A 57,671-nucleotide genomic window follows, 5' to 3' on the forward strand; every position below is an offset into this window, starting at 1 on the left:
GATACAACTCCAGCATTACAGTTATAGAAAGGAAAGTTTAAGCAGATGAAGGTTACTTTTTTAGGTACTGGTACATCACAAGGCGTTCCTGTAATTGCTTGTAATTGCGAAGTTTGTTTATCTGCTGATAAAAGAGATAACCGCTTACGGACATCAATATTAATTGAAACAGCCGATAAAACCATTGTGGTAGATAGTGGGCCTGATTTCCGTTACCAGCTTTTACGCGAAAAGGTAAAAGACCTGGATGCGGTATTGTTTACGCACGAACACAAAGACCATATTGCTGGTTTAGATGATATCAGGCCGTTTAATTACCTGCTGCATAAGGTAATTGACGTTTATGCAACAGACAGGGTTCAAACGGCATTGAAAAGAGAATTTTATTACATCTTTGCTGAAACCAAATACCATGGTTTGCCACAGATTAATCTGCACACCGTAACCAATGGCGAAGATTTTAAAATTGGCGAAAGTACCATTATTCCTTTTGAAGTGATGCACCATTTATTGCCTATCACAGGGTACAGAATTGGCGATTTTACTTATATTACCGATGCCAAAACGATATCAGAACAAAGTTTCGAAAAAATAATGGGAACAAAAATACTGGTAATTAATGCTTTGCAGAAAGAACCACATATTTCTCATTTTACTTTAAGCGAGGCCATTGCCTTTGCGCAAAAGGTTGGCGCAGAAACCACTTATCTTACACACATCAGCCATAATCTGGGTAAACATGCCGATGTAGAAAGAGATTTACCATCGAACATCAGGTTGGCTTACGATAGGCTTAGTTTAGAATGTTAGCGTTATTTAACGTCAAAGTTTCATTTGTTTGTGATCAAAAAACAAAACTGCCGCAATATGTACTCGCAGATATTCCCATTCTGTCGTCTGCAATGAAAGCTATCCAGGTGTGAAATGTTCTTCCTTTATAAAAAGAAGGAATTTCCAGGCTTTCCCTTTCTTTAAACCGCCTGGCACCACCTGTTTCATAGATAGCCGTTTTGTTGTCCACATCATAAACCATTAACATTACCTGGTCATGTTTCCTGTTGTAATCGTCGTTAGCATTATCCGTCCAGCTGAAATGTACACCCGCATCGTCGTGTTCCAACTTGACACCCTCCGCACCGGTGAGGTTTCCAAAGCTTAAACGCACAGCCGCATAGTCGATTTCACCGTCGGCATTTTGGGCATTCAGCATGTTATAGGATTTTGCAACATTATGGGCGGTCATCATGCGTTTTTTCGACTCCAGGTTAAAACCAATCCGGATAAAACCAACAATAGGGCTTAAGAAGGTCTGCATCATGGTAAAACGAGATCTGCAGGTCTTCTGATCAGCACTACCGATTTTGTTTTTTATCGATTTTCTGCGTTTGCTCCTGATGACCCATTTCCCGTTCAGGTAATAACCGGTCACGGCACCCACCGTCCCGGTGAAACCGCCGTTAATTCCATTTTCTATTTTTCCCATGATTGCATTAACTTATATTATACAATATAGCAAATTGCTGATTAATAAACAAATAAGTTGTATTTACTTCTGATTTACGTCGGCTTTTATACGGATATAATTGTCATAAGTCCGACGAAACCCCGTCTTAAATGCGGCAAAAGTCCGTCTAAATAATTACGCAGTTATGTTGGTATCCAATATTGGAATAAGTTTACCATGTTAAGATTTGCTTTCCGGAATATTAGTTCAAAAAAATATTTTATGAATGTTGCAGCGCACTAGGGTTAATTTATATATTTGCAAACTTCAAACCCAGGTGGCGGAATTGGTAGACGCACCAGCTTGAGGGGCTGGCGCCCGTATGGGTGTGGGAGTTCGAATCTCCTCTTGGGTACAAAGAGTTTGGTTTTTACCAAACTCTTTTGTTTTTTATAACTATGGCAACCATGTGGGATTCGTCCCAATAGCCTTCTCTTTGAATAACCCAAAGTTGAACTATTTCAATATTGAGTTATTACTCTTGCTGATTTCAATACTAAATAGTTAATCATATTTTATTTGCGTGACGTGAGTAGCTAAAATATAACAACTTCACTAAAACAAGGGAAAAACAACCATTGCCAGAATCCCGAAACCAGCGCATGCAAGTTATTCTTTATTTATGCAGTCAGTCATTTCATTAATTTCTTTGCGTATCTCAGGATAATCTCTATTTTTATGCACATTTCAAACGCCACTCAAATGAAATTTTCGCTCCTTCTACTGCTAGGCATGTTATTGTTTTGCCACGGCTATTCCCAAACAGGGTCTTTTGATACTGCTTTTGGTGATGCTGGTACAGTTAAACTAAAACTTGGGTACCCCAATTTTTCCGTAGGGGCAGTCGCAGTTCAGTCTGATGGAAAAGTACTTGTTGCCGGTGGGGCTTTTAACGCTACTGACGATTTCTATGTGACGAGGTTCTTGGCAAATGGTACGGTGGATAAAAATTTTGGTGAAAGTGGAGTAGTCTATGCGGATATGCCTGGATCAGATAAGGCAGTAAAAATCATTGTACTTGCGGATGACCGTTTTTTAGTAGCTGGCCAATCCTACCAAACCGGCATCAGCCGTTCTTATGTAATAAGATACACAAACGAAGGAAAGCGGGATAACACTTATGGCCAAAATGGCACTGTTTACATCGATGCAGAGTTTAAAGATATGGTGCTTTTGCCCGACGGAAAGCTAATCGTCGCCCATGGAGGCAGCCAAAATCTGATGTGTTTTTCGGCTGATGGGATCAGGGACAATAAATATACTACTGCTATTAATCCATCGGATGCTTCCTTCCGCACTAGCGCACTATCGCTAAGCAGCAAAGGCAATATTCTGGCCACAGGTTATTATGGATGGTCTTTAGATCAGCAATTTTTGGCTTGCTTAAACCCTGATGGAACGCTGGATAAAAGCTTCGGGGAAAAGGGCGTAACACTATTTTCAGGGCTTGGTACCTCAAAATTTATGAAAGTAAACCTGGTCCAAAGCAAGGATGGTAACATAGGGATACTCTTCGACGATGGAAGCAATCAACAGCGCAGTTATTTTAAGTTCAGTGCCAGTGGAAAAATTTATAATATAGGGATCAATGGCTTGCTAAAAGTACCTATAGACAAGACCAGGTTTTACGGCTTTAGATGTGTTTTTGATCAAGATGGAGCAATTTATATTGCCGGAACGGCAAGAAATGAACAGCAGGTTAATCAGTTCGCTGTCCTCAAATTTGATAGCGACGGTAAACCTGTTCCAACATTCGGGGATGCCGGACAAAGTACTACTTTGTTCAGTGCTTCGCGGCACGAAGCAGAAATACCTTTTGTGCGGCCAGACGGAAGTATAGTGGTGGCAGGGTTTGACTATGCCGAAGGAAGGTATCAAGCCGCAGTCGGCCTGTTTTCGACCGATGGACAGCAGGTAGCAAATTTTGCTGCAGGTACCAATTCCTCTATTGCCGTTGGTACGGGTAAATCCAGAAATGGTTTGGGAAAAGGAATTATCGTTGCTCCCGACGGATCGATGCATGTTGCGGGCCTGGTGAGAAACGGGGAGGGGATCAGTCTTGTAGTCGCCAAATTAAAAGCGGATGGCAAGCTTGACGAGAGTTTTGGTGAGGGAGGTCGTGTACATGGTTCCCTAGAGCAAAACCATGAAACGCTATACGATTTTTACTTATCTATCGACGGTACCCAGCTTCAAATGGCCAAAGACGGATCAGGTAATATCTACGTGATTACCACGGAACTGGATTATTTCCGGGGTAAGATTGGCCCAACACTTTTTAAGTTTACATCCGATGGTAAAGTTGACATGGCTTTTGGCGGTCGTGGAAAACTGCATATTCCTTTGAGTGACAATTCCCGGAGGGCTTTCCCCTTGGTTTAGCTTTTCAAAAGAGTGGCCAGCTGATTATTGGACTTTCAGAACGCGTAGGTGATATCGGTAACCATTTGCTTCAGTTAAGAAGGGTTAACACCAATGGCACATTTGACAAGAGTTTTGGCTCCGATGGTGTTTTGATCGACCCCCAGTTCCATGGGCGGGAAGGTGAGCGTAGTAAGGCCTGCAGGCTCGTGATCGATAAACAAGACAGGATTGTTATGGCAGGAAGTTATGGCCTCTATGGATTTAATAACTTTGCCATCGTACGGTATACTGCTGGTGGCGAGCTGGACAAAAGTTTTAATGGCGGGATGGTAACACCCCAATGGCCAGGTACTTCCGTTATCGGACATGCGATTGCTATCCAGGAGGATGGTAAGATCGTGGCAGCAGGCTCCAACTCCCCCAATTCACCGATCAAATTGGTCAGATATCTGCCCACTGGTGCATTAGATCTCGACTTTGGTGAGGATGGACTGGTCAATAATGTAACTGTTGCAGGGGATGTAAGCAGATTAGCGTTACAAAGTGATGGTAAAATCCTGTATCATACTGGCAGATATAGCGACGATATTGCACTGGATCACGGATATATGCAGGTTGGAAGGTTAAATCCAGATGGATCGATTGATCAAACCTTTGGCAACAAGGGGAGTGTTTCGGTTTCACGGGCTACAGTTATGCAGGATAAAAATGGCGATATGGGCATTGCGGCGGATGGACGAATATTTCTGGTTGGTTCAACTGAACTCCAGCCAGATTATGGTATACACCAGGATATGGTTGTTTACGGCCTGCAAAACAAGATGGAGGTGTTTAAACCAGAACTGCTTAGCTTCGATCCGCTCATTGCAGGAAACGGTGCCAGCATAACTGTTGATGGTGTCGGATTGAAAGGAGTGACCAAAGTATCAGTTGGCGGTACCCCTGTAAAATCATTTGTTGTCAAATCCAGCAGTCGGATGGTGCTTACACTAGGGGATGGTGCAACGGGTGATATCACAGCAGAAATAGGTACACAGAAAATCAGTATCCCGGGTTTTACCTATGTTCCTAGGCCTGTAATTACACCGGATGTTTCGCTCGGCCTGATCAAAGGTAACAGCGTTCTACTACAGACTCCGTCATATCCAGGTTTTACTTACACCTGGTATAGGTATATAGATGTTGTCCAATCAGGAAGTTCACCTACTTACAGAACCTCCCAGCCTGGCTCCTATACGGTAAGGATCACCAAAGATGGTTTCACGGATACCTCACTTCCCGCATTTGTAACTGTGGAGTTCGCGCTACCCGCAGATAATTTCACCATAAGCGCAACATCTGCCAGCTGCAGGGGAACCAATGATGGTTCCATCTCATTAACTGCAAAAAACAGCATGAATTATACCGCGATACTTACCCTGGCGGGCATAAAAACCGAAAAAGTCTTTACCGATAAGGTATCCTTTGACCAGCTGGCTGCAGGCACATATGAACTCTGCCTGCAGGTTTCTGGAGAGAAAGACTTTAAGCAATGCTTTACGCTGGTAGTCACTGAGCCGGAAAAGCTATCTGTATTTAGTATGTTAAGCGAAAACACGGGCAAACTACACCTTCAGCTTACCGGTGCAGACAGATATTATATCGAACTCAATGGAAAACTTTTTACCACAAACGCAAACGAGTTTGAACTTCAAATGGAAAGTGGGGCCAATAAGGTTATAGTCAGTTCTGATAAAAACTGTCAAGGTATCTGGGAGCGTGAAATTATTAACTCAAATACCCTTATGGCCTATCCAAACCCAGTTGAGGATATACTTTACTTAAACCTGGGAAATACGGGCACGGAGAAAAAAATCTTTATTTACAATACCATGGGACAATGCATCTATCAGGATAAAGTTACCCAAACCGTAACCAGCCAAATCAATATGAGGGATATCGTGCCTGGGATATATCTGCTTAGGATCAAAACCGAAAAGGACGAAAAAACATTTAAGATCGTAAAAAAATAAATGGGAAAAATAGCTAATTCAATCTTAACCAGTCTGTTGGTCTGCGGGCTATGGTGCGGTTGCAAAAAGAAGACTGAAGATCCGCCAAAGGAAACTTTTGGTAAGCCTGTTTTGGTATTCCCGAAGCAAGACGAGGTTTGCACAACGGGACAAGTTATTTCACTAACACAATCCACAGTAAGTTTCGGGTGGAACGTGGTACCAAAAGCGGAAATTTACACCCTTTACTGGAAAGATCTGCTCCAGGGAACTATACAGGAAAAAAACGTATCAGTAAACCAAACCACTATATCGCTGGGGCGTGGAATTCCTTACTCCTGGTGGGTTGTTGCCAAAACAAACGCCGGTGCAGAAACCACTCAAAGTGAAACCTGGAAATTTTATAATTCAGGCCCCGGTTTTAAATCCTATGCGCCGTTTCCGGCAGATGCAATTGCCCCGATTTATGGAAAGGTATTTGTCCAGGATACTAAATCAGTGAACCTTTCATGGAAGGGTGCTGACGTTGATGACACAGACTTAAAATACGACCTTTATTTTGGAACAACAACTTCACCTGCCATTCTTCGCTCAGGGATAAAAGAAACAGCGGTTGCAGACATACCAACTCCGGTTAATGGAACCTACTACTGGCGGGTAGTTACCAAAGATAATGCAGGTAACAGCTCTACATCAACCTTGTTCTATTTTAAAGTAGGTATATATTAAAGGCAATGCAGACAATCATTTCAAGTATCGTTAATTATATCGAATTTAGTTAGCAGCATAGTAAAACTAGAGAGACTGTGCTGTTAAACAATTCAAGCAAAATGAAAATTATGCTTAAAAGCTCAATCCTGTCTATTTGGTAATGTTGCATTAATATTTGGTAAGCATCCTATTCGCAGTCTGTTATAGAATGTTGTGTCTCAATTGAAGTAATCAATAGTTCGATGAAATTTGTTTCTGATTTTAAAAATCACTGGAGAAATCATAAATATGGGCTACTTTTTTCATGTCCTCTTTAAAAACCTTCGTTAACGATATATTTTGGAGTACGCTAAAAGCTTCGGTATTACCTAAGCTTTTTTTGTTTGTTTTATGGCATCAGTTTACATCCTTTTTTCTGAAAAATTAAATCGTTTTTACACCGGTAGTTGTCTGACAGCCTCGATTGATCGAATTACATATCAAAAAAATGAAATTGTAATTTAATCAAAAACTTAAAGCAATATCCTGAGGTGGTAGCTAAACTTATAGAGCGGTATCGAAGATTATTTGATTATGTCGATTCCGGTTAAATAATAAATAGCTGTCAAACTACTTTTCTTGAATATGACAGGTTAGTAATCTGATGTTATTTTACTCTAATTAAATTGAGATCGCCAAAATCAAAGCTAAAGTCAATGCCTGGTGAAATGCCTTTCATTGTAAAAGATTGTGCTTTCCCTTTTTCTTTAAAGGAAAATGCAGCAAATGCATCGCAATTCATGTCCTGGTATTCCCATTTAATAGCAAAGGTATTTGTGTTATAGAAATACATTGGGCCATTTAATTTTGGTGAACGTAAACTTTTAATCCAAAGCTGCTTGCCCTTCATAAAAACCTCCATCTTTCCAAACCATTTATCTTCGTACATACCCGTATAATCCTCGTTTTTAATTTTGGTAAGCTTCAGAGAATCTACTTTTTCCCAAACTTTCTTCGTTACTTCATCAATATTATTGGTATTAGACTTAAGATTTCTTGCCCTGTTATCAATCCATTTGGCATCATCTAAGCCAAAGTAGCTATCCGTTATTGCTCTCGTAACGGCAAAAGCAAGACTTCCACCACCACTTTCAGTATTCGTTAGCACTACAATGCCTAAATTCAAATCTGGTACCAGGGTTACCTGCGATAACATACCTGGCAAACCGCCGGTGTGCATAGCCACCAGATTTCCTTTTACATCATTTAAAAGCCAACCTAAACCATATCCATTAAAATGGGTATTGTATCTTTCGGATACATAGTTTGGTAAAACCGTTTGTATTGTCCACATTTTAGCACTGTTAGCTGTAGAGAACAAAGAAGACTTCTTGTCATTTCCGTATTTCCCCCTGTTTAACTGCATGATCATCCACTTAGACATATCATTCACATTGGAATATATGCCTCCGGCGGGGCTAATCATTCCGATATTGAAACGATTAATAGTTTTTAAAGCTCCTGTTGCTGTAGAATGTGGTGTTGAAAGATCTTTCATATCATTAATTAGCGTATCACCAATAAACGAGTTACTCATTTGTAAGGGTTGGAAGATGCGTTTTTGAATAAAATCTTCAAAACTCATTTTACTTACTCTTTTAATGACTTCACCAGCAATGATATAGAGTAGGTTATCGTAATTGTATGTTGTTCTAAATGCAGAAACTGGTTTAAAATTCTGGAAAATAGTGGTGATGTCTTTTACCGTGAAATCTGCTCCATCGGGAAAAAATGTTAAATCACCAGCCCCAAGCGCAAGGCCGCTCCTATGAGTTAACAAATCAACAATATTAAAATTATCAGTTACATACTCATTGTACATTTTAAATTCCGGAATGTAATCCTTCACCTTATCGTCCCATTTTATTTTCCCCTCATCAACCAATATGGATAACGCAGCTGTTGTAAATGCCTTACTGTTGGAAGCTATTTGAAAGTTCGTAAATTCTGTAGTTAATTGTTTTGTATCAATCGAATTAACTCCATAGCCTTTTAGATGGATTACCTTCCCATCTTTTACAACGGCTATTGCAGCCCCGGCTACTTTTAATTTGTGTATTGCTTCTTGCATCAGCGAATCAATCTTAGAAGAAGATAGCTGTGCAAAACTTTGCAGACAAGTAAAAAGAATAGCGGAGGTAATTACTATTTTAACAATTATTTTTTTCATGGCAATTGGCTTTAAATTTAAGATGTCGTTAGTTTATTGTCGGTATTTATCTTAAGCAATAGGTTGCTACAAAGTGACTGAGAAAAAAATCATCGAAATTGTAAAATTGTTACCAACTATGTAAAAAGCCAAACATTTTTATTTGCCGTGTTCACATTTTTAAAGAAAAGATTGGGATTGATTTCTGTAAGGGATTTGAAATCTTTGATAAGATGAGATTGATCAAAAAAAAGGTTCTCGCACGACAGTTCAGTTAGGCTTTTTAAACCTTGATATTTGTTAATTACGTTTCTGAACCGGAATATTTTCCTGTATTCAATTAGAGATTTGCCTAAGTTCTTCTGAACTAAATTGTTTAAATGTTTTCTAGAAATATGATGTTTTTTAGCAATGTCTTCGATCTTGATGTTAGACTCAGTGTCTAATAAGATAGTTTTCATAAATGCCAGGTCTTTCGTCATCAATTTTGACAACCAATAATCTTCAAGGGCATCTATTTGCAATGGTCTTTTGGCAATGTGAAAAATTTTACCCATCTCATCTTTAAAGTCTAAAAATTGTGGAATAAATTCTGTCATTTTTTTTTGAGAGAACATTGTTTCCAGATTATTTACAAAATAATTAATGCCGAGCGGTTTGAAGTAAATGGTAATCTCTTGGAAGGGTCCTGTATAATGCACTTCTATTGGATTTCTGTATCGATACGCGAAACTCGCATATATATTATTATCACAAGAGGGCTCAATAGAAATTTTATTAATGTCTAGTTTTACTTTAGAATTAAGATTTACGGTAACAATGCCGTAATTGTTTGGAAATGTCGTGTAGGCTTTAATCGCTCCAGGTCCATGATCGTTTAAAAAATAATAACCTTCAATATATTGTTTTAAGATGTCGTTTTCTGGCGTATAAAAATGTAATTCCAAGGTGTTTTTTTTTAAATCTATTTATAGTAAATAGACACGCAAAAAATCTTAAAGTGACAGAATGTATTGATTTAATTTTATTTAGGAAATGTTGAAGGAGAAATGCAAAACTACTTCTTTTTACATATGCCATTTTTTTGTTCTATTATAATCTGGTCAAGGCGATTTAATTGAAAATCACCTTGACTTTAACACCTGACGAACCAAAACAGATTTAATCTTCTATGATTTTTTAAAGCAATTAGAGAATCTATCAGATTAAAAAGATGGGAAAATTTGAGCGGGTAAATGGCTTTTAATCTCTTGAAGGAATAAATATGAACCTGTTGAAGAAAATAAACACGAGGGGGTATTATAAAAGAGGTATCCGAACTAGCAGGCTTGGAAACTTATACAATGTGCTCATAATAATTTTGATGGAAGCTCTTGGATATTAAGCTTAAGCATTTATTAGCTGATTGAGCCACCGCTGGATTTAGTGCGGCCCTTTTTACTATCCTATTTGATTTTGATTCTAGCTTAATTCTTATAAATTTGCTGTGGCCAAATGCACTAACTTAATACCATACCGGCGGAAATCCCTTTTTCTTACATCCCATTCCAATTTGCATTAACCAGTTTAACTATCCCATAATAAAATAAGCATGTCTAATAAAAACGGCGAAGATGTTGTTGATGTTTTACAACCAGAGCAGCTTTTCAAAAAGCTTTACCGGCGTTTATACGATTTTGCATATTACCTTTTAAAGGATAAAGAATTGGCTGAAGATGTGGCACAGGATGCTTTCGTGGTTTATCTGGAGCAACAGAAAAGTATCGCTACCAATTTCAACGTGGTAAAATCATTTTTATACACCACTGTAAAAAATGCCTGTTTAAATAAAATCAGGCACAATAATGTGGTTAATGTTTATCATAAAAACAATCCGCCGGATATTTATTCCGATCCGCAAATCTTGGAAGGCATTATCCATACCGAGATTGTTGCCGAGATTTATGATCAGATCAATGCGCTTCCACCGGGATGCGCTATGGTAATCAGGTATGGTTATTTAGAAGGACTAAGCAATAGCGAAATTGCCAAACTGATGAATATTAGCATCAATACGGTTAAAAGCCAGAAAAAGCGTGCATTATCTTTAATGAAAGTACATCTCGGAAAGGCTGCAATGGCACTTTTCGCTGCGATGTATCTCCATCATTAATTTTTTAAAATTATTTTCCACCCTTTTTTACCCTTCGGGTTTCTTAGTTGTATAGCCATACAACACGATGAAAGAAGAAGCCTTTGAATTGTCTGCATTAATTTCCGGATACCTGCTTTGTACCTTAACCACGGAAGAGGAGGAACGATTAAAGTTGCTTTTGGCAGCAGATGAAGAAAGGTATAAACTATTGGAAGCTTACCGTGCTGCTGGCCCTACTGCAGCGCGCCTGGCCAACATGGATAGTGTGAATATAGACGAGGCCTGGCGCAGGGTTAATAACCGTTTTCAGGGAGCTAAGATTGTTCCGCGTAAAAATCGGTATGCATGGCTTAAATATGCGGCTATTTTCGTCGCAATTATCGGCGTTTCCATTTTCTATTTCAATTTAAATAAAACTGATCCGGGAATTGTTCCCGATATTACCAAAACCTACCGCAATGATGTTTTGCCAGCCACCCAAATCGCTAAACTGATTCTTTCTGATGGAACCCAAATCGCATTAGATAAAGAAAAGAAGGTAATCGGCGGTGAAAAAGGAACAACTATTGTGAGTAATCAGGGTGAGATCAGTTATGGGCAATCGGCAACTAATTTACTTGCAGCTGCAAACTACAATACACTCATTGTACCTAAGGCAGGGACTTATAAGATAACCTTACCTGATGGCTCAAAAGTCATGTTGAACGCCATGTCGGAATTGAAATTCCCGGTTAGTTTTGCGGGTAATGAGCGATCGGTAAGTTTAAAGGGCGAAGCCTATTTCGAAGTAGCCAAGGATGCTGCCCGTCCCTTTAAAGTTAAACTTAACGAATCGGAAGTTGAAGTTTTAGGTACCCATTTTAACGTATCGGCCTATAACCAAACCGCAAAAACCACTCTTTTAGAAGGATCGGTTAAGGTGAGTAATGGAAAAAGCAGCCATATCCTTATTCCCGGTAAACAGGCATTATCCGATCAGCAAAATATCGCAGTTGCAAAGGGCGATGTAGACAAAGCTGTGGCCTGGTGTAAAGACGATTTCTATTTCAGCAATGATGCACTCGAGCCAGTTATGACTGAAATAAGCAGATGGTATGATTTAAAGCTCGTTTACAAAAAGAAAATACCGGAAATCCATATTACCGGACATGTAAGCAGAAAGGTTAAATTAAGTGAAGTACTGGATATGCTTAAAGATGTAAGTAACCTCTCTTTCGGTATAGAAGGCCGGAACCTGATTATCAATTAACCAAATATAAACTAAACCGAAAAAATATGATGTAAAAATAGACAGAACCACCTATGTCTGAAGAAATGAATACCGGAAGTGTACCACCACCTCCGGTAAATAATTCAGGCACGAAAAAATAGTATAAAACCGAACTTATTTCTCTAACCTAAATCAAACGAAAGTATGAATTTCTTTTGTCGTAGACAAAATATTGCCCATCGGGAAGCAATTTCCGGTATACCTATAGTGATCAGAATTATGAAACTTGTTAGCCTTTTAATCTTTATACTTCAAATTGGAGTATTCGCCAACGGAAGGGCACAGCAGGTTAATATTTCGGTAAAAAATGCGGAGCTAAAAACCGTTTTTGCCGAATTGAATAAACAAACCCGTTACCGGTTTCTTTATAACGAAGAAACCATCCAAAAAGCTTTGCCGGTTACCTTTAAAGTAAGCAATTCCGATATCAATACCGCTTTAAGTAAAGCCTTGCAAGGCTCAGGTTTAGGGTTCAGGATTCATGGCGAAACCATCACCATTTTAGAAACGGATAAAATGAAGCCGGTAGCACCAATGGCATTAACCATTACCGGAACAGTAAAAGACACCTCAGGGCTTGCACTGCCTGGTGTAACGGTACAGGTTAAAAATAAACCTACTATCGGTACCGCTACCGATGGGAACGGGGCCTTTGTGTTAAAAGGAGTGCCCGAAGAAGCGGTATTGGTTTTTAGCTTGCTAAGCTACAAGAGCCAGGAATTGCCCCTAAACGGCCGTAAGGTGCTAAATGTGGTGCTTAGAAACGATGAAGCCAACCTGAATGATGTAGTGGTAGTTGGATTTGGTAAGCAAAAAAAGAGTAGCCTGGTAAGTTCAGTTGCTTCGGTAAAAGGCGATGCGCTACGCATACCTACACGTAGCCTAACCAACGCCATTGCCGGCCAGGTACCGGGTATTATCGCTATTCAACGGTCTGGAGAGCCAGGTTATGATAACGCCGAATTCTGGATCAGGGGGTAAGTTCTTTTGCCGGCGGAACCAATCCGCTTGTACTGGTTGACGGGATACCCCGCTCCATGACCGATATCGAACCAGATGAAATTGAAACCTTTAACGTATTAAAAGATGCAGCAGCCACTGCAGTATATGGGGCAGAGGGAGCCAATGGTGTAATTTTAATTACTTCTAAGCGTGGTGCAGTACAAAAGACAAAAATTACCTACCGCGGCGAGTATACACAGAATAAACCAACCAGGCTTCCGGAGTTTATGGATTCGTACGATTACCTTTTTGCTTATAATGAAGCATTGCGCAATGAAGATAGTCCGGTATTTAAAACAGATGAGCAGCTGGCCTTGTATAAAAACGGATCAGATCCTGATCTATATCCGAATACCAAATTTCTGGATGTTATGCTTAGGGATAATACCTTTAATACCCGCCATACTTTAAATTTCAGGGGTGGCGGCGATATTGCTAAGTTTTTTGTTTCCGGGGCCTATTATCAGGAAAACGGGGTTTTTAAATCTAACCCTAACAATATTTATGATAATAATCTGGGACTTAAACGTTATAATCTGCGTAGTAATATTGATTTAAACGTTACCAAAACAACCGTGTTGGGGTAGATTTGAGTGGACAGTACCTTTTAACCAACTATCCTGGTACCGGAACTGCAACCATATTTTCGCGGATGATGGGTGTGCCGGGTTATCTTTTTCCGGCGGTTTATTCTGATGGTACGATAGCTGGTCACCCTGGTATTCCAAGCTCCAACAGGGTAAATCCATATAACTTATTAATGGAGTCTGGTTACGCAAAAGAATGGCGAACAAGTCTGCAATCCAAATTATCTTTAGATCAGAAGCTGGATTTTATAACTAAAGGACTGAGCTTTAAGGGGATTGTTAGCTTTGATGCCACCATGAATTATTACATGAACAGGCTAAAATCTCCCAAACAGTTCAATGCAACCTCAAGAGATGCTAATGGTAAATTGATCTTTACTCAGGTTGGAAATCCTGAGACAACTTTAGGCGAGCCGGTAGAATCAAGCAATGGCCAGAAAAACATCTATTTAGAGAGTTCATTAAATTATAACCGGATTTTCGCAAACGACCATACCGTTGGTGCAATGCTGTTAACCTACCAGAAAGAAGCCCAGCAACAAGGTGAAGCCCTGGCCTTTAAAAAGCAAGCCTATGTAGGCCGGGTAACTTACAATTATGCCAACCGTTATTCTATAGAAGGGAATTTTGGTATTACAGGTAGTGAAGCTTTTTCACCTGAAAACCGGTTTGGATTTTTCCCTGCGGTAGGTGGTGCCTGGTTTGCCAGCAATGAGCCTTTTTACCCTGAAGCTTTACGTAAAGTAGTATCATCGTTAAAATTCAGGGCATCTGTTGGTAAAACAGGTAACGATAATACTGGCGGGGCAAGGTTCCTTTACCGCGGTACCTATACCACTGGTACTACCGGCTACTCGATTGGAATTGGTGGCACTGGCTCCCTTAATGGTTTAAATGGTATTGTAGAGGGACGTTTTGAGGCACCCGATTTAACCTGGGAGATAGAAAACAAACGGAATTACGGGATAGATATCGAATTTTTTAAAGGCGCTGTCGATTTTTCTGTCGATTATTTCAATAACCTGCGTTCCAGTATTTTACTACAACGCCGTACTGTTTCAGGTGTTACCGGATTCAGACAGTCGCCATGGCAAAACTTTGGTTCAGTGTCTAACAAGGGGATGGACGGATCAGTTAACATTAAACAAAATATTGGCGAGCTGAAATTAACGGCAAGGGGCAACTTAACTATTGCCAAAAATAAAATACTTGAGATTGATGAGCTGCCACAGCCTTATCCCTGGATGAACCAAACCGGCACAAGTATAGGGGAGTGGAACCTGTATACAGCGGACGGTTTATATACCGATAACGATTTTACCATGACTACCGATGCCGTAGGGAAACGCATTTATACTTTAAAACCAGGATTGCCGGTAAGCACCCTTGGAGGAGTAGTTAGACCCGGCGATATTAAATACAAGGATTTAAACGGCGATGGGAAGATCGATAATTTTGACCGCAGTTATTATACAGGTAGCAACCCTGCAAACCCGGGCATAGTATATGGATTTGGCCTAAACGCCGAATATAAAGGCTTTTACGGAAGTATCTTTTTTCAGGGCGTAGCCAAAACTTCAACCGTATTTGGCCAAAATGCCGCAGGTAACTTTTTCCCATTTACGTTTGGTGTCGAAGAATCAAATTTAAGGGCTGAAGTGGCAGACAGGTGGACAGAAGCTAATCCCAGCCAAAATGTAATGTTCCCAAGGTTACATTCTATCAGTTTTTCAAACAACCAGGTAGCGAGCACCTGGTGGCTGCGCGATGCCAGTTTTATACGTTTAAAAAATATCGAACTGGGTTATCGTTTCCCTAAAAAAATGCTGCGGAAAATTGGTTTCGAAACCGGCAGGATATACTTAATGGGAATAATATCGCTGTTTGGGATAACATCAAAATGTGGGATCCTGAAATCGGCAACGCTAATGAGGGGCTAAATTACCCCATTCCGCGTTCGTACACCATCGGCATTGAGTTTAATTTATAATATCCAAAGAAGAAATGATGAAATCAAAAATATATAAAGCCCTATTGCTGTGCTGCATAATCATAAGCATGGGTTCGTGCAGTAAAAATTATTTAAATGTATCTGATGAACTTGCCGGTCAGCTTACACTCGACCAGATTTTTTCTACCCCAGCTAATGCACGTGCTTTCCACCGCAATATTTTTGCAGGTATTGGCACTTCATCGGCAATGGTATTTAATACAAGCACCGGAGCCGTTAGGGGAGTAGACAACCCATGGCCAGCTTTTACCGATGAGAACAGAAACCAGCAAGGTGCTTTCAGGGTAGAGCCACCTGCGGGGTTCAATGCTTCAAATGCGCCTTTTAGTCGATGGGATTTATACCTGTATATCCGGCAGGCCAATGTTTTTATGGCCAACGCTAAGATTATACCCCGTGTTGGTGGTACCTCATCGGGTGGTACCGTTGCCGATGCTATTGAAGAGCCGGAATACAAAAAACTAATGGCACAAGCCAGGTTCTTAAGGGCTTATTATCACTATTTGTTGTTCGAACTGTATGGGCCAGTTCCGATTATGGACAAGACTGTTAACCCTAATGATGCCGATCTGGATTTTGAACGCAACAGTGTGGATGAAGTGGTTAATTTTGTGACTAAGGAGATGGATGCTGTAGCCCCAGAGCTGGATGAATATATTCCCCTAACCGATATCAATAACCTTGCATTGCCAACTAAAGGTGTTGCACTCGCTGTAAAGGCCAAAATACTGGTTATGGCTGCCAGCCCATTGTACAACGGTGGTTTTGCTGAAGCTATGGCCTTAACCAATAAGAGTGGTAAGAGGTTGTTTCCGGCAAAAGATGATAACAAATGGCTAAAGGCAGTTAGCGCGCTTCAGGATTTCATTAATTTCTCGGTTGGCAAATATGATTTGTACCGAGAATTTACTGCGGGTGTTTTAGATCCCGATAAATCTATTTATCAGCTGTTTCAGGCCATGAACAGTGAAGTAATCTGGGCAAGTGGCAATGAAGCTTACGGTAGTATTTCTTCGGGAGATGGTTTGGTACGCCGGGCAACCCCGCGTAGCCAGGGCGGTTACGGAAATGTGGGCCCTACACAGGAATTGGTAGATGCTTTTTTTATGAAAAACGGTAAATCTATTAACGATCCGGGATCGGGGTACAGCGAGGTAGGTTTTTCTACTGTAACCGAGGTGCCTGCAGGAAGATCGGAGGCCGGAACTTTTAACATGTACGTAAACCGCGAACCCCGTTTTTATGCTTCTATTGTTTATCATGGAAAAAGATGGCCCGTAACCAATGCGCTCATTAAGTTTACCAAGGGAAATGGTAATGATATTGCTTCTAACTATTCGATTACTGGATACAACATGTACAAACGTTTAAATAGAACCGTAAGCCAGTCGGTAACCACTGCACCAAAAAGTTTTTACCGCCCTTCTTTTATCTTTCGTTTAGCAGAATTCTACCTTTTATATGCCGAGGCATTAAATGAAGTTAATCCTGCAGATCCTAAAATTGCCCAGTATGTAGATTTGGTACGTGAACGCGCGGGTATTCCGAAATGGAGTGTAAGTAATCCTGCTATTATTGGCAACCAGGCTTTGCAACGCGAAGCAATAAGAAAGGAAAGCCGCGTAGAGCTTTGCTTTGAAGGGCAGCGGTATTTTGATGTGCGCAGGTGGATGATCGCCGAAAGTGCTTCAGGACAGGGTGCACAGGGAGGCCCTTTTTATGGTATGAATGTAGGGGCAGAAACTGATGCCGATTTTCTTAAACGCACGCAGTACGAAACCAGGGTATTTACCCGTGCCTATTATTTATGGCCTATTCCATTGGCCGAAATTCAGAAAAGTACCAAGCTGATTCAGAATCCTGGATGGTAAAACGGCCAGGTTTAGAATTCGGCTATTAAAACAGTTTTAAAAATATGCGTTATTTAAAGGCAGCAGCTTAATTGCTGTTGCTTTTATGCATAAATTTACGGCCTAAAATTGAGTTTATCTCCTACAACCAACCACACAAATGAAAAAGATTATTTTTTTAATTTCCCTGCTTTGCACACAGGCCTATGCACAGAAAAGCATCGTTAGCATTTCGCCTGGTGATAATGAAAGTACCATTATTAACAAGGCTGCGCATGTAACCCCCTCGCCACGGCAGTTGCGCTGGCAAATGCTTGAGTTAACGGCTTTTTTTCACTTTGGCATCAATACCTTTACAGATAGGGAATGGGGTGATGGTAAGGAAGATATCAGTATTTTTAATCCCGCGCAATTAGATGCAGAACAATGGGTAAAAGCCATAAAAAAGGCTGGTTTTAAACAAGCTATTATTACCGCAAAGCACCATGACGGTTTTTGCTTATGGCCAAGTAAATTTACAGCGCACAGCATCAAAAATACACCATATAAACAAGGTAAAGGCGATATTGTAAAAGAAGTAGCCGATGCCTGCAGAAAATATAACATTGGTTTTGGTGTCTATTTATCGCCCTGGGACCGCAATAATGCTTCGTACGGGACTGATGCTTACAATACTTATTTTGTAAACCAGTTAACCGAACTGCTCACCCAATACGGTAAGGTAGATGAAGTTTGGTTTGATGGTGCAAACGGCGAAGGACCCAATGGTAAAAAGCAGGTTTACGATTTTAACAGCTGGTATACCTTAATCAGAAAGCTACAACCCCAGGCGGTTATTGCCGTGCAGGGCCCGATGTACGCTGGGTAGGTACCGAAACCGGCGTTGGGCGCGAAACCGAATGGAGTGTATTGCCTATGGGAGAGCAGAGCCAGGAAAAAATAGCCGCTTTATCTCAAAAAGATGTTAACGTTATCCCAACCTTAACGGGTTCTTACAAAGATCAGGACCGTGGCAGCCGCAGTAAACTGGTTAATGCAACAGGTTTGGTGTGGTATCCGGCCGAAACAGATGTGAGTATCCGTCCGGGATGGTTTTACCACAGCCATGAGGATGCTAAAGTAAAAACACCGGAGAAATTGATGGATATCTATTTCACCTCGGTAGGCAGAAACGGTGTTTTACTCTTAAATATTCCGCCAGATAAAAAAGGCCTTATTGCAGAAAGTGATGTTAAAAACCTGGCTACTTTTGGCCAGAAAATGAAAAATACATTTAGCCATAATATTGCTCAGGAAGCAACTATCACCTCCACGTCAGACAAAGGTTTAAAAGCCATGTTTGATGGTAAATTAAATACGTATTTTACTACAAAAGGACAAGACAGTACAGCTACAATCGAATTAAACTGGGCAAAAAACAGAATCTTTAACGTGCTTTCCCTGCAGGAAAACATTGCCGTAGGGCAGCGTATTGAAAAGTTCGAAGCCGAATATTTTGATGGTAAGGAATGGAAGAATTTTGCATTGGGCACTACAGTTGGTTACAAACGATTATTAAAATTTAAGCCTGTTAGCACTAAACAGGTTAGATTTAAAATATTGGCTTCGCGGTTAAACCCAACCTTAGCCGAATTTGGCCTTTATTTTTTAAAGTAAAAAGATTAGGGTTAGATTAATATCAACACAGCCCAGGGAGGACAATTGTTTTGGCGGGCTAAACATACTCTTCTGACTATGCGGAAACAAAAGTGTGGGATGAAAAAAACATAACTTCATGGTTTGCCGGCAGCGTAAACTGTACATCAACTGCTGTACTACCAAAGCGATTTAAATGTTCAAAGTATTCCGGCTACCTACTTGGTAATTTGTGTATTTGAGTCCAGTCAGCACCTGCTCCTTTAACTTGCCAGTACTTGTTTGCAGATTTCCCGGCGGTCTAGGTTTTCTACCCCGTCTGTCTTAACTTTAGCGCGAGAAGAAATTGTAAAAAGAAATGGCCGCAGCCCCAAAAATTAATACTTATCATTTTCTCCCATATAAATATGGTTCGGAACTGTTATTGGATATTGGACGTATTGAAACATTGAATCATTATGTATTAGATCGTACGTTACACCAACTTAGTTTTTACGAAATTATTTTCATCGAAAAGGGAGCGGGCACTTTTACATTAGACGAAAATAAGACATCAATAACACCACGAACTGTTATTTTCACGAGTCCCGGACAGGTACGTTGTTGGGAAATTGAGCAAGATGTAAGTGGCTATGTATTGTTCTTTGAAAAAGACTTTCTCCATCTTTTTTTTTCGGACGAACTATTTCTATATCGGTTTCAATATTTCCATCAATATTCACGTCCAAACGACATGCATCTATCAGAGATGCCATTTGTAAAATGTTTGGAGCTTTTATATGGAATAGAAGGGGAGTTCGGACAGCTTCAGAATGATAGCAATCATTTGATCAGGTCACTTTTGTATCAATTGCTTGTACTGCTCAATCGATATTATGCGGGTGTTTACAACGTTCAGAGAGACACTTATGTTCATCCAGATTTTTATAGGTTTCGATCTTTGCTGGAAAAGAAAATTGCGGATGACCAGCGTGTTGAGGCCTATACAAAAATGCTTAATGTCAGCTCCGGATTCCTTAATAAAATTTGCAAGCAATTTAGCGGATTATCAGCTCAACAAATGATCCATTACAAGCTGATTTCAGAAATAAAGAAACAACTTTATCAAAACAAATCCGCAAAAGAGATTTCCTACGAATTTGGCTTTTCAGATCCGTCTAATTTTAACCGTTTCTTTAAAAAAATTACAGGTACTACACCTCAGCAATACCGAAAGAAGATTTAAATGACCATTTTAAGGATAAAATGACCATTTTAATAGGATAAGCATGTTCTAATTTTACAAAAAAAAGAACATGATAAAATATACATTTAATCTTCTCTTATTCATAATGAGCGTACTGGTCGCACAGGCAGAACAATTATATGTTAACCCTCAGACTGGTAATGACACAAACTCAGGAATAAAGACACACCCATTAAAGACAATTTTTGAGGCAGCTAAGCGCGTAAACTTAAACAAAGCGCAGGGGGCAACCACCATCTTCCTATCAGCAGGTGTACACTTGCTAACCGAAACCGTTGTATTCACCAATGACAAGTATACCTTTAAAAATCGCCTTGTCATTTGTGCGGATGTTATGCCTGACGATGCAGGCTGGACCCCTCAAAAAATGCCTGTTGTGGTAACAGCAGTACCGCTTGCACCAGGTATTGGCGGAGAAGAAGCGAAAGGTATACAACCGGAGGTGAGTCATGTAACCATTGAAGGCCTGAGATTTACCGGCAGTCCCGATTACACCTATATAGATGGAAATAATTTACGTCGCTCCTATCCAATATGGCGTGATGGAAAAAAATTGGACGATCTACTTGTAACACAATGCCTGTTTGCCGGAGACGTTGATGTATTGCCGTTACATGTGGGGGTTATAGCCAACGGTTATGGCCTGGTTATCGATCATTGTGTTTTCTTCAACTGTAAAATTCCAGTTGTTTTTTGGAAAAACGATGGCGGGGCCGGCAGTCGTAGTGCAATGCGTTATTCGCTAGTATATGGGGGCTATTTCTGTGGCGTTTGGACTACGCTGGGCACCAATGGAGACGATTTCGACTTTCACCATAACATCATAGCAAACACTGCTACCATATGGATCAGAGAAAAAGGAAGTAAAATCGGATATAAAGTTTCTGATTGCATTTTTACCAATTATACCAAACTGGCAGGATACGGAAGTGGCCCGTTAAGCGACAGTAATGCAACTCCGACGGATTTTCTGGAAATGAAAAACGTACAAACTACCGGAACTGTAAAAATTGAAAAAGATCAGAGTAAACGCAATTACCTGCAATTAGCGGAAGGTTCGATCGGTTCGGACATACAGGCAGGCCTTTTTAAAAAGAACCTATAGTTGAAATTAATCATGAATACACAGGGACAAACTAATTTGATTGACCCGGTTTCGCCAATTTTGAAATATCTCAAAATCGATTGATTATCAGAAGGTAATCGGCAAATTGTTTTTTAGCGAAGAGGGGCAATAGTTTGTAGCTTTTCCAGCAAAAACTGATTTTAATCTACTGTTTGTAACCAATGGTCAAGAACTTGAATATATTTCATATTTTTGAATTGACCAATAACATCTAGCCAGCGATACAAAATAACAGCATGTTATACTTCACCAGCATTGCAATTTCTTTATACCTGTTCGTACTATTAGCGGTTAAGCCCAACAAAATAACTGCAGATAAGCTGCTCATGATTTGGCAGCTGATAGCAACGCTTCACTTAGCCGGTTTATATTTGCAAGTTTCAGGAAATTATCGCCAATTTCCCAATTTAATAGGCTGGGGAGATTTATTGGCACTTGTGCATGGCCCTTTTTTGTATCTATATATCTTTCATCTAACCACACCAATAAAATTTAGCAAGAAAAAGCTACTTCATTTTTTACCTGTTGCTTTTGCCTATCTTTTATGGATCTCTTTTTTGCTACAAAACCCAGCGCAAAAGCTATTGCTTTATGACCAGGGCTTTTCCTCGCCTTACTATAAAACCATTGGAATCATCACCAATATTTGCATCATCATTTCGGGAATTATTTATGTATTAGCCGCAATTGTTTTACTGCATCGATATAAGAAAAAAATAAGCGAAGAATTTTCAACTACAGATAAAATCAGCTTGAATTGGCTACGTTACCTAATTGTAGGCATCGCTGGAATTTGGGTCTTTGTTATTTTTTATCCCAAAGAAGAGAGTATCTATTTCAGTGCCTCGTTGTACATCTGCTTCATCGGTTTTTTAGGTGTACGCCAACAGCAAATATTCAAAACCACCAATACCTCCTCCCGCTCTGTTACTCAGAATCCCAACTTTTCTACTCAAAAAGAAAACCTTTCAGAAGCGCCCGCTAACGTGGCATTAATGCCCAATAAAGTAAAATACGACTGGTCTTCACTTACGGATGCCGAAGCTGAACGTATTTTCCAGCAACTTAACAGGATAATGGCACAAGAAAAACTATATAAAAATGAGGAACTTACACTAAGTAAGTTAGCTGAATCCTTAAAGCTAAAAGATGCTGTGCTATCGCAAGTGATCAATTCTAAATTTAACAAGAGTTTTTACGACTATATCAATTCGCTTAGGGTAGATGAATGTGTAAAAATGATTGCTGATGAAAAAAACCAAAACTATACGCTGCTATCGATAGCTTTTGATTGTGGCTTCAATTCTAAATCTTCATTCAATCGCAATTTTCGCAAATTCACGGGTAAATCTCCCTCAGATTTTTTCAGAAAACCAACCGATCTAACCTACTACAAGGCGTTGTAGGTCCTCCATTTTCTTATTATTACTCCGTTATTTCTTCGCTAATAGGTTTGTTTGAAGGCGATTTATATTATTTATGGTTAAGTATTTTACCACTTTAAATAACGCATTATTCTAAATCAATAAGAGGTGCCACGAAGCCTCGTGGGGCGATTGGCATTTATCAGTGTTTCATTTTTGCATTCAAAACAATGGAGTTTTAACTGGTTTACCTTTTGTTAAAGGATGTAAAAAAGGCACTCATTTTTCTTTCACTGTTTTGGTTAACCTATTCTATCTCTTGATAACAATCTTGGTTGATGGGCCTTTTGGCGAATTTGATTCGCAATGGCTGGTCATAGCGTCTACTTTAGGCATTTTGGCTTTAGTATTATTACAGTTTTACAGAGGCTTTAGAGAATAGGTTAACATACTGCTATTACAAATGAAAAACAATTAAATAATAACAAATCTTAAAAAACAATTATGAAATCAATCTCGAAAAAAACTTTATCAACAGTTATGGTCATATCACTAGGTATTTTGTTTTTAGCATCGTGCAAGAAACCTAACGATAACCCAGATAACGGGAATAAAATTTCAATGAAAATAACGGTTACAGTAACTGGAGCTGATCAGAACGATCAGGTAGATTTTCAGGTAAGTGCCGCAAATCATGATGCCAGCCAGTACGGAGCGCCTGTTTGGAAAATGAATGGCATATCTCAAGGTAATCAAAACAGTATATTAATAGACGAAAAAAGTTTTATAGGCACCACAAAAACTTATGTGTTCGAAACCGTAAAACCATTTGATTTTGGGGAACTAAGCATTACTGTTGTTAATTTAGAGGGTGGCCCGATAACGGCCAGCTATAAAACTGAGGTTAATGGTAAGGTGGAGACGAATGAAAATGTGGTGGTTGCTACAGATCAATCTCACAATAAAATGTTCACATATGGATCAAATAAATAAGTCTAACGGATGAATCCAGCTCATCGATTAAAAGGGCTTGTCGCATAAATCATAATCAGGCGCTTTTTGCCTTTGTTTCTGCTTGATTTTTAACCTTATAAGTTTGTGTGTATTTCAGTAAAGTGAAGGAGAACTACTTTTTAATGGAATTGAGGCGTACTATACAGCAGAATATCGCCTGGAATTGAAAAACAATTCTTATCATAATCGTTTCAAACAAGAATTTTTAAAATCAAATTTCTCATGAAGATACTCATGTTCGTTACCGCATTTCTTTTCTCTTGTATCTGCGTTTCTGCCATTGAAACAAAAATAGTAATAAGAGCCAAAGCAAGAGATGCAAAGTTCATCGGTAGCTCCCTCGGCGGTGCTTACGTAATCATCAGGAACAAGGTCAATCAGCAGATTTTAGCTGAAGGTAAAACCACTGGCAGTACGGGTAATACAGATCTGATCATGAAAGGTCCCAAAATGAGAGGAAGTTCCATTGTGGATGCCCAAACTGCGGGTTTCCTGGCAAATATTGATATTGACGAACCCACATTCATTAGCATTGAAGTGGTCTCCCCAATTAATCATAAACAAGCTCAGGCGAAAGTAAGCACAGAGTTATGGTTAATTCCGGGACGGGATATTTTAGGGGAAGGAATTATTTTAGAAATACCGGGGTTCATCATCGACATATTGAAACCGCGAACCCACCAATATATAGCCCTGAATGACATTAAAGACAAGCTGTTCCAGATTCAGGCTAATATTGTAATGATGTGTGGATGTGTTATTGATAAAGGTGGAGTTTGGAACGCTGATGAAATCGAAGTGAAAGGCATCCTTAAAAAAGATGGAAAACATATTAAGGAAATTAAAATGTCATTAATCTCGACAAATCTATTTGAGGGCAATTATCTAATTAACGCTGCTGGAAACTACGAACTGATCTTATATGCTTATCATGAAAAGACAGGTAATACAGGTGTTGATAAGGTAAACTATGTGATTTATGAGTAACTAAAGGTTATTCAGCCCGGTTAAAAATCTAATTGGTCTTGTTGGGGCGTTTGTTTAATGGGGTAAAAAGCGGGTTCAGAACACTAAATATCCGCCCATCAGGTGAGGTAAGGGTTAACCTGAATGATAAGTTTGAACTCAATCAATCATATACTTTTACCCATTACCAAAGCAATTATGAAAGCACTGAATTTAATAGCCAGACACTAAATTATCATGATGCGCGGAGCGAGGTGATATATCGCCTTGGGCAGCATTGGGTTTGGGAAAAACAGTTAGATTATCGTTATAACCCTAACGCTGTACCTGGCCTGCTACAAAGCTATTATAAGTGGAACGCTGCAGCCAGTCAAATTAGTTATCACTGATTTGACTGGCTGATTACCTGTTAAATTTTATAAAAGCTCCTTGTGTTCCATCAGGTAGGCCATTGCTTCTTTTACTGCCTGTTCTGGTTTTATTGGATTAAATCCTAATTCATTCCTTGATTTGGAAATATCAAAATCCTGTTGAAGCCCCGAAAACATAGCAATATCTTTTGTGGTAATAATAGGTTGTACCCCTTTTATTTTGGCTGAAAATTCCATCAGACCTGCTATTACATATAATAGAAATTTAGGAACTGCACCAGGCACTTTGAGTTTCAATTCCGGATAAAGTGTTTGAGCTAACTTGGTGGTATCTGTTATGGTCATACATTTTTCATTGGCAAGGATATAACGTTCACCTGAACGACCTTTTTGTGCCGCCAGATAACAACCTTCGGCAACATCTTTCACATCTACCCAATTGAGTGTAATTTTGGTGTCTATTGGAATTTGCTTATTCAAAATCAGTTTTAATATGCCATAAGAAACATTCAGCGGAAAAAATGCTTCGCCACCTATCATTGCACTAGGCATTACTGAAATTAGTTCAACACCTAATTCTTGAGCTAGTTGAAAAGCAAGCTTTTCACCGTCATTTTTAGAATTGTAATACATATCCCTGCGGTTAGGATTATAGCCATTACTTTCTTTTGTAGGGAGATGGGTATAATCCAGCGCTGCAATAGAACTCACATAAACAATCTTTTTTACCCCGGCTTCTGCTGCGGCTTCAATGGTGTTGCGCGTTCCCTGCATATTTACATCGTAAATTTCTTTTTTCGGGTCTTTGGCCCACAATTTGAAAGCTGCGCCTACTGCATAAAATATATCAACTCCTTCTAAGGCTTTTACAAATGAAGCTTTGTCGGTAATATCTGCCTGTACGACTTCGCAATCCAGACCTTTAAAGCAGTCCTTGTTTTTGATATTGCGAACAGAAGCGCGAACCCTAAATCCCTTTTTTATTAGTAATCTTACCAGATTGTTACCCAAGTGTCCGTTGGCACCAGACACGAGTACTAAATTTTTATTTATCATATCCATTGATTTTAAATGATGATGCAAAATTCAATTTTGCCCATTTAAAATCACTTCACAAATGTTACTTAATGATTTGTTTTCGGATACGGCTTAAACTTTTTGCGTTCATTCCCAGAAAAGAAGCGATATACTGCATCGGCACATTTTGTAGCACTTCGGGGTGTTCATTCATCAGTTTTAAATACCGTTGTTCTGCACTAAGGGTGGCCAGTTCCTTGGCACGATTTTCATTGTAAGACAAAGATTGCTGAAATACAAAAAAACTAAATTCCTTAAACGCAGGACTTTGTTGTACAAGCCAATCAAGATCAATTTTGCTAATACGTAAAAGCTCACACGCTGTAATGCATTCCATGTTTTCGTCGGATTTATATTGGTTTGCAAAATTAGAATATGAGGTAATGAATCCCGGAGGGCAATTAATATGTGTTGTTACCTCATCGCCCTTATCATTGTAATGAAATAAACGTACAAAACCCGACACAACAAAATAGAGATAAGCCGGGATTTTTCCTTCCTCTTCAACTATTCTGCTTTTCGGATATAACACAGGCTCGAAGTATTGAATGCATAGGTCTTTTTCCGAATCAGAAATTTTTACATTTTGTGCAATAAGTTGAATAAGGTGGTTATGCATGCTACAAACTTAAAAAAATATAGTCCTGGAATATCATAACTGTTTTATTAAACATATTTATTCAAACACTTTCAGTTTGAGTGATAGGTTAATTTTTCATTTGGAAAAGAATGTGCTAACTGAAAGGAGTTAAGCTAGACCTAATATTTTTTCTCTTTTAATATCTTAAGCATTGCAAATTGGTTTGGCATTCTCCATTTAAGTTCAGAAATAAGGGTTGCCAAAAATATCATTCCACCACCAATCAATAACCTTGATGTAATTTCTTCTCCCAAAATAAAATGTGCAGCGAATGCTCCGAATATGGGTTCGAAAAGATAGATGATAGATACCCTTTCGGCGCTAATGTACTTTTGAGAAATATTTGATATTGTGTACATGTAGGCCGTTGAAAACAACGCACAAAAAATAATGCCAATCCAAAACGTTTCTTGTTGAGGTATCCAGGTAGGATTTCCCTGAATAAACGTTAAGAGGAAAGTTAATATGGCACAAGTGGCAAACATCGGTACAATCGTAGGAATAATATTGCCCGCTGTTGATTCCTTTTCAATCTGGATTAAATATATGGCGAAACAAAAAGCACCGATAATGGTGTATAAATCGCCGGTTCCAATGCTGAGTTTATCGGTAACCGATATTACAAAAAGCCCAATTAATGCCGTAAAAGCGGCAATCCATGTTTTTAGTGCTGCGGTTTTTCGGTAAATGATAAGTTTAATGATTGGAATCATTACAACTGTTATTCCTGCCACAAACGAACACTGCGATGCGGAGGTATGTGTAATACCCAGTGTTTGTAAATAAATGCCCAATACCAGTGGAATAGCCAAACCCGCACCTGTTTTAATTGTTGTTGAATCTAGTTTCTTTACATGTTTCCAGAAGATAACGGATAAAACCATTGTGGCGAGCAAAAAACGATAGCATAAAAACAGAACTGGCTGGTGCTGGCCAATAGCTAGTTTGGTAACTGAAAAGGAAATGCCCCAGAAAGCGGTACCCAATATCAATAAAATTAAAAAGAGGTTTCTTTTTTCCATTAGGATACTTTTAATTCGTTTTCGTTAACCAACACTTTTTTCATCATCAAATCTGTTTGTTCATCATCTCCAAGCCAAAACTTATGCTTATTGAAAGTTATAAAACCATTTTTTTCATAAAACCTTAAAGCCCTGTAGTTTTCTTCCCATACGCCCAGCCATACATAACTGGCCCGTATTTCGTGCGCAATATCAATGGCTTTTTGATAAAGTAGCTGACCAACTTTTTGTCCGTAAAATGCTTTCAGAATATAAATCCGTTCAATTTCAAGTGCATCAAGATTTAATTTTTCGGTTTGCGCTTGTCCTGTGTTGATCTTTAAATAGCCAATAACTTTTCCATCAAGCAGCGCAAAATAAAACTGAGAATCCTGATTGCTCAGTTCTCCTGTCAGTTTTTCTTCAGAAAAGCCTTTTTCAAGGTACTCTTTCATATTCTCCTCAGTGTTTACGGCTGCGAAAGCTTCAGAAAATGTTGTTCTCCCGATCTCCTGTAATTTTTTGATATCAGCTAGTGTTGTCCTTTCGATAATGATCTGCTCCATGGTACGAATGTAATAACTCTTTAAATGTAATAAAATGCTATTTTTTCATTTATTAATGCGTATTTTGCATTAATGGATCTTCAACGAATCAAGTATTTTTTGGCCCTGGCAGAGCAGCTTCATTATTGGAAAACGGCAGAAAAGGTAAATATTACGCAGTCAGCCCTCACCCGCCAAATTCAGTCGCTCGAAAATGAATTGGGCCTGCAGCTTTTCGAGCGTAATAAACGTAACGTAAAGCTCACCCCAGCAGGTAAATTCTTAAGAGAGAAATGGGAAGTCGAATTAAATGAACTCGAATATATCCATCAGTTTGCCAAACAGATCCATTTAGGGGAGCGCGGAACCATTACCATTGCGCATCCTGATTCTATATCGGCTTCTATCATGCCCGATATTTTGGCTAAGATTACGCAGGCATTTCCACAGCTTCAAATTAAATTGGTACAGGTTTTATATGAAAATCAACTGGATTTTCTAAAGAACTATAAGATAGACCTGGCCATTACGAGGGATATTACCAGTGAACATGGTATTAAATCAAAAAAAAATATATTCCGATCACCTGGCTCTGGTGGTTCCCTTAGCACATGCTTTTAAAAGATTTGAAGATTTATCTACGGAGCGCCTTAAAGTGCAGAAGTTTATTCTGCCTACCAAGGATGAGGGTAGTAGCTATAGCGAGATTATTCAGGCACTTTTTAAATCTTATGATTTTGCTCCTGATGTGTTTCTACATTCCGAATTTGGATCAACTATTATTGCGCTCGTACGGAAAGGATTGGGAATAGCCATTTTGCCAGATTCTTATATGCACCATCAAAGTCCCGGTGTACGGTTTATCTCTTTACCTTTTAAAACCGATATATTGATTAATTGGCGTGCCGATGATCATAATCCTGTGCTTGCGAATATTCTAAAACTTGTTTTTGATCATTAGAGATAATACCAATGATGCCGTGCTTTTATCGTTAACACATTATTTTTCCAATAATACCATCTCCATTTTACGGCCTCCTATGATTATTTCCTGTTTATAAAGCTGTCTGGTTATTTGAAAGCCATAGATAGACTTTAAATCTCGTTTTTTACTGTTTTGTGCCTCTGAAATTAAACGAAATGTCGCCCGATGCGGTTGGTAGGGTAACAATAACGATATTTTTTGCTGCGTGGCCGTATACCAATGTTCCTTCTGGAGCCCCAATCGCCTCCGCATCATTTGAACCCTGTATTGCTTTTATGGTGAAAATTTTTGATGTTACATTGGAATAAGGCTCACCAGGTTTTGCTGTAACCTTTACTTTGTTGCCATTCTCTTTTGTAACCTGGATAATTGCATTAAAATATTCGGTTGAAGTAATATCCACTGTTCCCTTATAGGTGCCAGCAACTCTAGCTGCGGCAGCTTCATCCGAATTATTTGACGGAACATCTTTATCTTTGCCCTTGCAGGAAAATAGGAGGGTTAATGCTAATGTAAAGAACAATAATGATAAATTTTTACTAATTGATTTCATGGATTGATTTTTTAATATTTCTGTTTTAAACTGATCAAAATTATCATGTGTATTTTTCTAAGTATGTGCAGAAATGCTCAATTATAGCATTCACCTAGTAGGATTGCCAGCATAATACAAACGATTTTTAAATTGCCGGTAAAAAATAATCATGCTGTTAAATAGCATGCATACAAAATAAAATGAAAGAATTTGTTGAACTTTCGGTGAAAACCATTACCATTAATAGAAATGAATTTTTAAGCGTAAAAGGAAGTATCGATACAAATGTGTATTATATCGAAAGTGGCAGTTTACGATTATTTGTTTTGGATAATGATGAAGAGCAAGTGATCAGATTTGGTTACCAGGATAATTTAATTGTTTCGATGGATTCTTTTTTAACCGGTAAACCCTCAAATTATTTCATCCAGGCCATTAAAAAAACTGTAATAAGGGTTATAACGAGGCAACAGATTGATAATTTTTTGAAAATTGAAAAGAATCAGCTCCTTTGGATAAAAATTTTAGAAAATCTTGTTGTTCAGCAGCTTGGACGTGAAATCGATATTTTAACAAGCTCGCCAATAGAGCGATACAACCGGGTTTTAAGCAGGAGCCCACAGCTTTTTCAGCAGATTCCACTTAAACACATTGCAAATTATTTAAGAATGAGCGCCGAAACACTATCGCGTTTAAAAAAAACCTTGACTTCGGTCAAGATTTAATTATAAAAAACCAAACATCTTTGCATCATTACCGATAAAAAATATTGATTATGAATGCACAAAAAATTATTAAAACCAGTAGCCAGGTTTACATCGTTTTTTCTATCCTGAGTTTATCTTATGTTAGTATTTCATCCATTTGGAATCCGCAAGCAACGATGGATTTAGTATCTATCCAATTGCCCAATACAGATGCTATAAGCTCTATAAGGGGAATATATGGAGGAGTTGGTTTGCTGATTACCTTTTTGCTGATTTACCTTTTGTTGAATGATATCTGGAAGGCTCTTTTTTTTCTTTTGCTTTTTTGGACTGCCTATTCCATTTCCAGGTTGATCACAATTTGGGTTGATGGACCTTTGGGTAGTTTCGGTTCGCAATGGTTAATCATTGAATCAATTTTTGGTATTTTAGCTTTGGTACTGCTGCTTTTACATGCCAGAATCAAGAAAGAAACAAGTGTTTCACAGCAATAACTTGCTCAAAAATGATCGTTTTAATGCAACAGTTATTATCTTGTGTTAATCTTAATCGAAAAAATATTATCAGTAGATGTATTTAACTTCATTGCCAGATCATTCCAACCCTGATTTTGATCAGGATCTTCATTTTAGACGGTTTAAAATGCAAAACGTTGTTTTTAATACTGTTAGCAGTTATAGTTTTTGCGATGATCATGTAGGTTGCCTTTCTTTCAAAACAATATTAAAGGGAGAGGAGTGGTACGGGGTAAATAACCGCCGGTTAGCCATCAGGCCGGGGCAGTTCCTGATCTTAAATGATGAACAGAATTATTCCTGTAAGATCGATAGCCACGATAAGGTAAGGGGCTATCGGTTTTTTTTCAGAAAGATTTTGCCGCGCAGGTATTTCGGGATACTTTAAAAAGTGAAGTGGATTTATTGGATAATCCATTTTATAGGAATAATGAACAACCGGAGTTTTTTCAGACATTGAATGATGTCGGTCCGGAATTACAGTTGCAACTGGCAATGCTTGTTTCAGGCCTCGAAAATAATGGCTATGATGATGGCGCTGAAGAACAACTGTTTTTTTTACTTAGGTACCTGATTAGTACCCTCAAATCTGATACGGAAAAAATATCAGGGGTTGCGGCCATAAAGCCAAGTTCAAAAATCGAAATTTACAAGCGTTTATGTATTGCGAAGGATTTTCTTCATTCAACTTTTATGGAGAAGCCCGATTTAAAATTACTGGGTAGTATTGCTTGTTTATCAGTTCCCCAGCTCATCAGGCAGTTTAAATCTGTATTTAAGGTTACGCCACATCAATACCTGATTCAGTTAAAACTTAAACAAGCTGTAGATTTACTTAAAAACACAGATAAACCCATCCATGAAATAACCTGGGGCAGTGGATTTGAAAATGAGAGTGCTTTTTGCAGGGCCTTTAAATCTGCATATGGTCTGCAACCTTTAATGTACAGAAAAATGCATCGATAAATAGCGCATTTTTGCACATGTTTCCTGTTAAATAGAGCGTAATTTTAAGCAGTTAAAAATTCAAGCCCTTTACATGAACCGCGCCTTTATTTTTTTCTTTTATATTTTATCCTCCTCATTTTGTTATGCCCAGGATCTTACTATTCCACTTTACCAGGGCCAGGTGCCAAATGCAAAGAAAACTCCTGCAGATTACATAGAGGAAACTGACAGCAGTGGGCTAATTAAAAATGTAAGCATGCCCACCATGCAGGCCTATCTCCCGAATAAAAACAAAGCCAATGGAACAGCCGTAATCATTTTTGCTGGTGGTGGTTATTTTGTTCTTGCTCCAAAAAAATGCATTGAAATTGCTAAGGCATTTAATACACTGGGGGTAGCTGCCTTTGTTGTGAAATACCGGTTGCCCAGCGATAAAATTATGAATGACAAAACGATTGGTCCGTTGCAAGATGCCCAAACGGCGATTAAAATGGTGCGTATGAGAGCGGGAGAATGGAATATAAACCCAAACAAGATAGGGATGATGGGACTATCGGCAGGAGGACATTTGGTCTCAACAGCGGGTACCCAGTTGAACAGGGTAGTGATCGATAATAAAGAAAATACATCGCTCAGGCCCGATTTTATGATTTTGCTTTATCCTGTTATTATTTATGATCCGGATATACCCCGCACCAGGGAAAATTTAATAGGAAAAAAGCCTACTCCTCAAACTTTGGGATTATACAGCACCAATAAGTCTGTAAGTCAGGCTACACCGCCAACGTTTTTGGTCCACGCGGCTGATGATGATGTAATCCCGGTGAAAAATAGCCTGCAGTTTTTCGATGCATTGCAAAAAGCAAAGGTTAAAAGTGAAATGCATATACTGCAAACAGGTGGCCATGGTTTTGGTATTTATGATGAAGAAAATAAAGATAGCTGGTTTGTAAGCTGCTACAAATGGATGATAAAAAACGGTTTTGTACCTGCCGATTGATAAACAAAGAGGTTCGAAAAGTGAGATTCCATCATTCAAAATCAGCTGTGTTTTGAATTTTATACCAGCCACTTTTAATCAAAAAAAAACTTTTATAGCAGTATATAATTTACATTTTTTAGGCAAAAAAAGCATTCAGTTTAAATAACTTTGTTTTTCAATGAAAAAATCGAGAAATCGATTTATCTTTTTTAAACCAAATAATTTAAAATGCTTTTAATTATTCTCAACATTATTTTTTGCATCTCGTTTTTAGGCTTTGCTTATGTAAATTTAAATGATAACGATGCTTTCCTTTGGGTGTCTATCTACCTCAGTGCTGCAATATGCTGTGGATTGGCTGCAGCAGGTAAATTTTACCCTTTTGCTTATCTGTTTTTAACCGCTTTTTATTTAATTTATGCTGTAATCCTGTTCTTCGCAAAAGATGGCGTACGAGATTGGATTACCAAATACAGGCGCGAGAGCCTTGTGCAAAGCATGCAGGCCACTAAACCTTATATTGAGCAAACACGAGAATTTTTTGGTCTATTGATTATTGCAGGTGCATTATTGATTAATTATTTTGTCTCTGCAGGTATTACCGCTTAAGTGCCATTAGACAATTTATTATGAGAGATGATCATATGAAGGCGGTAAAGGAAATAATAGCGTCTACTGTTAAAAATAATATCAGTGTAGAGGCTGAAAAGTGGCTGGAAGATTTTATACAATCTACGGATAAATCGGCACAGTTAGCCAAAGTATTTGTAATGCTGCCACGTAAAACGGGCAAATTACCGGTTGCAATTAACAATGATCAGCAAGAAGTACTCCATGCAGCAGGCTTTGGGTATATCCGTAACTGGACCATAGACAGGCTTAGTCGAGTGTGGTTATTGGCAGGTTTTGATTTGGGAGATAAAGAACGATTATTTTCAACCATTAATCCTTTATTCCTGTCAGCAGAGGTGAACGAAGCTGTAGCCCTGTATTCGGCATTGCCATTTTTAGCTCATCCTGAAATTTGGGTAAAGCGTTGTGCTGAAGGAATCAGGAGTAATATCGGATCGGTTTTGGAGGCGATTATGGAAAACAACCCTTATCCTTCAGAAAATCTGGATGAAGCCGCCTGGAATCAACTGGTGCTGAAAGCTTTTTTTACGGAGAAAAATATCAACCTCATTATTGGTTTAGATAAAAGAGCAAATCTTGATCTTGCATTAACATTGATAGATTATGCAAAAGAACGCTGGGCTGCAGGGCGAAAAGTAAATCCACAGCTCTGGCGTCTGGTTGGTAAATTTATCAATGCCGAGATTTTTGACAACCTTAAAGTTGGTTTACAGCGTTACGATCAAATTGAACAACGCGCCATTGCGCTCGCTGTTTCTCAGTCTGATTATCAACCGGCAAAAGATTATATTAACACTTTTCCTGAACTTAAGTTGGCCCTTTCAGAAGGGAACTTAAACTGGGATTCATTTTAACTATTAGAAATTCAAAACAGAAATATATGTGTTGCAGTAGTTCAATTGAAAGAGATAAAGCATTGATGGGAGCGCCTGAAGCGTTCGATATTAGTGCTGTAAAGGGGATGAAATTCTTCGACCCACATGTTCACATGACTTCGAGAACAACAGACGATTACCAGGCGATGGCCGATGCAGGAGTTGTTGCTTTGATAGAACCTGCATTTTGGTTGGGGCAGCCGCGTACTGGCTTGGATAGTTTTAGAGATTACTATAGTAGCCTGATCGGCTGGGAGCGTTTCCGTTCTTCTCAATTTGGCATTAAACATTATTGTACCATCGGACTTAACTCAAGAGAGGCCAATAATGAAAGCCTGGCAGAGCAGGTAATGGAAATACTGCCTTTGTTTATCTATAAAGAAGGTGTAGTTGGCGTGGGCGAAATCGGCTTCGACGATCAAACTGCGGCTGAAGAAAAATATTACAGATTACAACTTCAGCTTGCTAAAGAAGCAGGTTTACCCGTACAGGTGCACACGCCACACCGCGATAAGAAAAAAGGTACCCAGCGGAGTATGGATATTGCTTTGGAACATGGCCTCGATCCTTATAGCGTAATTATCGACCATAATAATGAAGAGACGGTAAAAGAGGTATTAGATAGAGGCTTTTGGGCTGCTTTTACCATTTATCCGTTTACTAAAATGGGTAACGAGCGCATGGTAGAAATTGTAAAACAATACGGCGCAGAACGTATTATGGTTAATTCAGCTGCTGATTGGGGCATCAGCGATCCTTTGGCAGTACCAAAAACCGCTGCTTTAATGAAAATGCGTGGTTTAAGCGATCAGGATATTGAACTGGTTACTTACCGTAATGCGATTACTGCATTTGCACAGAGCGGACAGCTGGATGAAGCCGATTTCGACGCACAAAAAAATGTAGACCTTACCGAAAAATTTGAAGGTAACACCATTTTACGGGGCGGACAGCAACCAAGAACAGATAAATCGTCTATCATCATCAGCTAAAAGCATTGAAAAAAGTAATTGTTTATCTGCGCATGATGCGCCCTGCCAATATTGTAACATCAGTAGCCGATATTTTGGCAGGAATTGCCATTTCTGGAATTTTAAGCAATGGATTTTCTATTCCATGGTTGCCCATTGTATTTTTAGCCGCATCAACAGCCTGTTTATATGGAGGAGGAATCGTTTTTAACGATGTTTTTGATGCTGATCTGGATAAAATAGAGCGCCCGGAGCGGGCTATTCCGAGTGGCGCAATCAGTTTACAGCGTGCAACTACTTTGGGAAGTTTGTTGCTCTTTGCCGGAATTGCTTTGGCTGCATTAAATAGTTTAACATCGGGGTTATTGGCACTTCTGGTGGCCGTTTTCGCTTTGCTTTATAATAAATTTGGTAAACACCATTCTTTTTTCGGACCGTTGAATATGGGCTTATGCCGTGGATTTAACCTGCTGCTGGGCTTGAGTATTGTGCCAGAAATGCTATACAGTCATTATTATTTAGCCATTATTCCTGTAATTTATATCTTCTCCATTACGATGACCAGCCGTGGCGAAGTTCATGGAGGCCATGCTAAAAACTTATATCTGGCCGCCTTTCTGTATGCAATTGTGATCTGCGCTATTGCTTATTTTGCTTTTGTAAACGATAGGTTGCTGTGGTCGCTGCTGTTTCTGGTTCCTTTTACTTTTATGATTTTCAGGCCACTTTTAAAAGCCATAAAAGAGCCTATTGGTAAAAATATCGGCGGGGCGGTAAAAGCCGGCGTCATTTCACTTATTTTGATGGATGCAGCCTGGGCTGTAACTTTCGATGCCCTGATTTTGGCTTTTATCATTGCGGCTTTATTGCCGTTATCCATTTGGCTCTCTAAATTATTCGCCGTTACTTAACCATCAAACACACATTCTCAAATTGATATGGAACATTTACATCAATCCTTTACCGTACAATATAATTATAATGTTTTCTTTACTTCATCGCTTTTTTTGCCTGAAAACGAACTGTTAAACAGTTTTTTAGTTAACCTAAATCCGGCTGTTGCAGTAAAGAAGATTTTGTTTGTAATAGATGAAGGTGTAGCAAATGCACACAAAGAGCTTAATAACCAGATTAAAACCTATTTTGCAAAATACCCTCAAACGGAGCTCGTTCAGGATATCTTAGTTATTCCTGGGGGAGAACAAGTGAAAAACGACACTAAATATTTTGATCAGGTATTGGAAGCCATCCATATTCATGGTATCGACAGGCATTCGTTTGTTGCTGCAATAGGTGGCGGTGCAGTACTCGATATGGTAGGTTATGCAGCAACGGTTGCACATCGCGGTATTAAACACATCAGAATTCCAAGTACTGTGCTTTCACAGAACGATTCGGGTGTTGGGGTAAAAAACGGAATCAATTATTTTAATAAAAAGAACTTTTTGGGCACTTTTTCGCCACCTGTTGCTGTTTTTAATGATGAAATCTTTTTAAGTACTTTATCCGATCGTGATTGGCGATCAGGTATCGCCGAAGCAATTAAAGTGGCGCTGATTAAAGACCGCCAATTTTTTGAGTGGCTGGAAGTGAATGCCATTGCGCTTGCAAATCGGGATACCACAGCCATGAACTACCAGATTTGGAAATGCGCAAAACTCCACATGGAGCATATCCGCAGTGCCGATCCTTTTGAAAATGGTTCGGCCCGACCGTTGGATTTTGGCCATTGGAGTGCACATAAACTAGAATACTTAACCAATTTCGAAGTGAGGCATGGCGAAGCTGTTGCCATGGGTATTGCCTTAGATACCGTATATTCCAATTTATCGGACAGGATCAGTGCAGAAGATGCTCAAAGGGTAATCAACCTGATTCAGCAACTTGGCTTCGAGTTAACACATCCATTGTTACAGGTTAGCGAAGGCAATAGCCCAATTTTGCAGGGACTGGAAGAATTTAGGGAACATCTTGGCGGCGAGCTAACCATCACTTTACTTACGGGCCTGGGCAGTGGCGAGGAAGTGCATGAAATTGATGCCAATATTTTAAAACAAGCAGCAGAAAATTTAAATAACCAAACCGCTATTATTCAACATTAAGCTATGAAATTAACTTCTGGCCATTTAACCTTCTGTACCAATATTTATGCAGGCGAAAACTGGATGGCACATTTTGCTGTGCTGAAGGCTAGTTTTCCGGTATTGAAAGCGCAACTGTCGCCTAATGCACCGATGGGCATCGGTTTACGTCTTTCCAATCTCGCCAGTATCGAATTGTTGGAAGATCATCATCTGGAATCGTTTAAGCAATGGCTGGAGCAGGAAGGTGGATATGTTTTCACCATGAATGGATTTCCATATGGCGGTTTTCATCATACCAGGGTTAAAGATCAGGTACATGCACCCGATTGGACAACGGAAGATCGCGTTGAATATACACTCCGCTTGGCCAAAATCCTTTCACAATTGCTTCCTGACGATATGGATGGGGGCATTTCAACCTCGCCATTAAGTTATAAGCCCTGGTTTACAAATGCCGAGGCAAGAAAAAATGCCACTGCCAGAGCAACTGCCAATATGATGAAGGTTGCCGAGGGGTTAAATCACATACAGCGCCAAAGCGGCAAGGTGATCCATTTGGATATTGAACCCGAACCTGATGGTTTTCTTGAATCTGGTGCAGAATTTATTGATTGGTACGAAAATGTACTTTTACCTGTCGGGAATGATGAAAACCTGATCAAAAATCACATCCGTTTGTGTTATGATGTTTGTCATTTCGCAATCGGTTACGAACCGCATACAGCCATTATCAACGAATTGCAAGAGAAAGGCATTAAAATTGGGAAAATCCAGATCAGTGCTGCGCTAAAAGCTAAATTGCCAGCATCTGTTTCGGAAAGAGCCGCGGTATTGGATCAGCTCGGCCGCTTTGATGAACCTACTTATCTTCATCAGGTAATAGCAAGAAAAGATGATGGATCGCTATTGCGCTATCCCGATCTTGAAGATGCAATGGCTGAAGGCGAAAATCTGGCGGTACAGGAGTGGCGCGCACATTTCCATGTACCTATTTTTGTTGAAGATATGGGCTTAATCCAATCTACACAGTCAGACATTATCGAGGTACTAAACTTGCAAAAAAATAGCCCTTTTACTACTCATTTGGAAGTAGAAACTTATACCTGGGAGGTTTTACCAACAGCTTTGAAAGCGCCTTTAAACGATTCCATCATCAGGGAACTGGCCTGGGTAAAAACATTATTAGAACAGTAGATTATGCATAAAACCGTTGTTATTGACATAGTAGGCCTATCTTCATCCGTAATAGGAGCGCATACGCCTTTTATCCAAAAATATATTTCTGAAAACCACTTCAACACCATCGAACCCTTGTTGCCGGCGGTTACCACTTCGGTACAGTCGAGTTATCTTACAGGTAAATATCCATCAGAAAACGGTATTGTAGGGAATGGATGGTACGATCATGCCGATGCTGAAATTAAATTCTGGAAGCAGTCTAACAAACTGGTAAATGCAGAAAAAATATGGGACCTGGCCAAAAAAGAAGATCCAAACTTTACCTGTGCCAATATGTTCTGGTGGTACAACATGTACTCTACGGTTGATTATTCGGTAACACCACGCCCGAATTACCTGGCCGATGGGCGTAAATTACCCGATTGTTATTCGCAGCCGGCCGAACTGCGCGACCATTTACAGGCTAAACTGGGACAGTTTCCTTTGTTTCAGTTCTGGGGGCCTGGTGCAAATATTAAATCAACGAGATGGATTGCAGATGCCTCAATGGAAACTGAAAAGCTGTACAATCCTACGCTAACCTTAATTTATTTGCCCCATTTAGACTATTGCCTGCAAAAGTTTGGTCCTGAGCTAGATAAAATCAGTACGGAGCTAAAAGAAATCGATCAGGTGGTAGAAGAATTGGTGCGTTTTTATGAAGGCAGGGGTGCACGCATTATTTTACTTTCTGAATATGGTATTGCGCCTGTAAACAAGCCAATTCACCTTAACCGTTTGTTCAGGGAAAACGGATTAATCCAGATCCGTGAAGAAAGAGGCTTAGAGCTGCTCGATCCGGGTGCTTCAAAGGCGTTTGTAGTAGCCGACCACCAGGTAGCACATGTTTACATTAATGATAAAAGTGTAACTGAACAGGTAAAGGCTTTATTGAAAAGTGTACCTGATATTGAGTTGGTTCTCGATAAAACAGAACAGGAGAAATATCACATTAATCATGACCGTTCGGGCGATTTGGTACTGGTTGCCAAAGAAAACAGCTGGTTTACCTATTATTTTTGGCTGGATGATGCTAAAGCGCCAGATTATGCGCGGGTAGTTGATATTCATAAAAAACCGGGTTACGATCCCGTAGAAATGTTCATGACCTCTAAATTGAGGGCAGGGTATAAACTTTTAAGGAAAAAAGCCGGTTTCCGTTACGTAATGGATGTAATTCCGCTTGATGCCACTTTGGTTAAAGGATCGCACGGTAGCATTAAAGTAGCTGATCGGTTTAAACCTGTTCTGGTTACTTCAAAAGCAATTGATAAAACCTTAAAGGCACCAGATGTTTATCAGGTGATTTGGGATAGTTTAACTGTTTAAAAAATAGCCGTTCTACTGATCTGATGGTTATCGGATCAGCAGGATGATCGCATTTAAGAAGTATCTTGTTGAGTTCAAGTTCAAATAAATTAAGCTTTTTAAGAGTTTATCTACAGACTTCAGTTCGATTAATTTATTCATACTGACTAATTTTAAGCTCGTGAAACTAGCGCGATCGTCATGCTGAATTTATTTTATTAGCAGTTTTTATCGTTTCAAAGGCCTAATAGCTACTTCGTGGTCAGCATCTTTACTGCTAAATAGACCCTGAAATAAATTCAGGGTGACGGTTATGAACGAAAAATGTCTTCAGTATACCTTTAAAAGAATATTAATAATCGAAATGAGGTTACAAGATTATTATTACTCCCGTACAAACCTATAGCCGCAACCTTCAATACAGGGCGGATTAAGCAGCAGCGATTTTGCCGAAACTTTGTAATAATAAGTCAATGGCATTTTATAAGTATTGCTGTAAACCTCCATTCTTATGCTATCCAAAATCTTGAATGCATATAAATCCGGGATGGCATCACCTTCAAATTTACCGGCTTTGTCTGCCGATTTGTTTAGAATAAGGTATTTGGCCTCGCCGGTTACCTTTTTATATCTGCCACTTCCATCACCGGGATCCTGCATCGTTTCGATGAGTTTCCATTTACCATAAACTTCACCAGGTCCATCAATACCTTTATCGGTTTTCTTGCATGATATATACAAAAGACCTGTTGTAGCCAGGATGAGTAATACTATCTTTTTCATAAAGCTTTAATTTACAGCTTATACGGTGCAGAGAATCCAAACGCTACATTGGAATTGTCTTTTAATTAAACATTTTTCTAAATGCCAATGGCGATACCTTCGTTTTTGCTTTGAATAATTTATTAAATGATTGTGGGTGTTCAAAGCCCAGTTCATATGCCACTTCGCTCACTGATAAATTGGTGCCTGATAATTTTTCTTTTGCTTTTTCGATCAGTTTCTGGTGGATATGCTGTTGTGCATTCTGTCCGGTTAGCGAACGGAGTAGATCGCTTAAATAACTTGGGGAAACATTTAAATGATCGGAAAGGTACTGTACCGTTGGTAAGCCTTTAAGCATGGTTACTTTATTGTTAAAATATTCCTCTAACAATTCTTCGAGTTTTTGCAAAAGGCCATTGTTTAATACCTTGCGCGTAATAAACTGCCGTTTGTAAAAGCGGTTGCTGTAATTTAACAACAGTTCGATCTGCGTGATGATCACATCCTGGCTAAAATCGTCAATCCTGCTGTTCAGTTCTTCCTCAATATTCTTAAAAATAGCAATAATAGTGTTTTTTTCTTTTTCCGATAGGTGCAATGCCTCGTTGGCTGCGTATGAAAAGAAACCATAACTTTTGATTTTTTTTGCTATTGGATAAGACAGTAAAAAATCGGGATGGATCAATAAAGTAAATAAGGAGCAAACACTTGAGCTTAAATCCTCTTCATGACCAATAATCTGGTTGGGCGCAGCAAATAATAAACCACCTTCATCAAAATCATAATAACTCTGACCATATTTTAGCCTGCCACTTAATTTTGGTTTATACGAAATCTTATAAAAATTTAGGATATGCGAATTAGGCTGCCCGTTCATTTCAACCGGATGATCTTCATTGTTGATCAAGCTGATCAAGGGGTGTTTAGGCTGGGGCAGGCCCAACATCCGGTGTGCTTCTGTTAACGAGCTGAATTTATAGGGATTATTCTCTACCTTTTTCATATTGATGTGTACAAATATAACCGATTAGCCTGTGTTAATCGGTTATATGGTTGATTTCTGATTAATTAACCCTGCGCTGCATTCGATACGGTTTCCCATTCCTCCCAGGTTGCCATTCGCTCTGCGTATGCTGTACGTATCCATGGCAGGTTATGGCTACCCAGGAAAAAGCGTAAAGGCGGGTGCTCTGCATCAACAATTTTGAAAACGGCCTCCGGTGTTGCCTCCGGATTGCCTCTCTCCAATTGCTGTAAACCTTCAAAAAACTTTGCTTTAAAGTCGGCATATACATCTAATCCGTCTGCAAACTTTAAAGAAGCCTGACTTCCGAATTCGGTGGCATAAGCGCCTGGTTCGATAATGGTTACTTTGATCCCAAACGATTTTACCTCTGCAGCCAGGCTTTCGTGAATAGCCTCAAATGCCCATTTTGATGAACTATAATACCCAATAACCGGTAAAACTACGTGACCAAGGTTGCTGGATGTACCTAAAATGTGGCCATACCCCTGCTTGCGTAATATCGGCAGTGCAGCTTGTATAACAGCTACTGCTCCAAAAATGTTGGTATTGTACATGGCTTTAACCTGGTTAATGGTAGCTTCTTCAATAGTACCTACAAGCGAATAACCCGCATTATTTAAAACAACGTCCAATCGCCCGAAATGTTCGTGCGCCTGTTGAACGGTTTTTTCTACCTGATCGTAATTGGTTACATCAAGTTCCAGGGTCAATACATTTTCTTTGTACTTTTCCTGAAGATCGGCAATGTCCGATAGGTTTCTTGCCGTTGCTGCCACCTTATCGCCACGTTCTAAGGCTGCTGTTGCCCATACACGCCCAAATCCGCGAGATGCACCTGTAATAAACCAGACCTTATTAACTGTTTGGGTATTTTTACCCTTATTTTTCTGTTGATATTCCATAATTTTTATCTGAATAAATGATGGTTCAAAGGTGGGCAAGGTATGATGCTCATTTGTAGCCTAATTGAGGGCTTTTGTAGCCAAAATGAGAAAATACATTAATGGACTAAAGTAGTACCTCTCTCTGGTATCATTTTCTGCACTTTTTTACGGTTCGACCAATAAAACACAATCGGATAAACGAAAAGGTTAAAAAGTGTATCGGTAATCAATCCGCCTATTACCACTATAGCCAATGGCTTTGATGCTTCCGAACCTATTCCGGTTGATAATGCAGCAGGCATTAAGCCAATGGCAGCCATTAGGGCTGTCATTAATACGGGTCTAAACCTACTGGTCACCGCGGCACGCATGGCATCGGTAAAGGTCCAGCTGGGGTGGTGTTTCAGTTCGGCGATGTTGGTTTTAAAACGGGTAATGAGCAGCACCCCGTTTTGTACACAGATCCCAAAAAGTGCGATAAAACCAATTCCTGCTGAAATGTTAAAGTTTACACCTGCAACCAAAAGCGCCAATATGCCACCAATCATGGCAAAAGGAACGTTGTTTAGTACCAATAAAGCATCTTTGATGTTTCCGAAAAGTACAAATAAGATGAAAAATATGAGTAATAAACTCACCGGAACTGCCTGCATAAGCCTGGTAATTGCCCTTTGTTGATTTTCAAAATCTCCGGCCCATTCCAGTGTATATCCCGGTTGCAGATTGATCTTTGCATTTACTTTTTCCTGTGCCTCGGCAATTACGCTTCCCATATCGCGGCCCCTGACCGAAAATTTAATGGCCCCGTAACGTTTGTGCCTATCGCGGTAAATCATACTAGGCCCTGTAATTTTGCGGATGCTCGAAATTTCGCCCAATTGAACATTAGTGCCAGATATGGTCGGAACCCGTAATTTACCGATCGAATGCTCATCGTTTCTAAAATCTTCGGGATAACGGATAATCAGGTCAAATTTTCGTTCGCCTTCATAAATCTGTGTAGCAGCTTTTCCGCCAATGGCCATTTCGATTACGGCATTAGCATCTGCTGTGCTTACCCCATATAAAGCCATTTTTTTCTGATCGAGGTTAATCTGTAATTCTGGCTGACCAAGATTTCTTAGAATTCCCAAATCTTCAATACCATCAACCGTTTTTAAGATGCTTTCTATCTTTTCCTCTTCTTTTTCAATGTAATCGAAGTTTTCGCCAAATAGCTTCACTACAATTGAGCCTTTTACACCCGATACGGCTTCTTCTACATTATCGGAAATGGGCTGCGAAAAATTAAGATTGATGCCAGGGAAGCTTTTTAGTTTTTCCTGCATCCGCTGGATCAGTTGTTCTTTGGTTTGCTTGCGTTTCCATTCTTTACGGGGGTAAATATCAACGTGAAACTCCATGTTGTAAAAGCCTGTAGCATCTGTTCCATCATTGGGTCTGCCAGTTTGCGACATTACCTGTTTAACTTCTTCAAAGCTTAAAAATATTTTTCTCATCTCATTCGAAAGCTTTTTAGTTTCATTTAAAGAAATACTCAATGGGCCAGTAGCGCGGACATAAATCGAGCCTTCATCTAAACTGGGCAGAAATTCTGTTCCCAAAAACTTGAAGCTAAAAACACCTAAAAGCAATATAATAATAGAGATACTAAAAACGAGCTTCTTTTTTTTAAAGCAGAGGTCGTAAAATTTAAGGGTCATTTTGGTAATCCATTCCAAAAAGATATTATGTTTCTCTTTTACATCTTTTTTTAAGAGTACGCTGGCCATAGCAGGTACAAGTGTAAAGGTTAAGATTAAGGCGCCTAATAAGGCAAAACTTAATGTCCATGCCAGGGGAGAGAACATTTTACCTTCTACCTTTTCGAAAGTGAAAATAGGCAGCAAACCTGTAATGATAATGAGCTTTGCAAATAAAATTCCCTTTCCGTTTTCTACGCAAGCCTTTTTAATGAAGCCAAGTTTACTCATTTTGTTAAACCTATCCATTCCCAGTTTTTTTGCCCTTAAATCTAAGGTTACAAAAATCCCTTCAACCATTACTACAGCACCATCTATAATGATTCCGAAATCGATAGCCCCCATAGATAGCAGATTGGCTGACATGCCTTTTAGTTTAAGGCAGATAAATGCAAAGAGCAGGGCCAATGGAATAACAACCGAAACAATTAAGGTGGTACGCCAATCGGCCATAAATAGGAACACGATTAAGGTTACAAACAATATCCCTTCAAGCATATTGCCCATTACGGTATGTACAGAATAGTTTACCAGGTCTTCGCGATCGTAGAAAGGCTTTATTTTTACATCTTTTGGTAATATGCTGTTATTGATCGTATTTATCTTTTCTTTCAATCTGGTAATTACCTCACTCGGATTGCCACCCTTTCTCATCACGATAATGCCTTCTATTACATCAGGATCCTGATCACGACCAACTTGCCCCAGCCTTGGTAAAGCCGACTCTGCTACTTCAGCAATGGTTTTAACATATATGGGAGTGCCATTAACATTATCTACCACCACATTCCTGATTTCATCAATATTGTTGAGCACACCGATACCACGTACTACATAAGCCTGGCCGCTTTGCACAATCACATCGCCACCCACATTGATATTGCTTTTAGATACCGCCTCGAAAAGCTCGGTTGCACTTACGCCATACTGGATAGCCTTTTGTGGATCGACGGTAATTTGATAGGTTTTTACCTCACCACCAAAACTTACTACATCGGCAATGCCAGAAACAGATAAAAGCTCCCTTTGTATTACCCAATCCTGAAGCGTTTTTAATTCGCGGACAGATTTTGTATCACTTGTAAGTGTGTAACGGAATATCTCACCTGTAGGGCCATAAGGTGGTTGTACCTCTGGCTTGATCCCTTCGGGCAAATTAGCCTCATCAAGGTGATTATTTACCTGTACCCGGGCTTCAGCATAATTTACATCATCCTCGAAATTTACTTTTACGATAGAAAGTCCAAATAACGACGAAGAGCGGATACTGGTGCGTTTTTCGGTTGGGTTCATGGCAATTTCGAGCGATCTGCTCACAAACTTTTCTACCTCTTCGGCGCTCCGGCCCGGCCATTGGGTAATAATGGTGATGTTGGTATTGGTTACATCAGGAAATGCATCAATGGCAGTGTGTTTAAAGCTTAAATAACCTGACAGGATTAAAATAAAAGTAGCAAAAAAGATAAAATACTTATTCTTTAGCGCAAAGCCGATGACGCCTTTAATGAATTTATTCATGATGTATAATCTAAGGGATGAGAAGAATTTATTGCGTTTTTAGGCTTTCGAATAAGAAAACCTGTTTAGATGCGATAACGTGATCGCCGGCATTTACGCCTTTGCTGATGTAGGCTTTATCGGCAGTTTTACGGCCAATTTCGATTTCCTGAATTCTTATTTTATGATCTTGACCAAGAACGAGTACGTAATTTTTGTTTTCATCGAAAATTATGGCCCTTGAGTTTAAAGTGGGGAGATTTACGGCCGAATTTGCCGAAACCTTTACCGTTCCAAGCATACCTGGTTTTAATAAAAAACCTGGATTTTGGATAACCACACGTGCATTTATTACCTTACTGTCTTGATCTACCTGATTGTAAAGTTTCTCTATTTTACCGCTAAAAATTTTATCGGGATAGGAGAGGGTTGATAGACTGACTTCATCGCCGGCATTTACACGTGAAATATCTGATTCGTAAATATTAATCATTGCCCAAACATTAGCGAGATCGGCAATGGTGAAAAGGCTTTTGTCGTTATCGCCACGCAAATGCATGTTCTGGGTAACATTTTTTTCGATCACAAAACCATTGATAGGAGATTTAATAGCATATAATCCTGCACTGCTGCCTCCATTAAGTTTTAATACAGAGCTGGCCCTTTTTGCTTCTGCTTTTTTGATCTGGTAATCGTTTTTGGCTTCTTCCAATTCTTTTGCAGATGATAAACCGCTCTGAAAAAGTTGCTCAGCCTGTTTTACAGATCGCTCTGCATTTTTAAGCTCTGCATTGGCTGCAATAACTTCCTTATCAAAACCAGCCATTTCAGAACTGTTAAGGGTTGCCAATGTCTGTCCGCTCGAAACCTGGTCACCCAATCGGACCTTAATGCTGTTTACCGTTCCGCTTACCATTGGGAAAAGTTCAGAACGGCGCTCTTCATTTGCGGCAATTTTGGCCGAAAACATGAGTTCGGTCTTGCTGTTAGCCTGCTGTACCGTATCGATCAGCAAGCGGCTGATCAGTGAATCGGTGATGGCAAATTTATCATGAGGTGCAACTGTTTTGTGTTCGGTACAAGCAAAGAACAAACTGGTTGACACAATAATTAAAGTGTTTTTATAGAGATTTTGCATAAGATTTATTTAAAAATATTAGAACCGGTTACATAATTGAGTTCAGCACGGGTACTCATTCTTTCGAACTGGAGTTTGTTCAGTTGCAGCGTGTTTTCTTTGTAGGCATCGTAGAGGTCTAAAAATTCGATCAGGCTGATGTTTCTTGCCTTGAAATTTTTGATTAGACTTGAAATGAGTGTGTTAAAATCGGTACTAAAAACCGGATCAATCTCTGCGTATAATTTTTCGTTGCGTAAAGCAGTTTTGTAGCTGTTAAATACTTCATTCTCGAGCAAGGCTTCCTGTTTTTTGATGTTTAGATCAGCTGCTGCAATACCGATATGAGCTTTTTTTATTTCACCCTGGTTTCTGGAGAAGAGGGGAATGGGAATCTTTAGACCTAAACCGGTATATTTTTCAGGATAATTGCCCTTGAGATCATAACTCAGGCCAATTTCTATATCGGGGATGGCCATTGCTTTTTGCAGCTTTAAATTACTTTCGTTATACAGCAGGTCGGTTTTGGCCAGCTTAAGGTCAGCACGGTTGGCTCTGGCCGAATCAAGCAGCGTGCTGTAAGGAATTTTATCAGGCGATAATGGAGTTGCCTGATCCAATTCCAATGATATGGAAGTTCCTGCATTAATACCACAGAGCAATTTTAAGTCTTTATAGTTGTCTTCCAGCTCATTCAATAGTCCTGCTTGCTCGGCTTTGAGGCTGATCAATAATGATTTGATCCTGATCACATCCTTTGTGGCAACATTGCCCATTTTTAACTGGAGATCGTAAGCTTTTAATAACTGATCGGTAGAATAGATCTGTTCCTGGTAAACTTTAACCGATTGCGCAGCGAAATAAGTTTTGTAAAAGGTATTAGCTAGCTCGAATTTCAGTGTCCTTAGCAGATCAAAATATTCATATTCTGCTAGTTTAACCCCGGTTTGTGCCAGTTTGATGTTTTTATTACGCTTGCCTGCCAGTTTAAACAGCTGCGAAATTGATCCGGCATATTGGCCATGGGCATAAGAGGTTTGCAGGAACTTTTTTGTTTCGTGGTTGTAAAAAAGGTTTTCGTACTCAAGGGTAGGGTTCTCAAACAATTTGGCGGTAATAATTTCGGCCTTTGCCCGATCGATCTCATAATTACTTGCCAGGAGGTCGAAATTATTTTTTAAGAAGAGGCTTTCTGCCTGACTCAAGTTTAAACTTAGGGTATCGGTTTGTGCTAAAGCTGCTCTGGTTGTTAAGGTTAAAGTGAAAATGATCAGCGTATATATTTTTTTCATCTGGCAAAGCTATCTCGACCGAATTAAAAGCGGATTAAATGGGGCTTAAAAGGGGATTAAAGTTGCAGATAGAATTGTTATTTCCATGCTTGCGCTCGTTTCCAAACGAGCGCATAAATAGTTACACGATTTTATCGCGTTGTAAACGATATTCTATTACGCTCGTTAGAAACGAGCGTTAACAGGGGAGGCGGACGGATTATTTGCTAAAGCTTTGATAACTTCACCGTAAAAGTGCAACCGCCTTGTTTAGGGTTGGTTGTGGTTATTTCTCCTTTAAGCAAACCGATAATTTTTTGTGCCATATAAAGCCCCATTCCTTCACCTTTATGTCCATGCGTTTTTGCCCGGGTATAAAAGGGTTTGAAAATATTTTCCTGTTCCTCAGTGGCGATACCCATTCCATTGTCGGTAATGTGAATGAGTAAATCATTTTCAGTTGCTTCAATAACAACGCTTACCTGTTGGTTATCTGAAAATTTAAAAGCGTTCGAAATGATATTATCCAAAGCAATCTGTAATAAAATGGCATTGGCCAATATTTCAGGTTTTGGATCAATAGGATTTTGATAAGTAATTTTAAGATTGAGGTTTTTCTGCGATTTCCATTCGGTTTGAATTTTGGAAAGCAGATCATCAAGTTTAATCGGAACAAGTTGCGAATTGATCAGGTCGAGATCCATTTTTGCCAGGGCCACTAATCCGGTAATAATGTGTTCCATTTTTTCTGCATCCTCGAGCATCGAAGCAATCACCTTTTGATAAGCAGTCTGATCCCTTTCTTTTGACAGGGCAAGTTCGGCGGTCATCATGATCCGTGTTACAGGAGTACGAAGTTCGTGCGATGCATTGGCTACAAAGGTTTTTTGCAGAATAAAAGCCTGTTCGAGCTCTTCCATTAAATGGTTAAAACTTTGGGCAATAAGGTTGATTTCATCTTTGTTATTATTTTCCTCCACCCTAAATTCCATGTTTTGAGCGCTGGCCTGTTTCACTTCGAGCATAAACTTTTTCAGCGGTTTTAGCATTTTCTTCGCAATCCACCTGCTTAGTAACAATACGATAAGCGAAATAAGGATAAACACAAAAATCATGATCTTCAGTAGTTTATCCAGCCTATTGTGAGAGCCCTGGTCGTCGGCTGAAGCCAGGATTACAAAATCGCCCTGGTTATCTTTATAATAAATACCCACAACCTGCCGCTGACCGTCGGTATATTTTAATCGCCCTTTTTTGCGCACTGCATCAATGGTAGCTGAGGTCCAGTATTGCGCAGTATCGCCGATGAAAGTTGCCCTGTCCTTTTTGTCGTAAATACGAATTACTTCGCTATTTAACTTTTGAAGGTATTTATGGCGTACAGTGTTTAACGCATCCCGACTAATTTCATCAGCTTCGAGGTACAGTTTTGCGGTAACCATAGTACGGTCGGTTAGGCGTTCGAAGAAATCGGCCTCCAAAAATTTCATAAAGGTAAAATACACCGTACAGAGCACAGCGAAGAGCATCGAAGTGCTGATCAGCGTAAAATACAGTGCTATACGATCCTTTATTTCCATTTACTTCAGGATATATCCCATATTGATTTTGGTGTGAATGAGTTTCCGTTCAAAACCCTTTTCAATCTTTTTCCGCAGGAAATTAATATACACATCAATTACATTGGTTCCGGTTTCGAAGCTGATATCCCAGGCTTGCTCTGCTATGAATTGCCGAGAGAGTAACCGATTGGGGTTATGCATAAACAGTTCGAGCAGGATAAATTCTTTTGCGCTTAATTCGATGGTTTTTCCTCCACGGCTTACTTCTTTACTGTAAGTATCAAGCACAAGATCTTCGAAATATAATTTGCTATCGGTTTGGGTAGTAACAGTAGGTTGCCTGCGTAAAAGTGCTGCAACTCTTGCCAAGAGTTCTTTCAGGTGGAAAGGTTTTACCAGATAATCATCTGCCCCAGCCTCTAGGCCCGTAACTTTGTCATCTATGGTGCCTATGGCGGTAAGCATCAATATTGGCGTTTGTACAGTATTTTTTCTGATGTGCTTACAAAGCTGTATGCCATTAAGGCCGGGCATCATCACATCAATAATGAAAAGATTAAAGTTTTGTCCCAAGAAAAGCTCCAGCGCATCAGTTCCGTTGGCAACGGTAAGTACCTGATAATCGTTTTCTTCGAGTGCCGACTTTAAAAGTTCGGAAATTTTAGGGTCGTCTTCAGCTATTCCAATCTTTGGCATCCTACAAAAGTAACCATCCCATCTTAAAATGGGATTAAAATGGATGGCCTTTCTGTTATTTTGGACGATTTTTTGGGCTTAATTTCGTTATTGCGAACTGACGAAAGGGCGCGTAGGAGTGAAGCACCTGCGGAGCAGGCTTGGATACCTTTAAAACAATAAGTTACAAATGAAAAATAATTGATACTAAATGTAGAACTCAGGTAATTATAGATTGTTTCGGCTTTTTCATATCCCGCCTCACCATTCTGAATACGGAGGCAATTTCGTTTCGGTCTGTGGGGCCACAGACCGAGGGACAAGGCCATGTTTTACAACAAAGCCCTATCCAAGTGTACATAACCGCCATCTACATGAATCAGTTGGCCAGTAGTATGACTAGATTTATCTGATAATAAGAATACGGCCGTATTGGCAATTTCATCCACACTGGTCATTCTGTTTTCAAAAGGGATTTTATCGGTAATGTTTTTGAGTTTTGCATCACGGTCTTCAAAAGAGTTAATCCATTTTTCGTAGAGCGGTGTCCAGGCTTCGGCCACAATAATGGCATTTACGCGGATGCTATAAGGTAGTAACTCTACAGCCCATTCTCGGGTTAAGGCATTTCTGGCGCCGTTCGATGCCGCGTAGCCAGATGTTCCGCCTTGCCCGGTTTCTGCAGTCTTGCTACCGATATTTAAAATAGAACCCTTACTTTGTTTAAGCGAAGGCAGGGCATGTTTGGCTAAAAGATAATAATGCACTACATTTTTATGTAGCGATTCCATAAAACCTTCGTAAGTGCCACTCTCGAGGCCTACACCATCGTTAACCCCGGCATTATTCACTAAACCATCAATTCTGCCGTACTTGGTCAGTATGGCATCAATAATGGCTTTACAGTGATCAGGAACAGTAAGCTCTGCTGTAAAATAATCAGCTTTTAAGCCTAAATCTGTTATTTCCTGAAGCATTTTCAGGTTATCGCTTTCATTACGGCCAATAATGATAGGGAAAGCATTTTCAATGGCCAGGGCTTTAACAATTGCCGCGCCAATGCCTTTTGCGCCACCACTCACCAAGATTATTTTGCCGTCTAAATTTAAATTCATATTTGGTTAATATTTTTGTTTTATTATTTGAACCACAGAGAACGCATCGTTTTCACAGAGAACACGCAGTATAAGTTGGAAAGTTACGTCATTCCTTCCTAGATTGGGAATCTTAATGCCAAATACTGGTGCTTTAAGATTAGCTTCACTGAGCACTCCGTGGTTCCGGTCTGCACGGGAATGACGATTTTAAACCCATCTACATCTTCTATCCGTTATGTATGCAATTACAGGCTAACCCCTCTTTTCCATGGAATAAAGTCATCCTGGTTAAGTTGTACAGCTTTGGGGATTTCTTCGCCGCTGGCTACTTTAATACAGTATTCCAATATATCCTCACCCATTTCGTTAATTGTTTTTTCGCCATTAATTACCGCTCCTGTATCGATATCGATAATATCACTCATTCGTTGTGCCAGAATTGAATTGGTGGCCACTTTAATGGTGGGGCAAACCGGGTTTCCGGTTGGCGTGCCTAAACCGGTAGTAAATAAAATTAAGGTTGCGCCGGCAGCAGCTTTGCCTGTGGTTGCTTCTACATCGTTCCCTGGTGTACATACCAAGCTTAAGCCTGGTTTAGTAGCAGGTTCGGTATAATCTAAAACATCTACAACAGGAGAGGAGCCTGCTTTACGTGCAGCACCGGCAGATTTTATAGCATCGGTAATTAAACCATCCTTAATGTTGCCCGGAGAAGGATTCATATAAAAGCCAGAGCCAACTTTGTGCGCCAGATCATCATATTCAGTCATTAAGCGGATAAACTTTTCGGCAGTTGATTGATCAACAGATCTATCAATCATTTCTTGCTCTACACCACAAAGTTCGGGGAACTCTGCCAACAAAACCTTGGCACCTAATGCTACCAATAAATCAGCACAATAACCAACCGCAGGATTTGCTGAAATGCCACTAAAACCATCGCTTCCGCCACATTTTACACCCACACACATTTGGCTTAGCGGTGCTGCTTTACGCTCTTGTTTATTAATGAACATCAATCCTTCAAAAGTACTGCGGATTGAATTTTGGATCAATTGCTCTTCGCTTTGGGCTTTTTGCTGCTCGAAAATTAAAAGTGGTTTATCAAAATCAGGATCAAGTGCAAATAGATCACGTTTAAAATCTGCTACCTGCAAATGCTGACAGCCCAAACTTAATACCGTTATACCGGCCACATTGGGGTGGTGGGCATAGGCTGCCAATAATTTGCTCAGCGTATCTGCATCCTGGCGAGTTCCGCCACAACCGCCATTATGCGTAAGGAATTTAATCCCATCCACATTTTTAAAGGTACGGCTGGCTTTATCTACTTTAGGTTCAAAGCTAATATTATTAATGTCTTCACCCTTTTCAAAGGCCTGAACCAGTTTGTGGGTGTAAGATTTATATTTAGCATCTACCGCATAACCCAACTCACTATAAAGCGATTCTTTAATGATATCCAGATTTCTGTTTTCGCAAAATACAGTCGGGATAAACAACCAATAGTTTGCGGTACCTACTGCTCCATTTTTACGGTGATAGCCATTAAAACTGCGGTTGGCATATTTACTTACATCTGGTGCTTCCCATTTGTAATTAACATTGCGATAAGCAAATGGCTCTGCGGCATGTTTGGTATTATCTACGTTCATCCGCATGCCTGCTTTTACATCAAACTGCACCTTTCCCACCAAAACGCCATACATCACTACTTCATCGCCTGCTTTCATGTCCCGCATAAAAAATTTATGCTTAGCTGGGATTTCATCAACAGTAACGTAAGTATTTCCCTCGTGCAGTATTGGAGTGCCTGCTGGCAAATCTTGTAACGCAACTAAAACGTTATCAGCATTGTTAATCTTGATGACTAATTTTTTCATTGTCAATTTATACTTCTAAACTTATTTCTTTTTCAATATGATTGGGTTTCCACCCTTTCCACCCAAAGTAAAATACCACTAAAAAGCATGCAAATGGTACCAAATATCCGTATTGTATATTGTGTGTTGCATCTGATATTAAACCTAAAACCGGTGGTAAAAAAGCACCACCAACAATAGACATTACAATTAATGATGAGCCCAGTTTTGTATCCTTACCCAAACCTGCTATACCCAATGAGAATATGGTTGGGAACATGATCGACATAAAAAAGGCGACACCGATTAAAGCGTAAACGGTAATCATGCCACTTGCAAAAATAGATATGAGGGTAAGTACAGCACTGATTAATGCATAAAGCATCAACAATTTATGTGGAGCTATAAACCTCATGAACACTGTACCGATAAATCTTCCACCCATAAAAGCCAAACCTGCCGCACCAGCGTACCATTTTGCTTCATCCTGACTAATACTTGCCGATGAGGTAACGAAACTGATAAATAAACTCAATACGCAAACCTGTGCACCTACATAAAAAAACTGACCGATAATGGCCCAGCGTAAATGGCTATGGCCTAATACATGACCAAAACTGCTTTTTTCTTGGGCATTTTCTTCTTCCTTAATATCGGGCAGTTTGGTGAAAATAAACAGGATGGCTACCACAATAATCAGTATACCCAAAATTAAATAAGGCGCTTTTACGGTTGAGGCTTCTTCAAGCATGTAAGCCTGTTTTTCTAAAGGCAACATTTTCGCCAATTGAGTATCGGTATATTTTACTTCGGTAAAAATAAATTTACCACCGATTACCGGGGCTAAAAAAGCAGCGAAACCATTAAATGATTGAGAGAAATTTAAACGCTGCGTGGCTGTTTCTGGAGGTCCTAGTACGGTAACATAAGGATTAGCCGCTGTTTCCAGGAAGGTTAAACCACAGGCAATAATAAAAAGAGCGCCTAAAAAGAATATATACTGTGCGGTATTGGCTGCCGGTATAAATAATAAACAGCCTGCGGCGAATAAAACAAGACCCAATATGATACCGCTTTTATAACCGTACTTGCGCATAATGTAGCCTGCAGGTAATGCCAATAAAAAATAGGCGATAAAAACAGACGAATCGACCAAGGTAGATTCGAAAACATTTAGTTGAAAAGCTTTGCGCAAATGCGGAATCAATATAGGATCGAGATTATGGACAAAGCCCCAGAAGAAAAATAAGCTGGTGACTAAAATTAACGGGAATAGATATCCTTTGCCATTTTTTGGTGGATCGGATACTTTAAAGCTCGGAGGTGTAATTTGGCTCATGTTTGTTTGGTTATAAATGGTTTATGTAGGTTCTGCTAAAATAAAAATAGTTAAACATCTGGCACCTTGGGCACCGATTACCAATAATAGTTCGATATCGGCTGTTTTAGATGGTCCGGTGATGAATGCTCCATATCCCTGGCTGTATTTTTAATACTAGTAATCATCTAACATGGATGGCAAATAATCCAACTTTCATAAAATGTTTTTGGCTAGTTGTTGCGTTACAAATTAAACCGTTAAGCGTTAATAAAAATTTAGCTTTATTACCTAATTATTAAATGATATTGGCTCAATTTTTTTCATTGCAAAATAATTTTGCATATTAGATTGATTTTTTGAGATTTTATGAAACCGCATTTACTTAATGTATCTACCAATTCGGTAGATTCTTTTAGCGCTCGAAGAGATATTATGCCCGATATAAACAACCGCTGGCATTACCACTCTGCATTAGAATTAATCTACGTTAAAAAAGGTAGAGGAACGCAGTTTATTGGCGATAGTATTAAGGATTTTAAGGATGGCGATGTTGTTTTACTGGGAAGCAATTTGCCTCATTACTGGCGCTTCGACCCTGAATTTTTTGATGAAAAAGCAGGTGAACCGGTTGATGTTTATGTGATTCATTTTAAAGAGGATTTTTTGGGTACAGGATTTTTCGATCTTCCTGAAAATCAGGAGATCAAAAAAGTGTTGCTGCAATCGCAGCAGGGAATTCAGCTACAAGGAATCTCGAAAGAGAAAATAGCCAGTTTAATGCCGCAGATTATTGAGGCAACTGGTACGATGAGGATTATAAAAATACTTGAAGTATTAACAGAAATAGCCAATTGCGAAGAAAAAAACATATTGGTTTCGTTAGGGTTTAAACCAAATTTTTTAGAGAACGAAAAAGATAGAATCCAATCTATTTATAATTATACCATCAATAACTACAAAAATAAAATAGAACTAAAAGAAATTGCAGCGGTTGCTAAAATTAGCCCTAATTCGTTTTGTAAATTCTTTAAAACTAAAAGTAGAAAAACATATACGCAGTTTCTGAACGAGATAAGGGTAGGGCAAGCCTGTAAATTATTGATCGAAAATGATCTAACCGTGAAAGAAATCTGCTACGACTGCGGATTTTATAACTTTACCAGTTTCCATAAATATTTTAGGGAGATAACAGGCAAAACCCCATTGAAATATCAACAGGCTTTCTCAAAGCAGTAGGGTTTTTGATTGTTGGGACTGATAACGAGCATTTATAGCCCCGATTGCACGGAAAGCCCGGAGCGAAGCATGAGTAAGGACTTGGAGTAAAAGCGGGACAGCATTTGCCCAAGAACCACTAGCTTTGCGCTTCAAAAAAATAAGGAGGATGTCCTGAAATTTTTTACGTCTTTAAATTAGCAGGATGTGACAGATTTATAGGTACTCGATTTTAAATCTACCTTGCCTGAAATTTGTCTCTATACTGAGTCGGCGTCATCCCGACTGATTTTCTGAATACTTTCCTAAATGCTTTTGGATCATTGTAGCCAGAGTTATAAATGACCTCTGTCATTTGCTGGGCCGTTTGCTCTAATAACTTTTTAGCGGCTTCGATACGGGTTTGTTGAAGATACTCGATAGGGGTAATACCAATCACCTGTTTAAATCGCCGCACAATATTTCTTCTACTGGAAGGAATATCTTTGATCATCTCTTCAATGGTGGCCACATCCTGATAATTATTTTCAATTTTTTCTTGCGCAGAGGCAACAATATCATCATTGTGATGACGGATAGGCTGGAAAGTACTAAAGTATAATTGGTTTACGCGGTCCATATCGATTGCAAAAATTTTAGCCACCTTAACGGCCATGTCTTTCCCGCAATGAAGCTGTAAAAGGTGCAACAATAAATGAAAGGTAGAGGTTGCACCACCACTTGTAAATAACTTGCCATCCTGAGTTACCGTTTTATCTGCCTTTAAATGAACCAAGGGGAATGCAGAAGAAAAGGCAGAACAGGCATCAACATGTGTGGTGGCGGCTTTACCATCCAACAGTCCTGATGCTGCAAGTAAAAAAGCCCCTGTACAAAAGGTAGCAATTTCGGCTCCTGCTGCATGCTGTTTGCTTAACCATGGGATGTAGACGCTGTTGGCTCCGATGCAGTCTTTAATATCGTTAGTTGCAAATGAAGGAACTAAAATAAGTTCAAACTGCCCGGCTTTTTGCAAAGGAACACAGGGATGGGTACTAAAATTATAATTTTTATCGTCGAGGGTAATTAAACTAATGTTAAATGGCATTTCAAGCCCATCTTTTCTGTAAAAACCATTAACAGTATCAAATACATCTAAAATAGCGGCTATGCTTAATAATCTGAAATTTTGGGGCAATAAAACACCTACTTGTATCATTTGGTTAAAATTAAGGTATCGTAAATATATAAAAATTGTCTGAAATGCCCCTTAAGATTGACTTTTACGGCAAGGGTGTT

53 protein-coding genes, 1 tRNA gene and 1 pseudogene are annotated in these 57,671 nt (G+C 39.4%); 34 read left to right on the top strand and 21 right to left on the bottom strand.

Annotated elements, in window-relative coordinates; translation table 11 throughout:
• The first annotated feature begins 45 nt into the window (after positions 1-45).
• Positions 46-810 carry an MBL fold metallo-hydrolase gene (locus H9N25_RS04790; protein WP_190328119.1) on the top strand — a complete coding sequence of 255 codons (765 nt, stop codon included), beginning with the start codon at positions 46-48 and terminating at the stop codon, positions 808-810.
• A 34-nt stretch (positions 811-844) separates the two neighbouring features.
• Here the strand turns inward: H9N25_RS04790 and H9N25_RS04795 are convergent, their stop codons facing one another.
• On the bottom strand, positions 845-1,483 hold the full coding sequence (locus H9N25_RS04795) for a DUF6266 family protein (protein ID WP_190328120.1): 639 nt from the start codon (positions 1,481-1,483) through the stop codon (positions 845-847).
• A 292-nt stretch (positions 1,484-1,775) separates the two neighbouring features.
• On the opposite strand from H9N25_RS04795, the gene H9N25_RS04800 reads away from it, so the two are divergent.
• The 4 genes from H9N25_RS04800 to H9N25_RS04815 all read left to right on the top strand — a co-directional run bounded on the left by H9N25_RS04800 (position 1,776) and on the right by H9N25_RS04815 (position 6,588).
• Positions 1,776-1,859, top strand: a tRNA-Leu gene (locus H9N25_RS04800).
• 347 nt (positions 1,860-2,206) lie between these two features.
• Positions 2,207-3,886 carry a delta-60 repeat domain-containing protein gene (locus H9N25_RS04805; RefSeq protein ID WP_190328121.1) on the top strand — a complete coding sequence of 560 codons (1,680 nt, stop codon included), beginning with the start codon at positions 2,207-2,209 and terminating at the stop codon, positions 3,884-3,886.
• A gap of 65 nt (positions 3,887-3,951) precedes the next feature.
• On the top strand, positions 3,952-5,880 hold the full coding sequence (locus tag H9N25_RS04810; protein WP_190328122.1) for a T9SS type A sorting domain-containing protein: 1,929 nt from the start codon (positions 3,952-3,954) through the stop codon (positions 5,878-5,880).
• Entirely contained in the window at positions 5,881-6,588 is a 708-nt protein-coding gene (locus tag H9N25_RS04815; protein ID WP_190328123.1) for a hypothetical protein, read from the top strand. It abuts the gene before it with no gap.
• A gap of 628 nt (positions 6,589-7,216) precedes the next feature.
• On the opposite strand, the gene H9N25_RS04820 is transcribed toward H9N25_RS04815, so the two are convergent.
• Positions 7,217-8,779, bottom strand: a complete 1,563-nt coding sequence (locus H9N25_RS04820; RefSeq protein WP_190328124.1) for a serine hydrolase — start codon at positions 8,777-8,779, stop codon at positions 7,217-7,219.
• A gap of 116 nt (positions 8,780-8,895) precedes the next feature.
• Positions 8,896-9,705, bottom strand: coding sequence for a helix-turn-helix domain-containing protein (locus tag H9N25_RS04825; protein WP_190328125.1), 810 nt, complete (start codon positions 9,703-9,705; stop codon positions 8,896-8,898).
• 644 nt (positions 9,706-10,349) lie between these two features.
• Here H9N25_RS04825 and H9N25_RS04830 point away from each other — a divergent pair.
• From H9N25_RS04830 to H9N25_RS04880, 14 genes are all read left to right on the top strand, one after another.
• The gene (locus H9N25_RS04830) at positions 10,350-10,910 is read left to right on the top strand and encodes an RNA polymerase sigma-70 factor (protein WP_167293647.1); all 561 of its coding nucleotides are present in this window, start codon (positions 10,350-10,352) and stop codon (positions 10,908-10,910) included.
• Between the two features lie 67 nt (positions 10,911-10,977).
• Complete coding sequence (locus H9N25_RS04835) at positions 10,978-12,141, top strand: FecR family protein (RefSeq protein WP_167293648.1); 1,164 nt, start codon at positions 10,978-10,980, stop codon at positions 12,139-12,141.
• Between the two features lie 165 nt (positions 12,142-12,306).
• A complete protein-coding gene (locus H9N25_RS24340) occupies positions 12,307-13,143 on the top strand; it encodes an STN domain-containing protein (protein ID WP_223833585.1) in 837 nt (278 codons plus the stop codon).
• A 56-nt stretch (positions 13,144-13,199) separates the two neighbouring features.
• Positions 13,200-13,751: a hypothetical protein gene (locus tag H9N25_RS24345; RefSeq protein WP_255524564.1), complete on the top strand. Its 552-nt coding sequence runs from the start codon at positions 13,200-13,202 to the stop codon at positions 13,749-13,751.
• A gap of 2 nt (positions 13,752-13,753) precedes the next feature.
• Positions 13,754-15,691 (top strand): SusC/RagA family TonB-linked outer membrane protein, encoded by a 1,938-nt coding sequence (locus tag H9N25_RS24350; RefSeq protein WP_223833586.1) that lies wholly within the window; start codon positions 13,754-13,756, stop codon positions 15,689-15,691.
• A gap of 118 nt (positions 15,692-15,809) precedes the next feature.
• Positions 15,810-17,633, top strand: coding sequence for a RagB/SusD family nutrient uptake outer membrane protein (locus H9N25_RS04845; protein ID WP_223833587.1), 1,824 nt, complete (start codon positions 15,810-15,812; stop codon positions 17,631-17,633).
• A 139-nt stretch (positions 17,634-17,772) separates the two neighbouring features.
• Positions 17,773-18,480, top strand: coding sequence for an alpha-L-fucosidase (locus tag H9N25_RS24905; protein WP_255524567.1), 708 nt, complete (start codon positions 17,773-17,775; stop codon positions 18,478-18,480).
• A gap of 47 nt (positions 18,481-18,527) precedes the next feature.
• Positions 18,528-19,268: an alpha-L-fucosidase gene (locus tag H9N25_RS24910; RefSeq protein WP_255524568.1), complete on the top strand. Its 741-nt coding sequence runs from the start codon at positions 18,528-18,530 to the stop codon at positions 19,266-19,268.
• A gap of 337 nt (positions 19,269-19,605) precedes the next feature.
• Positions 19,606-20,472 (top strand): AraC family transcriptional regulator, encoded by an 867-nt coding sequence (locus H9N25_RS04855; protein ID WP_190328126.1) that lies wholly within the window; start codon positions 19,606-19,608, stop codon positions 20,470-20,472.
• Between the two features lie 106 nt (positions 20,473-20,578).
• On the top strand, positions 20,579-21,598 hold the full coding sequence (locus H9N25_RS04860) for a hypothetical protein (protein WP_223833588.1): 1,020 nt from the start codon (positions 20,579-20,581) through the stop codon (positions 21,596-21,598).
• A gap of 257 nt (positions 21,599-21,855) precedes the next feature.
• Positions 21,856-23,025, top strand: coding sequence for a helix-turn-helix domain-containing protein (locus H9N25_RS04865; RefSeq protein WP_190328128.1), 1,170 nt, complete (start codon positions 21,856-21,858; stop codon positions 23,023-23,025).
• Between the two features lie 462 nt (positions 23,026-23,487).
• Positions 23,488-23,976 carry a hypothetical protein gene (locus H9N25_RS04870; RefSeq protein WP_190328129.1) on the top strand — a complete coding sequence of 163 codons (489 nt, stop codon included), beginning with the start codon at positions 23,488-23,490 and terminating at the stop codon, positions 23,974-23,976.
• 243 nt (positions 23,977-24,219) lie between these two features.
• Positions 24,220-24,984 carry a hypothetical protein gene (locus H9N25_RS04875; protein WP_190328130.1) on the top strand — a complete coding sequence of 255 codons (765 nt, stop codon included), beginning with the start codon at positions 24,220-24,222 and terminating at the stop codon, positions 24,982-24,984.
• 41 nt (positions 24,985-25,025) lie between these two features.
• Positions 25,026-25,352 carry a hypothetical protein gene (locus H9N25_RS04880; protein WP_190328131.1) on the top strand — a complete coding sequence of 109 codons (327 nt, stop codon included), beginning with the start codon at positions 25,026-25,028 and terminating at the stop codon, positions 25,350-25,352.
• A gap of 27 nt (positions 25,353-25,379) precedes the next feature.
• On the opposite strand, the gene H9N25_RS04885 is transcribed toward H9N25_RS04880, so the two are convergent.
• The 4 genes from H9N25_RS04885 to H9N25_RS04900 form a co-directional block, all read right to left on the bottom strand.
• The gene (locus H9N25_RS04885) at positions 25,380-26,390 is read right to left on the bottom strand and encodes an NAD-dependent epimerase/dehydratase family protein (protein ID WP_167293656.1); all 1,011 of its coding nucleotides are present in this window, start codon (positions 26,388-26,390) and stop codon (positions 25,380-25,382) included.
• Between the two features lie 64 nt (positions 26,391-26,454).
• Positions 26,455-27,030: a Crp/Fnr family transcriptional regulator gene (locus tag H9N25_RS04890; RefSeq protein WP_167293657.1), complete on the bottom strand. Its 576-nt coding sequence runs from the start codon at positions 27,028-27,030 to the stop codon at positions 26,455-26,457.
• A 140-nt stretch (positions 27,031-27,170) separates the two neighbouring features.
• Entirely contained in the window at positions 27,171-28,073 is a 903-nt protein-coding gene (locus tag H9N25_RS04895) for a DMT family transporter (protein ID WP_190328132.1), read from the bottom strand.
• On the bottom strand, positions 28,073-28,618 hold the full coding sequence (locus H9N25_RS04900) for a GNAT family N-acetyltransferase (protein ID WP_190328133.1): 546 nt from the start codon (positions 28,616-28,618) through the stop codon (positions 28,073-28,075). Before H9N25_RS04900 ends, H9N25_RS04895 begins: the two co-directional genes overlap by 1 nt.
• Before the next feature lie 72 nt (positions 28,619-28,690).
• On the opposite strand from H9N25_RS04900, the gene H9N25_RS24915 reads away from it, so the two are divergent.
• Together H9N25_RS24915 and H9N25_RS24920 are read left to right on the top strand one after the other, a co-directional pair.
• Complete coding sequence (locus H9N25_RS24915) at positions 28,691-29,218, top strand: LysR family transcriptional regulator (RefSeq protein ID WP_255524570.1); 528 nt, start codon at positions 28,691-28,693, stop codon at positions 29,216-29,218.
• The gene (locus H9N25_RS24920) at positions 29,148-29,558 is read left to right on the top strand and encodes a LysR family substrate-binding domain-containing protein (RefSeq protein WP_255524571.1); all 411 of its coding nucleotides are present in this window, start codon (positions 29,148-29,150) and stop codon (positions 29,556-29,558) included. Before H9N25_RS24915 ends, H9N25_RS24920 begins: the two co-directional genes overlap by 71 nt.
• Positions 29,559-29,706: 148 nt before the next feature.
• Here the strand turns inward: H9N25_RS24920 and H9N25_RS04910 are convergent, their stop codons facing one another.
• Entirely contained in the window at positions 29,707-30,135 is a 429-nt protein-coding gene (locus tag H9N25_RS04910; protein ID WP_167293661.1) for a hypothetical protein, read from the bottom strand.
• Between the two features lie 182 nt (positions 30,136-30,317).
• Here H9N25_RS04910 and H9N25_RS04915 point away from each other — a divergent pair, with 182 nt between their 5' ends.
• The 12 genes from H9N25_RS04915 (at position 30,318) to H9N25_RS04970 (ending at position 40,379) form a co-directional block, all read left to right on the top strand.
• Entirely contained in the window at positions 30,318-30,842 is a 525-nt protein-coding gene (locus H9N25_RS04915) for a Crp/Fnr family transcriptional regulator (RefSeq protein ID WP_167293662.1), read from the top strand.
• 50 nt (positions 30,843-30,892) lie between these two features.
• Positions 30,893-31,318 carry a DUF4345 domain-containing protein gene (locus tag H9N25_RS04920; RefSeq protein WP_167293663.1) on the top strand — a complete coding sequence of 142 codons (426 nt, stop codon included), beginning with the start codon at positions 30,893-30,895 and terminating at the stop codon, positions 31,316-31,318.
• Between the two features lie 76 nt (positions 31,319-31,394).
• On the top strand, positions 31,395-31,727 hold the full coding sequence (locus H9N25_RS04925; protein ID WP_190328134.1) for a hypothetical protein: 333 nt from the start codon (positions 31,395-31,397) through the stop codon (positions 31,725-31,727).
• Positions 31,728-31,744: 17 nt separating this feature from the next.
• The gene (locus tag H9N25_RS04930) at positions 31,745-32,305 is read left to right on the top strand and encodes a helix-turn-helix domain-containing protein (protein WP_190328135.1); all 561 of its coding nucleotides are present in this window, start codon (positions 31,745-31,747) and stop codon (positions 32,303-32,305) included.
• 73 nt (positions 32,306-32,378) lie between these two features.
• Entirely contained in the window at positions 32,379-33,287 is a 909-nt protein-coding gene (locus H9N25_RS04935) for an alpha/beta hydrolase (RefSeq protein WP_190328136.1), read from the top strand.
• 210 nt (positions 33,288-33,497) lie between these two features.
• Positions 33,498-33,878, top strand: a complete 381-nt coding sequence (locus H9N25_RS04940; protein WP_167293666.1) for a transmembrane 220 family protein — start codon at positions 33,498-33,500, stop codon at positions 33,876-33,878.
• 20 nt (positions 33,879-33,898) lie between these two features.
• On the top strand, positions 33,899-34,756 hold the full coding sequence (locus H9N25_RS04945; RefSeq protein ID WP_190328137.1) for an EboA domain-containing protein: 858 nt from the start codon (positions 33,899-33,901) through the stop codon (positions 34,754-34,756).
• Positions 34,757-34,782: 26 nt separating this feature from the next.
• Entirely contained in the window at positions 34,783-35,769 is a 987-nt protein-coding gene (locus H9N25_RS04950; RefSeq protein ID WP_190328138.1) for a TatD family hydrolase, read from the top strand.
• Between the two features lie 5 nt (positions 35,770-35,774).
• Complete coding sequence (gene eboC / locus H9N25_RS04955) at positions 35,775-36,659, top strand: UbiA-like protein EboC (protein WP_223833589.1); 885 nt, start codon at positions 35,775-35,777, stop codon at positions 36,657-36,659.
• 21 nt (positions 36,660-36,680) lie between these two features.
• Positions 36,681-37,850, top strand: a complete 1,170-nt coding sequence (locus H9N25_RS04960; protein WP_223833740.1) for a 3-dehydroquinate synthase — start codon at positions 36,681-36,683, stop codon at positions 37,848-37,850.
• Between the two features lie 3 nt (positions 37,851-37,853).
• Positions 37,854-39,026, top strand: a complete 1,173-nt coding sequence (eboE, locus tag H9N25_RS04965; protein WP_190328140.1) for a metabolite traffic protein EboE — start codon at positions 37,854-37,856, stop codon at positions 39,024-39,026.
• Between the two features lie 3 nt (positions 39,027-39,029).
• Positions 39,030-40,379, top strand: coding sequence for an alkaline phosphatase family protein (locus H9N25_RS04970; protein WP_190328141.1), 1,350 nt, complete (start codon positions 39,030-39,032; stop codon positions 40,377-40,379).
• A gap of 363 nt (positions 40,380-40,742) precedes the next feature.
• On the opposite strand, the gene H9N25_RS04975 is transcribed toward H9N25_RS04970, so the two are convergent.
• The 12 genes and pseudogenes from H9N25_RS04975 to H9N25_RS25245 form a co-directional block, all read right to left on the bottom strand.
• A complete protein-coding gene (locus H9N25_RS04975; protein WP_190328142.1) occupies positions 40,743-41,141 on the bottom strand; it encodes a hypothetical protein in 399 nt (132 codons plus the stop codon).
• Between the two features lie 61 nt (positions 41,142-41,202).
• Entirely contained in the window at positions 41,203-42,126 is a 924-nt protein-coding gene (locus tag H9N25_RS04980; RefSeq protein ID WP_190328143.1) for a helix-turn-helix domain-containing protein, read from the bottom strand.
• 65 nt (positions 42,127-42,191) lie between these two features.
• Positions 42,192-43,052 carry an SDR family NAD(P)-dependent oxidoreductase gene (locus tag H9N25_RS04985; RefSeq protein ID WP_190328144.1) on the bottom strand — a complete coding sequence of 287 codons (861 nt, stop codon included), beginning with the start codon at positions 43,050-43,052 and terminating at the stop codon, positions 42,192-42,194.
• A gap of 98 nt (positions 43,053-43,150) precedes the next feature.
• Positions 43,151-46,294 (bottom strand): efflux RND transporter permease subunit, encoded by a 3,144-nt coding sequence (locus H9N25_RS04990; protein ID WP_190328145.1) that lies wholly within the window; start codon positions 46,292-46,294, stop codon positions 43,151-43,153.
• Between the two features lie 28 nt (positions 46,295-46,322).
• Positions 46,323-47,411 carry an efflux RND transporter periplasmic adaptor subunit gene (locus tag H9N25_RS04995; RefSeq protein ID WP_190328146.1) on the bottom strand — a complete coding sequence of 363 codons (1,089 nt, stop codon included), beginning with the start codon at positions 47,409-47,411 and terminating at the stop codon, positions 46,323-46,325.
• Positions 47,412-47,416: 5 nt separating this feature from the next.
• Entirely contained in the window at positions 47,417-48,682 is a 1,266-nt protein-coding gene (locus H9N25_RS05000; protein WP_190328147.1) for a TolC family protein, read from the bottom strand.
• Between the two features lie 206 nt (positions 48,683-48,888).
• Complete coding sequence (locus tag H9N25_RS05005; RefSeq protein WP_190328148.1) at positions 48,889-50,241, bottom strand: HAMP domain-containing sensor histidine kinase; 1,353 nt, start codon at positions 50,239-50,241, stop codon at positions 48,889-48,891.
• On the bottom strand, positions 50,242-50,919 hold the full coding sequence (locus H9N25_RS05010; protein ID WP_190328149.1) for a response regulator transcription factor: 678 nt from the start codon (positions 50,917-50,919) through the stop codon (positions 50,242-50,244).
• A 311-nt stretch (positions 50,920-51,230) separates the two neighbouring features.
• A complete protein-coding gene (locus H9N25_RS05015; RefSeq protein WP_167293680.1) occupies positions 51,231-52,013 on the bottom strand; it encodes an L-fucose dehydrogenase in 783 nt (260 codons plus the stop codon).
• A gap of 227 nt (positions 52,014-52,240) precedes the next feature.
• Positions 52,241-53,878: a UxaA family hydrolase gene (locus H9N25_RS05020; protein ID WP_167293681.1), complete on the bottom strand. Its 1,638-nt coding sequence runs from the start codon at positions 53,876-53,878 to the stop codon at positions 52,241-52,243.
• Positions 53,879-53,885: 7 nt separating this feature from the next.
• On the bottom strand, positions 53,886-55,196 hold the full coding sequence (fucP, locus tag H9N25_RS05025; protein WP_167293682.1) for an L-fucose:H+ symporter permease: 1,311 nt from the start codon (positions 55,194-55,196) through the stop codon (positions 53,886-53,888).
• Between the two features lie 21 nt (positions 55,197-55,217).
• A pseudogene (locus tag H9N25_RS25245) lies at positions 55,218-55,322 on the bottom strand (lactate utilization protein B/C); the annotation flags it as partial.
• A gap of 222 nt (positions 55,323-55,544) precedes the next feature.
• Here H9N25_RS25245 and H9N25_RS05030 point away from each other — a divergent pair.
• Positions 55,545-56,414: an AraC family transcriptional regulator gene (locus H9N25_RS05030; protein ID WP_167293683.1), complete on the top strand. Its 870-nt coding sequence runs from the start codon at positions 55,545-55,547 to the stop codon at positions 56,412-56,414.
• Between the two features lie 217 nt (positions 56,415-56,631).
• On the opposite strand, the gene H9N25_RS05035 is transcribed toward H9N25_RS05030, so the two are convergent.
• Positions 56,632-57,591: a GlxA family transcriptional regulator gene (locus H9N25_RS05035; RefSeq protein ID WP_190328150.1), complete on the bottom strand. Its 960-nt coding sequence runs from the start codon at positions 57,589-57,591 to the stop codon at positions 56,632-56,634.
• Between the last annotated feature and the right edge of the window lie 80 nt (positions 57,592-57,671).

This window comes from Pedobacter riviphilus (assembly GCF_014692875.1).
Lineage (GTDB): Bacteria > Bacteroidota > Bacteroidia > Sphingobacteriales > Sphingobacteriaceae > Pedobacter > Pedobacter riviphilus.

What these genes read in the sequence shown, in the direction of transcription:
- H9N25_RS04860 (WP_223833588.1), top strand. Translation starts at nt 20,579, where the DNA reads ATGAGCGTACTGGTCGCACAGGCAGAACAATTATATGTTAACCCTCAG.
- H9N25_RS04885 (WP_167293656.1), bottom strand. Translation starts at nt 26,390, where the DNA reads ATGATAAATAAAAATTTAGTACTCGTGTCTGGTGCCAACGGACACTTG.
- H9N25_RS05035 (WP_190328150.1), bottom strand. Translation starts at nt 57,591, where the DNA reads ATGATACAAGTAGGTGTTTTATTGCCCCAAAATTTCAGATTATTAAGC.
- H9N25_RS24345 (WP_255524564.1), top strand. Translation starts at nt 13,200, where the DNA reads ATGACCGATATCGAACCAGATGAAATTGAAACCTTTAACGTATTAAAA.
- H9N25_RS05010 (WP_190328149.1), bottom strand. Translation starts at nt 50,919, where the DNA reads ATGCCAAAGATTGGAATAGCTGAAGACGACCCTAAAATTTCCGAACTT.
- H9N25_RS04975 (WP_190328142.1), bottom strand. Translation starts at nt 41,141, where the DNA reads ATGAAAAAGATAGTATTACTCATCCTGGCTACAACAGGTCTTTTGTAT.
- H9N25_RS05000 (WP_190328147.1), bottom strand. Translation starts at nt 48,682, where the DNA reads ATGAAAAAAATATATACGCTGATCATTTTCACTTTAACCTTAACAACC.
- H9N25_RS04875 (WP_190328130.1), top strand. Translation starts at nt 24,220, where the DNA reads ATGAAGATACTCATGTTCGTTACCGCATTTCTTTTCTCTTGTATCTGC.
- H9N25_RS04790 (WP_190328119.1), top strand. Translation starts at nt 46, where the DNA reads ATGAAGGTTACTTTTTTAGGTACTGGTACATCACAAGGCGTTCCTGTA.
- H9N25_RS04925 (WP_190328134.1), top strand. Translation starts at nt 31,395, where the DNA reads ATGTATTTAACTTCATTGCCAGATCATTCCAACCCTGATTTTGATCAG.
- H9N25_RS04995 (WP_190328146.1), bottom strand. Translation starts at nt 47,411, where the DNA reads ATGCAAAATCTCTATAAAAACACTTTAATTATTGTGTCAACCAGTTTG.
- H9N25_RS04985 (WP_190328144.1), bottom strand. Translation starts at nt 43,052, where the DNA reads ATGGAATATCAACAGAAAAATAAGGGTAAAAATACCCAAACAGTTAAT.
- H9N25_RS04915 (WP_167293662.1), top strand. Translation starts at nt 30,318, where the DNA reads ATGAAAGAATTTGTTGAACTTTCGGTGAAAACCATTACCATTAATAGA.
- H9N25_RS05015 (WP_167293680.1), bottom strand. Translation starts at nt 52,013, where the DNA reads ATGAATTTAAATTTAGACGGCAAAATAATCTTGGTGAGTGGTGGCGCA.
- H9N25_RS24910 (WP_255524568.1), top strand. Translation starts at nt 18,528, where the DNA reads ATGGGAGAGCAGAGCCAGGAAAAAATAGCCGCTTTATCTCAAAAAGAT.
- H9N25_RS04890 (WP_167293657.1), bottom strand. Translation starts at nt 27,030, where the DNA reads ATGCATAACCACCTTATTCAACTTATTGCACAAAATGTAAAAATTTCT.
- H9N25_RS04820 (WP_190328124.1), bottom strand. Translation starts at nt 8,779, where the DNA reads ATGAAAAAAATAATTGTTAAAATAGTAATTACCTCCGCTATTCTTTTT.
- H9N25_RS04980 (WP_190328143.1), bottom strand. Translation starts at nt 42,126, where the DNA reads ATGAAAAAGGTAGAGAATAATCCCTATAAATTCAGCTCGTTAACAGAA.
- H9N25_RS04845 (WP_223833587.1), top strand. Translation starts at nt 15,810, where the DNA reads ATGGGTTCGTGCAGTAAAAATTATTTAAATGTATCTGATGAACTTGCC.
- H9N25_RS04815 (WP_190328123.1), top strand. Translation starts at nt 5,881, where the DNA reads ATGGGAAAAATAGCTAATTCAATCTTAACCAGTCTGTTGGTCTGCGGG.
- H9N25_RS24920 (WP_255524571.1), top strand. Translation starts at nt 29,148, where the DNA reads ATGGTATTAAATCAAAAAAAAATATATTCCGATCACCTGGCTCTGGTG.
- H9N25_RS24905 (WP_255524567.1), top strand. Translation starts at nt 17,773, where the DNA reads ATGAAAAAGATTATTTTTTTAATTTCCCTGCTTTGCACACAGGCCTAT.
- H9N25_RS04910 (WP_167293661.1), bottom strand. Translation starts at nt 30,135, where the DNA reads ATGAAATCAATTAGTAAAAATTTATCATTATTGTTCTTTACATTAGCA.
- H9N25_RS04945 (WP_190328137.1), top strand. Translation starts at nt 33,899, where the DNA reads ATGAGAGATGATCATATGAAGGCGGTAAAGGAAATAATAGCGTCTACT.
- H9N25_RS04970 (WP_190328141.1), top strand. Translation starts at nt 39,030, where the DNA reads ATGCATAAAACCGTTGTTATTGACATAGTAGGCCTATCTTCATCCGTA.
- H9N25_RS04855 (WP_190328126.1), top strand. Translation starts at nt 19,606, where the DNA reads ATGGCCGCAGCCCCAAAAATTAATACTTATCATTTTCTCCCATATAAA.
- H9N25_RS04795 (WP_190328120.1), bottom strand. Translation starts at nt 1,483, where the DNA reads ATGGGAAAAATAGAAAATGGAATTAACGGCGGTTTCACCGGGACGGTG.
- H9N25_RS04895 (WP_190328132.1), bottom strand. Translation starts at nt 28,073, where the DNA reads ATGGAAAAAAGAAACCTCTTTTTAATTTTATTGATATTGGGTACCGCT.
- H9N25_RS05030 (WP_167293683.1), top strand. Translation starts at nt 55,545, where the DNA reads ATGAAACCGCATTTACTTAATGTATCTACCAATTCGGTAGATTCTTTT.
- H9N25_RS24340 (WP_223833585.1), top strand. Translation starts at nt 12,307, where the DNA reads ATGAATTTCTTTTGTCGTAGACAAAATATTGCCCATCGGGAAGCAATT.
- H9N25_RS04870 (WP_190328129.1), top strand. Translation starts at nt 23,488, where the DNA reads ATGAAATCAATCTCGAAAAAAACTTTATCAACAGTTATGGTCATATCA.
- H9N25_RS04805 (WP_190328121.1), top strand. Translation starts at nt 2,207, where the DNA reads ATGAAATTTTCGCTCCTTCTACTGCTAGGCATGTTATTGTTTTGCCAC.
- H9N25_RS05005 (WP_190328148.1), bottom strand. Translation starts at nt 50,241, where the DNA reads ATGGAAATAAAGGATCGTATAGCACTGTATTTTACGCTGATCAGCACT.
- H9N25_RS04950 (WP_190328138.1), top strand. Translation starts at nt 34,783, where the DNA reads ATGTGTTGCAGTAGTTCAATTGAAAGAGATAAAGCATTGATGGGAGCG.
- H9N25_RS04835 (WP_167293648.1), top strand. Translation starts at nt 10,978, where the DNA reads ATGAAAGAAGAAGCCTTTGAATTGTCTGCATTAATTTCCGGATACCTG.
- H9N25_RS04990 (WP_190328145.1), bottom strand. Translation starts at nt 46,294, where the DNA reads ATGAATAAATTCATTAAAGGCGTCATCGGCTTTGCGCTAAAGAATAAG.
- H9N25_RS24915 (WP_255524570.1), top strand. Translation starts at nt 28,691, where the DNA reads ATGGATCTTCAACGAATCAAGTATTTTTTGGCCCTGGCAGAGCAGCTT.
- eboE (WP_190328140.1), top strand. Translation starts at nt 37,854, where the DNA reads ATGAAATTAACTTCTGGCCATTTAACCTTCTGTACCAATATTTATGCA.
- fucP (WP_167293682.1), bottom strand. Translation starts at nt 55,196, where the DNA reads ATGAGCCAAATTACACCTCCGAGCTTTAAAGTATCCGATCCACCAAAA.
- H9N25_RS04935 (WP_190328136.1), top strand. Translation starts at nt 32,379, where the DNA reads ATGAACCGCGCCTTTATTTTTTTCTTTTATATTTTATCCTCCTCATTT.
- H9N25_RS04900 (WP_190328133.1), bottom strand. Translation starts at nt 28,618, where the DNA reads ATGGAGCAGATCATTATCGAAAGGACAACACTAGCTGATATCAAAAAA.
- H9N25_RS05020 (WP_167293681.1), bottom strand. Translation starts at nt 53,878, where the DNA reads ATGAAAAAATTAGTCATCAAGATTAACAATGCTGATAACGTTTTAGTT.
- H9N25_RS04940 (WP_167293666.1), top strand. Translation starts at nt 33,498, where the DNA reads ATGCTTTTAATTATTCTCAACATTATTTTTTGCATCTCGTTTTTAGGC.
- H9N25_RS04865 (WP_190328128.1), top strand. Translation starts at nt 21,856, where the DNA reads ATGTTATACTTCACCAGCATTGCAATTTCTTTATACCTGTTCGTACTA.
- H9N25_RS04830 (WP_167293647.1), top strand. Translation starts at nt 10,350, where the DNA reads ATGTCTAATAAAAACGGCGAAGATGTTGTTGATGTTTTACAACCAGAG.
- H9N25_RS04920 (WP_167293663.1), top strand. Translation starts at nt 30,893, where the DNA reads ATGAATGCACAAAAAATTATTAAAACCAGTAGCCAGGTTTACATCGTT.